50 protein-coding genes (1 of these 50 only partly in view) are annotated in these 57,671 nt (G+C 57.5%); 22 read left to right on the forward strand and 28 right to left on the reverse strand.

The features are described from left to right. Positions 1 to 40: 40 nt before the first annotated feature. Positions 41 to 397: a PilZ domain-containing protein gene (locus VFQ24_07490; GenBank protein ID HET9178185.1), complete on the reverse strand. Its 357-nt coding sequence runs from the start codon at positions 395 to 397 to the stop codon at positions 41 to 43. Between the two features lie 217 nt (positions 398 to 614). Here VFQ24_07490 and lpxD point away from each other — a divergent pair, with 217 nt between their 5' ends. Continuing rightward, complete coding sequence (gene lpxD / locus VFQ24_07495) at positions 615 to 1,637, forward strand: UDP-3-O-(3-hydroxymyristoyl)glucosamine N-acyltransferase (GenBank protein ID HET9178186.1); 1,023 nt, start codon at positions 615 to 617, stop codon at positions 1,635 to 1,637. Between the two features lie 57 nt (positions 1,638 to 1,694). On the opposite strand, the gene VFQ24_07500 is transcribed toward lpxD, so the two are convergent. The 11 genes from VFQ24_07500 to VFQ24_07550 all read right to left on the reverse strand — a co-directional run bounded on the left by VFQ24_07500 (position 1,695) and on the right by VFQ24_07550 (position 13,662). Beyond that, positions 1,695 to 2,423, reverse strand: a complete 729-nt coding sequence (locus tag VFQ24_07500) for a lysophospholipid acyltransferase family protein (protein HET9178187.1) — start codon at positions 2,421 to 2,423, stop codon at positions 1,695 to 1,697. Continuing rightward, complete coding sequence (locus VFQ24_07505; GenBank protein HET9178188.1) at positions 2,423 to 4,267, reverse strand: PDZ domain-containing protein; 1,845 nt, start codon at positions 4,265 to 4,267, stop codon at positions 2,423 to 2,425. The genes VFQ24_07500 and VFQ24_07505 overlap by 1 nt, the downstream gene beginning before the upstream one ends. A 45-nt stretch (positions 4,268 to 4,312) precedes the next feature. Next, positions 4,313 to 5,752 carry an amino acid permease gene (locus VFQ24_07510; protein HET9178189.1) on the reverse strand — a complete coding sequence of 480 codons (1,440 nt, stop codon included), beginning with the start codon at positions 5,750 to 5,752 and terminating at the stop codon, positions 4,313 to 4,315. 36 nt (positions 5,753 to 5,788) lie between these two features. Further along, positions 5,789 to 6,658 carry a diaminopimelate epimerase gene (gene dapF, locus VFQ24_07515; protein ID HET9178190.1) on the reverse strand — a complete coding sequence of 290 codons (870 nt, stop codon included), beginning with the start codon at positions 6,656 to 6,658 and terminating at the stop codon, positions 5,789 to 5,791. Between the two features lie 35 nt (positions 6,659 to 6,693). Further along, positions 6,694 to 8,313 carry a glycosyltransferase family 39 protein gene (locus VFQ24_07520; protein HET9178191.1) on the reverse strand — a complete coding sequence of 540 codons (1,620 nt, stop codon included), beginning with the start codon at positions 8,311 to 8,313 and terminating at the stop codon, positions 6,694 to 6,696. Next, entirely contained in the window at positions 8,306 to 9,211 is a 906-nt protein-coding gene (locus VFQ24_07525) for a PfkB family carbohydrate kinase (protein HET9178192.1), read from the reverse strand. The genes VFQ24_07520 and VFQ24_07525 overlap by 8 nt, the downstream gene beginning before the upstream one ends. A gap of 46 nt (positions 9,212 to 9,257) precedes the next feature. Further along, a complete protein-coding gene (gene mtnP, locus VFQ24_07530) occupies positions 9,258 to 10,121 on the reverse strand; it encodes an S-methyl-5'-thioadenosine phosphorylase (protein HET9178193.1) in 864 nt (287 codons plus the stop codon). A gap of 29 nt (positions 10,122 to 10,150) precedes the next feature. Next, the gene (locus VFQ24_07535; protein HET9178194.1) at positions 10,151 to 10,984 is read right to left on the reverse strand and encodes an MBL fold metallo-hydrolase; all 834 of its coding nucleotides are present in this window, start codon (positions 10,982 to 10,984) and stop codon (positions 10,151 to 10,153) included. Continuing rightward, positions 10,984 to 11,421 carry a methylmalonyl-CoA epimerase gene (mce, locus tag VFQ24_07540; GenBank protein ID HET9178195.1) on the reverse strand — a complete coding sequence of 146 codons (438 nt, stop codon included), beginning with the start codon at positions 11,419 to 11,421 and terminating at the stop codon, positions 10,984 to 10,986. The genes VFQ24_07535 and mce overlap by 1 nt, the downstream gene beginning before the upstream one ends. 89 nt (positions 11,422 to 11,510) lie before the next feature. Next, on the reverse strand, positions 11,511 to 12,479 hold the full coding sequence (gene meaB, locus VFQ24_07545; GenBank protein HET9178196.1) for a methylmalonyl Co-A mutase-associated GTPase MeaB: 969 nt from the start codon (positions 12,477 to 12,479) through the stop codon (positions 11,511 to 11,513). A 34-nt stretch (positions 12,480 to 12,513) separates the two neighbouring features. Continuing rightward, the gene (locus VFQ24_07550; protein ID HET9178197.1) at positions 12,514 to 13,662 is read right to left on the reverse strand and encodes an acyl-CoA dehydrogenase family protein; all 1,149 of its coding nucleotides are present in this window, start codon (positions 13,660 to 13,662) and stop codon (positions 12,514 to 12,516) included. 136 nt (positions 13,663 to 13,798) lie between these two features. On the opposite strand from VFQ24_07550, the gene VFQ24_07555 reads away from it, so the two are divergent. Further along, positions 13,799 to 14,572, forward strand: a complete 774-nt coding sequence (locus VFQ24_07555; GenBank protein HET9178198.1) for a tetratricopeptide repeat protein — start codon at positions 13,799 to 13,801, stop codon at positions 14,570 to 14,572. A gap of 69 nt (positions 14,573 to 14,641) precedes the next feature. Here the strand turns inward: VFQ24_07555 and VFQ24_07560 are convergent, their stop codons facing one another. The 10 genes from VFQ24_07560 to lepB all read right to left on the reverse strand — a co-directional run bounded on the left by VFQ24_07560 (position 14,642) and on the right by lepB (position 26,640). Continuing rightward, positions 14,642 to 15,703: a GntG family PLP-dependent aldolase gene (locus VFQ24_07560; protein ID HET9178199.1), complete on the reverse strand. Its 1,062-nt coding sequence runs from the start codon at positions 15,701 to 15,703 to the stop codon at positions 14,642 to 14,644. A 32-nt stretch (positions 15,704 to 15,735) separates the two neighbouring features. Next, the gene (hemW, locus tag VFQ24_07565; protein ID HET9178200.1) at positions 15,736 to 16,917 is read right to left on the reverse strand and encodes a radical SAM family heme chaperone HemW; all 1,182 of its coding nucleotides are present in this window, start codon (positions 16,915 to 16,917) and stop codon (positions 15,736 to 15,738) included. Between the two features lie 2 nt (positions 16,918 to 16,919). Beyond that, a complete protein-coding gene (locus VFQ24_07570) occupies positions 16,920 to 17,366 on the reverse strand; it encodes a secondary thiamine-phosphate synthase enzyme YjbQ (protein ID HET9178201.1) in 447 nt (148 codons plus the stop codon). A 127-nt stretch (positions 17,367 to 17,493) separates the two neighbouring features. After that, positions 17,494 to 19,128, reverse strand: a complete 1,635-nt coding sequence (gene bshC / locus VFQ24_07575; protein HET9178202.1) for a bacillithiol biosynthesis cysteine-adding enzyme BshC — start codon at positions 19,126 to 19,128, stop codon at positions 17,494 to 17,496. A gap of 118 nt (positions 19,129 to 19,246) precedes the next feature. Continuing rightward, entirely contained in the window at positions 19,247 to 20,173 is a 927-nt protein-coding gene (locus VFQ24_07580) for a dihydrodipicolinate synthase family protein (GenBank protein HET9178203.1), read from the reverse strand. A gap of 5 nt (positions 20,174 to 20,178) precedes the next feature. Then, positions 20,179 to 23,430 (reverse strand): carbamoyl-phosphate synthase large subunit, encoded by a 3,252-nt coding sequence (gene carB / locus VFQ24_07585; protein HET9178204.1) that lies wholly within the window; start codon positions 23,428 to 23,430, stop codon positions 20,179 to 20,181. Further along, a complete protein-coding gene (locus VFQ24_07590) occupies positions 23,423 to 24,106 on the reverse strand; it encodes a hypothetical protein (protein HET9178205.1) in 684 nt (227 codons plus the stop codon). The genes carB and VFQ24_07590 overlap by 8 nt, the downstream gene beginning before the upstream one ends. A 163-nt stretch (positions 24,107 to 24,269) precedes the next feature. After that, on the reverse strand, positions 24,270 to 24,677 hold the full coding sequence (locus VFQ24_07595) for a hypothetical protein (protein HET9178206.1): 408 nt from the start codon (positions 24,675 to 24,677) through the stop codon (positions 24,270 to 24,272). After that, the gene (carA, locus tag VFQ24_07600) at positions 24,674 to 25,810 is read right to left on the reverse strand and encodes a glutamine-hydrolyzing carbamoyl-phosphate synthase small subunit (protein HET9178207.1); all 1,137 of its coding nucleotides are present in this window, start codon (positions 25,808 to 25,810) and stop codon (positions 24,674 to 24,676) included. Before carA ends, VFQ24_07595 begins: the two co-directional genes overlap by 4 nt. A 287-nt stretch (positions 25,811 to 26,097) precedes the next feature. Next, complete coding sequence (gene lepB / locus VFQ24_07605) at positions 26,098 to 26,640, reverse strand: signal peptidase I (protein HET9178208.1); 543 nt, start codon at positions 26,638 to 26,640, stop codon at positions 26,098 to 26,100. Between the two features lie 124 nt (positions 26,641 to 26,764). Between lepB and VFQ24_07610 the strand changes: the two genes are divergently transcribed. Together VFQ24_07610 and VFQ24_07615 are read left to right on the forward strand one after the other, a co-directional pair. After that, complete coding sequence (locus tag VFQ24_07610) at positions 26,765 to 27,520, forward strand: glycosyltransferase family 2 protein (GenBank protein HET9178209.1); 756 nt, start codon at positions 26,765 to 26,767, stop codon at positions 27,518 to 27,520. A 146-nt stretch (positions 27,521 to 27,666) separates the two neighbouring features. Then, a complete protein-coding gene (locus VFQ24_07615) occupies positions 27,667 to 28,341 on the forward strand; it encodes an acyloxyacyl hydrolase (protein ID HET9178210.1) in 675 nt (224 codons plus the stop codon). Between the two features lie 178 nt (positions 28,342 to 28,519). Here the strand turns inward: VFQ24_07615 and dnaJ are convergent, their stop codons facing one another. The 6 genes from dnaJ to VFQ24_07645 form a co-directional block, all read right to left on the reverse strand. Continuing rightward, positions 28,520 to 29,647: a molecular chaperone DnaJ gene (gene dnaJ, locus VFQ24_07620; GenBank protein ID HET9178211.1), complete on the reverse strand. Its 1,128-nt coding sequence runs from the start codon at positions 29,645 to 29,647 to the stop codon at positions 28,520 to 28,522. 102 nt (positions 29,648 to 29,749) lie between these two features. Further along, positions 29,750 to 30,349 carry a nucleotide exchange factor GrpE gene (grpE, locus tag VFQ24_07625; protein ID HET9178212.1) on the reverse strand — a complete coding sequence of 200 codons (600 nt, stop codon included), beginning with the start codon at positions 30,347 to 30,349 and terminating at the stop codon, positions 29,750 to 29,752. Positions 30,350 to 30,442: 93 nt separating this feature from the next. Further along, on the reverse strand, positions 30,443 to 31,492 hold the full coding sequence (gene hrcA, locus VFQ24_07630) for a heat-inducible transcriptional repressor HrcA (protein HET9178213.1): 1,050 nt from the start codon (positions 31,490 to 31,492) through the stop codon (positions 30,443 to 30,445). Positions 31,493 to 31,832: 340 nt separating this feature from the next. Beyond that, complete coding sequence (locus VFQ24_07635; GenBank protein ID HET9178214.1) at positions 31,833 to 31,958, reverse strand: hypothetical protein; 126 nt, start codon at positions 31,956 to 31,958, stop codon at positions 31,833 to 31,835. A gap of 727 nt (positions 31,959 to 32,685) precedes the next feature. Next, the gene (locus VFQ24_07640; protein ID HET9178215.1) at positions 32,686 to 35,349 is read right to left on the reverse strand and encodes an ABC transporter permease; all 2,664 of its coding nucleotides are present in this window, start codon (positions 35,347 to 35,349) and stop codon (positions 32,686 to 32,688) included. Between the two features lie 35 nt (positions 35,350 to 35,384). After that, positions 35,385 to 35,717, reverse strand: coding sequence for a PadR family transcriptional regulator (locus VFQ24_07645; protein ID HET9178216.1), 333 nt, complete (start codon positions 35,715 to 35,717; stop codon positions 35,385 to 35,387). Positions 35,718 to 36,516: 799 nt separating this feature from the next. Between VFQ24_07645 and VFQ24_07650 the strand changes: the two genes are divergently transcribed. The 18 genes from VFQ24_07650 to VFQ24_07735 all read left to right on the forward strand — a co-directional run. Continuing rightward, entirely contained in the window at positions 36,517 to 37,956 is a 1,440-nt protein-coding gene (locus tag VFQ24_07650; GenBank protein HET9178217.1) for a sigma-54 dependent transcriptional regulator, read from the forward strand. A 42-nt stretch (positions 37,957 to 37,998) separates the two neighbouring features. Beyond that, positions 37,999 to 38,970 (forward strand): prenyltransferase/squalene oxidase repeat-containing protein, encoded by a 972-nt coding sequence (locus VFQ24_07655; GenBank protein HET9178218.1) that lies wholly within the window; start codon positions 37,999 to 38,001, stop codon positions 38,968 to 38,970. Next, positions 38,967 to 39,881: a DUF362 domain-containing protein gene (locus VFQ24_07660; GenBank protein ID HET9178219.1), complete on the forward strand. Its 915-nt coding sequence runs from the start codon at positions 38,967 to 38,969 to the stop codon at positions 39,879 to 39,881. The genes VFQ24_07655 and VFQ24_07660 overlap by 4 nt, the downstream gene beginning before the upstream one ends. Before the next feature lie 257 nt (positions 39,882 to 40,138). After that, positions 40,139 to 40,672 (forward strand): TadE/TadG family type IV pilus assembly protein, encoded by a 534-nt coding sequence (locus VFQ24_07665; GenBank protein ID HET9178220.1) that lies wholly within the window; start codon positions 40,139 to 40,141, stop codon positions 40,670 to 40,672. A gap of 39 nt (positions 40,673 to 40,711) precedes the next feature. Then, positions 40,712 to 41,335: a TadE family protein gene (locus VFQ24_07670; protein HET9178221.1), complete on the forward strand. Its 624-nt coding sequence runs from the start codon at positions 40,712 to 40,714 to the stop codon at positions 41,333 to 41,335. A gap of 17 nt (positions 41,336 to 41,352) precedes the next feature. Then, complete coding sequence (locus VFQ24_07675) at positions 41,353 to 42,705, forward strand: Tad domain-containing protein (GenBank protein ID HET9178222.1); 1,353 nt, start codon at positions 41,353 to 41,355, stop codon at positions 42,703 to 42,705. 537 nt (positions 42,706 to 43,242) lie between these two features. After that, positions 43,243 to 44,292 (forward strand): glycosyltransferase family 2 protein, encoded by a 1,050-nt coding sequence (locus tag VFQ24_07680; GenBank protein ID HET9178223.1) that lies wholly within the window; start codon positions 43,243 to 43,245, stop codon positions 44,290 to 44,292. A 135-nt stretch (positions 44,293 to 44,427) separates the two neighbouring features. Next, entirely contained in the window at positions 44,428 to 46,074 is a 1,647-nt protein-coding gene (locus VFQ24_07685) for a hypothetical protein (GenBank protein HET9178224.1), read from the forward strand. Positions 46,075 to 46,115: 41 nt separating this feature from the next. After that, a complete protein-coding gene (locus tag VFQ24_07690) occupies positions 46,116 to 47,828 on the forward strand; it encodes a hypothetical protein (protein HET9178225.1) in 1,713 nt (570 codons plus the stop codon). Next, positions 47,828 to 49,426: a hypothetical protein gene (locus VFQ24_07695; protein HET9178226.1), complete on the forward strand. Its 1,599-nt coding sequence runs from the start codon at positions 47,828 to 47,830 to the stop codon at positions 49,424 to 49,426. Before VFQ24_07690 ends, VFQ24_07695 begins: the two co-directional genes overlap by 1 nt. Further along, entirely contained in the window at positions 49,423 to 50,253 is an 831-nt protein-coding gene (locus VFQ24_07700) for a class I SAM-dependent methyltransferase (GenBank protein ID HET9178227.1), read from the forward strand. The genes VFQ24_07695 and VFQ24_07700 overlap by 4 nt, the downstream gene beginning before the upstream one ends. Before the next feature lie 27 nt (positions 50,254 to 50,280). Then, positions 50,281 to 51,849 (forward strand): hypothetical protein, encoded by a 1,569-nt coding sequence (locus tag VFQ24_07705; GenBank protein HET9178228.1) that lies wholly within the window; start codon positions 50,281 to 50,283, stop codon positions 51,847 to 51,849. Positions 51,850 to 52,225: 376 nt separating this feature from the next. Continuing rightward, positions 52,226 to 52,402 carry a Flp family type IVb pilin gene (locus tag VFQ24_07710; GenBank protein HET9178229.1) on the forward strand — a complete coding sequence of 59 codons (177 nt, stop codon included), beginning with the start codon at positions 52,226 to 52,228 and terminating at the stop codon, positions 52,400 to 52,402. A 283-nt stretch (positions 52,403 to 52,685) separates the two neighbouring features. After that, a complete protein-coding gene (locus tag VFQ24_07715; GenBank protein HET9178230.1) occupies positions 52,686 to 53,249 on the forward strand; it encodes an A24 family peptidase in 564 nt (187 codons plus the stop codon). An 18-nt stretch (positions 53,250 to 53,267) separates the two neighbouring features. After that, positions 53,268 to 54,122, forward strand: coding sequence for a Flp pilus assembly protein CpaB (gene cpaB, locus VFQ24_07720; protein ID HET9178231.1), 855 nt, complete (start codon positions 53,268 to 53,270; stop codon positions 54,120 to 54,122). 31 nt (positions 54,123 to 54,153) lie between these two features. Further along, positions 54,154 to 55,578: a type II and III secretion system protein family protein gene (locus VFQ24_07725; protein ID HET9178232.1), complete on the forward strand. Its 1,425-nt coding sequence runs from the start codon at positions 54,154 to 54,156 to the stop codon at positions 55,576 to 55,578. A 42-nt stretch (positions 55,579 to 55,620) separates the two neighbouring features. Further along, a complete protein-coding gene (locus VFQ24_07730; protein ID HET9178233.1) occupies positions 55,621 to 56,811 on the forward strand; it encodes a hypothetical protein in 1,191 nt (396 codons plus the stop codon). A 7-nt stretch (positions 56,812 to 56,818) separates the two neighbouring features. Continuing rightward, a protein-coding gene (locus VFQ24_07735) for a CpaF family protein (GenBank protein HET9178234.1) crosses the window boundary here: on the forward strand, positions 56,819 to 57,671 show its 5' portion. It continues 446 nt past the right edge of the window; only the first 853 of its 1,299 coding nucleotides appear in the window; its start codon is at positions 56,819 to 56,821; its stop codon lies beyond the right edge, outside the window.

Below are 57,671 nucleotides of genomic sequence, written 5' to 3' on the forward strand. Positions count from 1 at the left end.
GAAGCTGAATATTGTTCGAAAAATCCGTGCAGCCGGCTACCTATGCCGGTTGGTTACTGGATCGTTCGGTACGCTTGCCGGAGGCCAGACGATAGTCATCAATGACCACCCCGAGTCCCGCGCGGTCCCCTGTCTTTTTCTGCCGAACCACGCGTCCCATGCACTGCAACTGCATGGGCGTATTGGTAACCTCAGTTGGGAGGGAGACTGTAAACTGGATTGGAGTATCGTGGCGAAGCCGTACCGGAGCCAGAATAAAGAGGCCGTTACCGCTCATACTCTCTGTGGTGCCCTGAGCGGCACGCTCCCTCCCCGCCCTCGTCTTCCAACGAATCTGGACGGGAAGCTCCACTGGAATTCTCGTACCACCGCGAATGCCCTTACGCCGGAAGGCCATATTTCTCCTTTCCACTTCAGCTATCGGAATTCCCGTTGTGTATCTTTACGTTTTCGTACCAGGCCCGTGCGGTAATTCTGGCCAATACCGGCCGGGCTGGCTATTGCCACACCTCCCCGCCCTTGCTAACCTTTCACGTGAGGCATGCATTCCAGAGGAAAAGCAAGGATGGGGCGACAGCCTATGCAAGCCCTTCCTTTAAGAAGGAGCGTCAGCCATGAGGCTTGGTGAGATTGCAGAGAAGCTCGGCTGTAAACTGGAAGGACCCGCAGAACTTGAAATTACTGCGGTGGCCGGCTTGGAGGAGGCCGGTCCGTCAGAACTGACGTTCCTTTCAAATCCCAAATACAGGCGTACGCTCCGGGAGACTAGAGCGGGGGCCATCATTTTGTCGCCCGAGGAACCCGACCCCGGGCGTCCGACCCTGCGGTCCGCCAACCCTTATCTGGATTTTGCCCGGGCGCTGGAATTGTTTTATCCTCCTGTCCGAGTTGATCCCGGCATCCAACCGACCGCCATCATAGCGCCAGATGCTGAAATTGGCCGCAATCCGTCGATCGGCCCCTACGTGGTGATCGGATCGGGAGTCGAAATCGGCGATGACTGCGTGATCAAGGGCCACGTGGTGATCTATGACGGCGCCAGGATTGGCCACCGCTTTTTGGCCCACTCGCACGTGGTTGTCCGGGAAAACGTGCAGATCGGCAATGATGTTGTCCTGCAGAACGGAGCGATCATTGGGAGCGATGGATTCGGCTTTGCGCGCCAGGCCGACGGCTCCTATTACAAGATCGTGCAGGCCGGGCGCGTCGTCATCGAGGACGAAGTTGAGGTGCAGGCAAACGCCTGTATTGACCGCGCGACGGTGGGCGCCACTCGCCTCCGCCGAGGCTCAAAGATTGACAACCTCGTCCAGGTGGGTCATGCCTGCGACATTGGTGAGAATACTCTGCTCTGCGGGCAGTCGGGACTGGCGGGCAGTTGCAAGGTTGGAAAGAATGTAGTCCTTGCGGGCCAGGTTGGCGTGGCCGGCCACCTGACAATTGGCGACAACGTGATTGCCACTGCGCAGACCGGGATCCCTTCCGATGTCGAACCCAACAAGACCATTTCCGGATATCCGGCCATGGATAATTCGCGCTGGCTGAAGTGTTCGGCGGTTTTCGCCCGCCTTCCGGAGATCTATGCGACCCTGCGGGGGCTCATTAGACATCCAAGGCCATCGAACGAAAGCACGTAAGCAAGATCGTCCGACGAATATCATGGACCTACCGGAAACTCTACCTTGAAGCTGGATTCAATCACCGTCCGGCCCAAGCGGCCGCTCCTCAAGCAAGAGCCCTTCTATGATCGCCTGCCGGACCTGCTCGGCAACCATCGAGCGATCTGCAATGCTGCAACCCGCGGTGGGAATTAGATCGTGGATTGTAATTCGCAGCGGCCCAGGACCGATCCTGAAATCACCGCGGCGCATAATCTTGTTTGCTCCCGACACCGAAATTGGAACAATCGGCACGCCGGCCTTGATCGCCATCACAAAGACGCCCTTCTTAAAACGCTGCAGGCGTCCGGTGCTGCTCCGAGTTCCCTCCGGGAAGGCCAGGAACGAATGTCCGGCCTTCAAGGAAGCGACGGCCTGGTCCACGGCTTGAAAGGCCCGTTCTCGATGAGTTCGGTCCACAGCAATGAATCCCCGCATGCGCATGCCCATGCCTATGATTGGAACGCGGAAAAATTCCTGTTTCGCCATGATCAGAACGGGCGGAAGGACTGATGCCAGGGCGGGAGGATCACAATTGCTCTGATGGTTTGCCATAAAGACCACGGCCTTCCCCATAGGAATCTTTTCTTTGCCCGTGACGATCAGCCTGACTCCGGCCAGACGGAGAGCGATCCTGGCACTGAAGACTCCGACTGAATAGAGGGCGTCCGTGTTCCCCAGGAGCAAGCTCCATAGGGTTAGCGGAAGTCCAAGAATCAGCAGGAGGAGGAGCATGACCGCATAAACAAGCAGAGTTCTGGACATCAGTTTACGGCGGCTGCGCCCTTCCTCAATTCACCTTTCAACCAGCCTCGGCGTACGGCGAGTTGGGACTGGGTGGCATTGGGCATCTCTTCAATGTGATAAACCAGCGCATTCTTCGACCCCAGCACAAACGCGATGTCCAGAACTTTCGCCCCCCGTCGCACGGTGAATACGACGTTCTGGCCCGGCTTGAAATAAATCAGTTCGCGATCTGGTGTGACGGGCAGTTCAACGCCGTTCATCGTCAAGAGCACATCGCCAGCGCGAAGCCCCGCCTTCTCCGCACTGCTGTCCGGAACAACTGCCTCAACTTGAATAGGACCTTCAAAGGCCTGGAGTGAATCAAATCCGAGGTCAGGAACCTCCTGGGTTTCGATCTTGAGGGCCAGCCCGGCATAACCAAGATATTTTCCATAATCGAGGTCGCCGGTGCCGTTAATGTTCGTGCGGAAAAATTCCTGGACCGGGAAAGCAGGCGCAAGCTGAGCGATGATGTTCTCGAGATCGGCATCACTGAAGAAGCGGCCTCGCGCGGCAAAGTCGCGATTCAATTGTCTCATCACGTCATCCAGACTGAAACGGTTATCGCTCGCATGGCGAATGCCAAGGTCGAGCAGATAGCCCAGCAATTCGCCCTTGTTGTAATAAGAGATGCTTCTTTCCGGCCGTGAGTAGTCGGGATATTTCTCAAGCCAGGCTTCCCGCCCGGATTCTTCGGCACTCTGCAAATTCCTCGCCGGTCTCGACTTGAGTTGACGGACCCCCTCAGCCAGGTGGGCATAAAATTGTTTGCTATCGATCAAACCTGAACGAAGCAACACTAGCTGCGCGTAAGTGCTCGTGACTCCTTCAGAAAACCAGAGGTCGCTGGTGTCATTCCCGTGGATGTAGTCGATAGGTTCGAGCCCCTGTGGACGAATGCGCTTTACGTTCCAGAGGTGAAAAAACTCGTGTGCGGCAATAACTTCGAGCGTATCAAGGCCAGTACGCATCCGGTCGGCGGGAATACTGATGGCCGTGCCGTCGCAGTGTTCCATACCACCCTCACCCTTCTCCGGGAAGAAGAACATAAAGGTATAGCGCTTGAACGGGACATCCTGCATCAGGGCTGTTTCTTTGGAGGTGATTTTCTTGAGCACCTCCAGCAGGCGCTGAGGCGAATAGAGGTCCTGCTCGCCGTCAATGGTAATGCGATACTCCGCGCCCGCCTGGACATAGTCGTATTCCTGGAACTTCCCTGCCTCGGCCGGGCTATCCACCAGCCGGTCATAGTTGGGCGCCTGGTACTCGCCGGGTGACAGACCGTCATCCAGCATCGTGACCAACTTCCAGCCGTCCGGCAGCAGGAATTTAACCCGCACGGGACGCTGACGCTCATTCGGCAGATAAAAGAGCAGTAGAGCAAAGTTCAGAAAAGCGTGGCGGCTGTCGAGGATCGCGGAGAAAACGCCCTCCTGGTTGGCATAGACCTCGTAATGGATTTCCAAATCGGCGCATCCTCCGACGCTTGCCCACGTATTGATGTCCACGCGACGCAGTTGCGCCGGCCGCCCCTGGCACTGCGCTTCAACATTCTGCACGTCGCGAACGAAGTCACGAATCTGGTAAAGATTGTTCCAGGCGGGAACCTGGAATTCCGTTTCCGCGGCGGCGTCCGGCACATTCATGGTGACATCCACCAGATGCGAGGCCGGCTTTCGCAAGTCCAGCAGGTACCGGATGGAGGTATCCTGCGTCCGTGCAACCGCAGAGCCGGCAACGAGCAGGCACAGCACGGTGACAAGGCAAGGGACCGCTTGGGAGCATCGCAACAGCGCAATAACTGTATTGAACGGTTTTCTCATCCGCCCGATCTGGAGATGTTTGTACACACACTGCGCGTGCGAGCTTTATACTCTACGCCGATTCCGGTTTCCAAGGGAAGTCCACCAGTAGAGGCCGGCCCCGAAGCAAACGGTCAGCAACCCGAGGAATGATTCCGTGGGGCGAAGCCGGACAGTAGATATCAACATGCCGCAACTGGCCACCAGGAACACCACCGGCACGAGAGGAAAGAAACAGTCCACCGCAGGAAGTTTCCGCCAGTCCGCGCGCCTCCTCAATCGAAAGATTCCGGCCGTCGCCAGCGCCGACAAAAGAACCAGCATGAATCCGATGTAGTAAATCAGCGCCTCGAACGTCCCTGTAACGATCATGGCTACCGTTGCCAGCGCCTGGAATAACACTGCAACTACCGGCGCCTGGAATCGCGGGTGGACCCGCGCGGCCGAGCGAAAAAAACAGCCGTCCCTGGCCATCGCGTAGTAAACCCGCGGTCCCACAATCACCATGGCGCTGATGCATGAAAGCAGAGCCGCCGCCATCATGCCGCTGAATATCGCGCCGCCGCGTCCTGCAAAGAGCGCCTGCGCTGCCTCCGAACCGACCGGCAGAACGCCTTTCAGTCTTTTGAGCGGGAGCGCATAAATAAACGCTACGTTACACGCCAGATAGAACACGATCACCAGCAGCGTTCCCCCAACAAGGGCCATCGGCAGCGAACGCTCGGGGTCCCGAATTTCTTCTGCCACGTAAGTTGCGGCATTCCAGCCGCTATACGCGAACATCACGAAGGTGAGGGAAACGGCAAACTGCAGCGCAAGATCATGGGAAGAAGCCCTCACGGCTGGCAACTCAAAATGGCGCCAGTTGCCGTGGCCGATCATAAAAGCAAGGGCCAGGAAGGCGCTCAGCACTCCGATCTTCAGCAAGGTCAGCGTATTTTGCAGGCCGGCGGCCAGATGCAGCCCCAAAATGTTGACCAAGGCAAAAGCGGCGACGACGACGACCGCCAGGAGTTGGCCGTTGCCCAGATGAATCCATGCGACTCCCGAATGAAGGAATGAATCGGAAGAGGACGGGGACAGCGAAGGAAAGAAAAAGCTGAGGTATGCCGCAAAGGCCAGACCGCCTGCGGCAATGGGAGCCGAAAAGCCCGCGAAAAAGGAGACCCATCCGCTCACAAATCCCCACACCGGCCCCCAGGCTTCTCGCAGGTAGACGTATTCGCCGCCGGACCGCGGCAGGTTGACGCTCAATTCGCTGTAAACCAGACAACCCGCCACGGCCACAATGCCGCCCACAATCCATACGCCGAGCACCAGCGAACCGCGCCCGAGGTCCGCGGCAAGAAATCCCGTGGTAGTAAAAATGCCAGTGCCGATCATGTTCGCCACTACAAGAGCCATGGCACTGAACGTGGTCAACTCTCGTTTGAGCGAAGGCGGCATCAGAAAACCCGATTTCCAGTTCGATTCGTTCCGATGACGGACGAAGCGGAGAAAGAGCAATCGCTTTGCGGGGGAAGCCCCTCAGGGCTTCCCCATCTACCCTGCCGGATAATAGACTCCGTCGGCTATCAGTTCTGCGGGCCCGGAAAGGAGGACTTCCTTGTCCTCGGGCCATTCGACTTCCAGAGCGCCCGCCAGCGTACGGACCTTAACCGACCGCCGCGTGAAACCGTTCAAGATGCATGCCACTACGGCCCCGCAGGAACCGGTACCGGACGACATGGTTTTCCCCACCCCGCGCTCCCAGTAGCGGACTTCGATCTCCGTTTTTGATAGGACACGGATAAATTCCACATTGGTTCTGTTCGGGAACAACGCGCTTCGCTCAATTTCACGGCCGACATCCTCCCAGGGGACACTCGAAAAGTCCTCTACGAAAAGCGAGCAGTGCGGGTTCCCCATGGATGTAACGGTTGCCGCCAGAACTCCGTAAGTTACGCGGATCGGGTAACCGATCACTGGCGAGGGATGCTTTCCAGCAAGAAACGGAATTTTCTCCGCATCCAGGATGGGCCTGCCCATGTTGACGCGGAACCTCCACTTCCCCTGCTTCATCTGTGCAACGGTCGACAGGAGTTCCAGTGTCTTCACTCCGGACGCCGTTTCCACTCGAAGGGTGCGCAGCCTGCGGTTTTCACGGACCAGGAAAGCCCCGGCGCAGCGGATGCCGTTGCCCGACATCTCGGCCTCGCTGCCATCGGCATTAAAAAAGCGCACGCGAGCATGATTGCGTGCGCTCCGGGACTTCTGCAGCAGGAGAAGCCCGTCCGCACCGACTCCGGTATGCCTCTCACAGATGGCCAGGGCGAGCGTGGCTGGACCTCCGGCAACGTTGGAACTCTTCGTGACGATGAAGTCATTGCCGAGGCCATGGAATTTTGTGAAAGTGATTGATCTGTTGGACATGGTTGCCCTTGTGCCCGCTGGCTGCAATCCTGGCGTTAGGAACTATTACGTTCAGCGGTGAATGACCCGCTCTTGCGCCGGTAAATTGTGATGCTTTGCTGTTCCGGAAAATTTCTTCGATACACCGGAACGAAGTCCTTAAACGCTTCCGGATATGCGCGCATGAGGACGTCAACTGGGTCGTTTTCGCCGCTCACAATCCATTCCACAAATTTCCCCGCCCCGTCCGGGAGCTTCCGCCAATACCTGCGATTATTTCCGCTCAGGATGTTCCGATAGTGAATGTCCAGGGTGGGAGCTAAGCACGGCCATTCGCCGGATTGCATCAGGATTCTCTTGCCGTCGTAATGGCTCCTGAAGAATGCGATCAGGGTCTGGTCAGGTTCGGTTTTGCACGGCGAGTTGAGAATACCCTCTGTAACCATCGGCAGATTGCGCGCTCCCCCGGCCAGCATCCAGGCGCTCTGCGCGCCAAGTATGGCGAGGCATACGGCCAGAATACCCCTCCTAAGGCTCCGTGTCACAGTAGGCGAAATGACGAACGAAGCCAGGAGCGCAATTCCCGGGAGCATTTCAATTCCGTACCGGAGATTGTAATACGAATGGGGGAAATAAGCGGGGACGTACAGCGGTACGGCAGCGCCCGCCATCGCCTGAACATAAAAAGGCAGCAGCACGAGCAAGAGGAGACACGCCGCTCGCCGTTTGCGATACCGGCGCTCGAGCACCCACAGCATAAGGCCAAGCGCGGCGAGCACCAGCAGCCAGGGGCCCAGAATAAGCCTCAGATCTTCTACATAATAGCGGGCCGATATCAGCATGCTGCCGTCCGTGGGATAGCGAAATGCCGTGGTGGCAACCTGGTGGGCATAAATGGCCTGCGCAGAGTCCGGCCCGTTGTAAAATTCGATTGGATTGCCTGCCGTGACCGCGTCGTGGAGCATCCAAAGGGCCGGCCCGGCGCCCGCGATCACGGAAAACAACACGGCTCGACGCAAGCGGACCCTCCAAGCATCTTTTCTGACCAGCAGAACAAAGAGCGCCGCGAAAGGCAGGAGATACCACACTGAGTAGCGAGTCAACGTGCCAAAGAAGGCTGCAACCCCAGAGACTGCCAGCCAGCGTGCCAGTCCGCTCGTCTGGTAACGGAACAGAGCATAAACGGCAAGAACGACCCACAAGATGGAAAGAGGTTCCGTCATGGGAGTGCTTGCGAGGTAAAACATGCTGGGACAAAGCAGGAAAGCGCCCAGGGTGACAAGGCCCGCGGCAATGCTTCGGTTCATTTCCAGTGACAGCCGAAAAAGAAACCATGCGCTGATGGCAAAAGCCATCGTGGCAACCAGGCTGCCAGCCAAACCCGTCCGCCAAAGGTGGTCATTGATGGCCAGCGGCGCCGCCAAAAAATGGAACATGGGCAGCCAGACGTTCCCAATCTCCGCACGGCCAGGCGTCATCGAGTCAAAGAGGCGCCGGGCCCCAGCCATGTGCGCCAGGGTGTCACCGTAAAGCTGGGTCAGCCCGCGGGTATAAAAGAAATGCAGACTGCCGAAGGCCACCGTGAGAACCACTGCCCAGACGGAAATGGCCGCTCCGACAGGAAGGATTGGATTGGGCTGAAGCGGTGTGGAATCGGCGTCAGGCCGGTTAGACATCAAATCGGGTCAGTTGCGCAAATTCGCGCATGCGTCCTTCAATTTCCTGAGGTGTCAGCCCCAGGAGGCGTTTAAGGCCAAATTCTTCTACTGCAAAGCTTGCCATGACGGAACCATAGACGACCGCGCGACGCAGATTGCCTTCGGAGAGATCTCCGGTTCGAGCAAGGTGCCCCATAAATCCGCCGGCAAAGGTGTCCCCCGCGCCTGTGGGATCCTTGCACTCTTCTAACATAAATGCCGGCATCGAAAATATCGTCCCGTTGTTGAGGAGAGTAACACCGTGTTCGCCCCGCTTGATCACCAGGATTTTCGGGCCCATCTTCTGGATTTCCTTTGCGGCCTTCAGGAGGTTCTGACAGCCCGAAAGCATGCGGGCCTCACCTTCGTTTATCACCAGCGCATCCACCTCGCGCAGCGTTTCCTTCAGTTCGCCCGGCGTGCCTTCAATCCAATAATTCATGGAATCGAGTGCCACCAGTTGCGCCTTGGACAACTGCCGCCGAACGTGAAGTTGCAGCCTCGGATGGATGTTGCCAAGAAAGACAAATTCGGTTGAAGCATCGAGTTCGGGCACCTTCGGACTGAAATTCTGGAAGACGTTGAGCTGAATGTCGAGTGTCCTGGCATCGTTCATAGCGCCCACATATTCGCCTTTCCAGCGGAAGGTCTTGCCCGGCGCGCGTTCGATTCCGGTGGTCTCAATCGAGCGGAGACGGAAGACCTCAAGGTGTTCCTCACCGAAGTCGTCGCCGACCACGGCGACAATCTTGACTGGACCAAACCAGCTTGCGGCGACTGAGAAAAAGCTTGCAGACCCGCCCAGGATTCCTTCTACTTCCCCGTGCGGGGTCCGGATGGAATCAAACGCGACAGAACCAACGACCAAAAGCGACATAAAAGCTTGCCTTTTCCTCGTGAGTTAAAGACCCGTATCAACCAGTCTACTTGAGATATTTCCCGACGAGCAAGCCTAACCGTTTCTTAGCCTGGGCAGAAATCTTGCTGCGGTCCGTGAGAATCGCGTGTGCGAGAGCAGACCCGCATTTGCAACTCCGCTGGCCGGGCAGGCGACGGACGGCAGATCGCAGGATCTTTTGGGCATTCTTGACGTTGCGATTGAGATAGTCAATGATCTGGTCGACAGTGACCGCCGCGTGCTCAGGATGCCAGCAATCGTAATCCGTGACCATGGCCAGCGTTGCGTAACAGAGCTCTGCTTCGCGGGCAAGCTTGGCTTCCTGCAGGTTCGTCATGCCGATGACATCCATGCCCCAGCTACGGTAAGCGTTTGATTCCGCCTTGGTGGAAAACGCGGGACCCTCCATGCAGACGTACGTTCCGCCGCGATGCACTATGACTTTCGCGTCGGCGCAGGCGGCTTCCAGGGCATCCACGACCGTCGGACACATGGGGTCTGAAAAACCCACATGCGCCACAATCCCACCGCCGAAGAAAGTCGAGATGCGGCCGCGGGTCCGGTCGAAGAACTGGAGCGGGAGGGCCATGTCCATCGGGCGGTAATCTTCTCTTAAAGAACCCACTGCACTGACAGAAAGAATCCGCTCAACTCCCAGCTTCTTCATGGCATAGATGTTGGCCCGGTAGTTGATTTCCGAGGGCGTGATCACGTGCCCGCGTCCGTGGCGTGCCAGAAATGCAACCTGCCTGCCTTCAAGGACCCCGACGCGGAAAGCGTCCGAGGGTTTGCCAAACGGCGTCGCCAAACGAACCCACCTGGGCTGGCTAAGGCCTTCCATCTGATAGAGTCCGCTTCCACCAATAATCCCGATCGCTGCTTGGGCCACTTTGGAACCTCCACTCTTCCTTCTCTCCGTTATTTCACTGCTACCGGCTGGAACGTCAACTTTCCGTCCACTTCCGACAGCGTTCCCCATGGAACATCAGGATCATGCGGGAAAACCGTTAATACGCCCTCCTCCGCCAGGCACGGAAGCAGCCGCTTCTTTGAAGCCAGAGTTTCCATCGGATAGAGGTCGAAAGCCATAATCCATGGGTAGGGGATGTGAGCGCGTGTTGGAACGAGGTCAGAAACAAAGCACGCGCGCTGGCCTTCTGACTCAATCCATACGCACTGCAAGTCCTTGACGTGTCCGGGCGCAAGTTCAACCCGGACCCCAGGCACGATCTCATGGTCGCCATCAACCAACACCGTTTGCGGTTCCGCTGGGGCAAACCATTCTTCGAAATAGCTTGCCCGGTCTCGTTCGCTGGGGTGCAGGGCATGTTCCCACTCGGCCCTTTGCATGAAATAGCGCGCGTTTGGAAACGTCGGAACGATTTTCAATCCATCGCGCCGCGTATTCCAACCGCAATGGTCGAAGTGCAAATGAGTGTTGATGACAATATCGACATCACCAGGTCCAATCCCGTGACGTGAAAGCTCGTCGGGGAGGCGTGACGAATGATTGACGTCGTAAATATCGCCAAACTTCGCGTCAAATTTGCCGCCAATGCCTGTTTCGACGAGAACATTGTAGCGGCGTGTCTTGACGAGCAGGCAGGTGAGTCCAAGGCGCACGCGGTTGCGCTCATCTGCGGGCAGCTTCTTTTCCCACAGAACCTTCGGAACAACCCCAAACATTTGCCCGCCGTCAAGGCCGAATGTACCATCAGACAGCGCATGAATCTCAAAGGCGCCCAGCTTCATTACTTGCTTCCCTGCTCCGGATATGAGGTTTCCTGCCTCGATTCAGTCTCTTCAAGCAGCTCGATCAAAATATTTGCCGTACTTGAAGGGTGCAAGAAGGCAATCGACTCACCTCCTGCACCAACGCGCGGAGTGCGATCGACAAGTCGGATGCCATGCCGGTCGAGCTCGTTCAGCGTCGTCTGCAAATTGCCGACGGTCAAAGTCAAGTGATGGATTCCCGGCCCGCGCTTACCGATGAAGCGCGCAATCGGCGATTCAGGCGAACTGGCCTCCAGCAGTTCAAGACGGCTTTCTCCAACCTGGAAGCTCGCAACCCGCACTTGTTGATCTTCGACTTCTTCGCGAGAATCGGGCGGGCGTCCCAGTAAGAGTTCAAACACTGCCGCCGCTTTTTCAAGAGACTCCACAGCAATGCCCAGATGATGAATACGCATTCTTTCATCCCATAGCTGCAAGATTATGGTTTACTACGCCGGTATTTTCATCCTGTCCCGGGCCGTCGCATCTCCTTTGAGCGGGCCGATCAGCCGCGCCCGGAGCCGACGCCCGATTCCTGGAGCATTTCTTCCACGATGGAATGTGGATCGCGCCGGCGCGCCAGAATTGCCTCCACGTATTCGCTGATCTGTTTCTGGTCAATCCGCTCCTCAGCAACCCGTTCGAACAGGCGTTGACGTAACAATTCCAGGAGGTGCAGACGGGCGTTTTCGCGCCGTCGATTCAGCCCTGCGGAACTGCCTTCCGTCGCCGCCCGGAATTTCTCCAATTCTTCACACAGTTCGGATATTCCCTCACCCGTTGTCGCCGTCGTTTTAACAATGGGCGGGCGCCAGGCATCCAGCTTCGTCCCCACGGACAGCAGTGCGTCCAACTCGCGTTCCATGCGCTCGGCGCCCGGTTGATCGGATTTGTTAATCACGAAAAGGTCCGCAATCTCCATCACACCGGCCTTAAAAGTCTGAACACCATCACCCATGCCCGGAACCAGAACGACGACGGTGGCGTCGGCGAGGCGAGCCACGTCCACCTCGGCTTGTCCCGCCCCTACTGTTTCAATGAACACTACATCACAACCTGCGGCATCAAGGATGAGGGCTGCGTCGCGTGCAGCGGGTGCAAGCCCGCCCAGTTGTCCGCGGGTTGCCATGCTGCGAATATAGACGCCCTCATCGGTTGCAAGCGCCTGCATGCGAATGCGGTCGCCCAGAATAGCGCCGCCTGAAAACGGACTGGTGGGATCCACCGCAACGATGCCTACACGCTTGTCTGACCGCCGGAATTCCGTGGCCACCTTTCCGAGCAGAGTGCTCTTGCCCGCCCCTGGCGCTCCTGTAACACCGATCGTGTATGCCTGACCGGCCTTATGAAAGAGGGCGCGCAGCAACGCCGAGCTTGAGGGTCCTTTCGTCTCAACCGAGGAGATTGCCTGTGCAACCGCCCGCCGGTCCCCGGCGCATATCTTCTCAACCCACTGTTCAACAGAGATACCCATCAATTCATCACGCGCGCGATGCACAGCAGATGCGCTACGGCAATTTCCCCAGAGACTCACGGGCGATAATCAGCCGCTGAATTTCGCTGGTGCCCTCACCGATCGTACACAGCTTGACGTCCCGGTAAAACTTCTCGACGGGATACTCTTTGATAAAACCGTATCCACCGTGAATCTGCACTGCTTCGCCCGCAATCCTCACCGCGATTTCGCTGGCAAACAGCTTGGCGATGGAGCTTTCGCGCGTTACTCGTTCGCCCCGTGTCGCCAGAGCGGCCGCCCGCCACGTCAGCAGCCTTGCTGCGTCGATTTCGGTGGCCATGTCGGCCAGCTTGAAGCGAATGGCCTGAAAACTGGCGATGGGCCGTCCGAATTGCTCCCGTTCCCGGGAGTGCCTGAGCGACTCTTCGAATGCGCCCTGCGCTATCCCTACGGAGAGCGCCGCAATGGAGATGCGTCCTCCATCCAGGACCCGCAGGCTGTCAATAAATCCCTGCCCCTCTACACCCAGGCAGTTCTCCTCCGGAATTCGGCAATCCTCGAAGATGATCTCTCCTGTATTGCTGGCCCGCATGCCCAGCTTGTCTTCGGCCTTGCCGGGTCGGAAGCCGGGAGTTCCCTTTTCGATGATAAACGCGGAAATTCCATGCTTACCCTTGGCCTTGTCAGTAACGGCCATGGCCACACAGGTGTCTGCGTAATGGCTGTTCGTAGTAAATGTTTTCGAACCGTTAAGTATCCAGGTATTACCTTCGCGCCGCGCGGTGGTGCGCGTACCACCCGCGTCCGACCCCGCGCCGGGCTCAGTCAGACTCCAGCAGCCCAGTTTGTCACCCTGCGCAAGTGGGACAAGGTACTTCCTTTTCTGCTCCTCGGTGCCAGCGAGCAGGATGTGATTGGCGCAAAGGGAATTGTGCGCTGCCACAACCAGCGCGATAGAGCCGTCAACTCTTGCCAACTCCTCAATTGCTATGACATAGGGAATGTACCCAAAACCGGCGCCTCCGTATTTAGCAGGCACGGTTACGCCCATCAGCCCCAGCCTGGCAAGCGCAGGCAAAAGTTCGATCGGAAAATGTTCGGCCGCATCCCATTCGCGAACGTGAGGGCGTATCTCCTGCTCCGCGAAGGCCCGCACCGAATCCCGAATCCCACGTTCCTCGTCCGTCAATTCGAAATCCAGCCTGCACCTCCGCCCACGCCGCACTGACCGCTCGATTCAGGGTTATTCTAACATGCTTAAGCCTGATGCCTTTTGCTGCCACACATCTCTTGCGTAGGTTATTGCTGCTTTCGGCGGCATCTTCCGTGATACTATTGTGTCCAAGAATATGAACACCCGTCCTCACATCCTTCTCCTTTCCGCTCTTATGCTCATGGGCAACACCTGCGGCTCGGCCAAATGGTTGCTCGGAAAGAAACACGCGAACGCGGCGCCATCGGCCACAGTTTTGGCCGTATCGGGGAAGGACGGTTGTAAGGTGGATGTCGATGGCGAGGATGCCGGGACCACCGGGAGCGACGGTGTCCTGGTGATTAAGGGCGTAGACTCAGGTAACCATTACATCCATGTGCAGTGTCCGAACCAGCGCGAAACTTCCTATTTTATTTCTGCTATCGCAGGACAGCGGATGGAACTCGATGCCCGGTCGGCTGATAGCAGCTCCGGAGTGGCGGAATCCGTCTCCCTGAATCCTGCCGCGTCCGAGATGCAGTTGCGCAATATGGTTTCAGAGGCGGATCAACTGCGGTCGAGCGGCCAATTCAAAGAGTCTGTCGATCTCCTGCGGAGAGCAACGCTGCTTGACCCGAGAAACGGAGATCTGCACCGGGAACTCGGGATTACCTTCCTCATGTTCCATGACTGGGAGAGCGCCAAAGTAGAAATGCTGGAAGCTGTCCGCCGCGATCCTCAAAGCGTTGATGCGCACAGCGGACTGGCATATGCGCTCGAAAAGCTGGGCGACCTGGACGGAGCGCTCAAGGAATACCGCACTTGCACTCAGATGGATCCGCACGACACCGAATACCGCGACCATTACGTCGAAGTCCTTGGTATGTTGTACAGCGAGAAAGCGGATAAGAAACACTGAGCGCACCTCACCTACTCTTCCTTTCAGCCGGCGGGTTAACCCGCTATTTGCCAAGGTGTGGAAGGAGGCTCACGCTCCTACGGAATTTTGCGCGACCGCGAGAACCGCCCGCAGCACGCTGAGCGCCCGCTCGCAACCTGCGTGGTCAACGTCAAAGTGCGTCACCATGCGCAGGATTGAGGCGCCCGTAGGGTTCGCCAGCACACCCTGCGCGGCCAGACGCTTTGAGACTTCCCTGGCGGTGAGTCCGCTGGCCGACACATCGAAAAAGAGGATGTTTGTTACGACCTTGGCCGGATCGATTTCCACGCCGGGGATTTCCGCCAGTCCTTCTGCCAGGAACTTCGCATTTTCATGATCAATATGGAGGCGCGTCGGGCTTTCTTCAAGCGCCACCAGTCCGGCTGCGGCCAGAATTCCCGCCTGCCTCATTCCACCACCCAGCATCTTGCGGACAAGCCGCGCCTCTTCGATGAAGTCCTTGCACCCCAGCACCATTGACCCCACCGGCGCGCCCAGCCCCTTGGACAGACAAAACATGATGGAGTCAAATTTTCGCGTCAGTTCCACTACAGAGCGTCCGAGCGCTACGCTGGCGTTAAAGATCCGGGCGCCGTCCAGGTGGACCGGCAGGCCCCGCTGATGCGCACGGTCACATATTTCATCGGAGATTGCAAGCGGATAAACGGACCCGCCTGCAAGATTTGACGTGTTCTCCAATTCAACCAAACCCGTACTGGCGTGATGATCACTGCGGCGGCGGATGAGGGGTTCGACCTGCTCCCATCGCATGATCCCGTCCTCGGCTACAATCGTCCTTGGCACGACACCCGAAAAAGCTCCCATCATACCCATTTCGTGATTGTAAATGTGTGCGCGCGCCTCGCAAATCACCTCCCGGCCAGGCCGCGTGTGGACCTTGAGCGCCGTCTGATTCCCCATGGTGCCTGAAGGAACCAGGAGTGCGGCTTCACGGTTGAAAATTTCGGCAGCGCGCTCCTGGAGACGATTGACCGTTGGGTCTTCGCGGTACACGTCATCGCCCACTTCCGCCTCTGCCATTGCACGTCGCATTGCCGGCGTCGGACGAGTCACCGTGTCACTGCGCAGATCAACCCTTGATTGACCCATGTTAATCTCTCCAGTCTCGAACATCAAGTGCGTTAGACGCCGACGAATTCCTGGAAGATCTCGTTTGAAACCAGGAGCGCTTTTTCCGCCAGGCGCACCCGGCCGTTGTGCAGCTCAAGCCAACCGTCACTTTCAAGCGACCGGATCTTCTGAGTCCACCGGTCAAGGAGTCCGCTGCCCCAGCGGCGACGGGCCTCGATCAGATTAATCCCATCCAACTGGCGAAGTCCGAGAAAAAAGAACTCCTCCAATTGCGCTTCGGAGTTCACCCGCCGCTGCTCGCAGATTGGCGACTCTCCCTGTGCCAGGCGCCTTTCGTATTCTTCCACCGCCGTGGCGTTTTCCCAACGGAATTGCCCGTCGGAAGAGTGTGCGCCTGCGCCCAGGCCCAGGTACGGTTCCAACTGCCAATATTTCCGGTTATGGATCGATTCGCGGCCCGAAACCGCGAAATTTGAAATCTCATAGTGACGGTAGCCCGCCTGGCGCAATCGCTCGCGCCCCAGTTCGTATGCATCAACCATGAAATCATCATCCGGGATTTCCCCAGCGTGATAGCGTATGCCGTGGCGCAGTACTTCACCGCCCAGGCGGCTCTTCTCGTCAATTTCGAAAAGATAGAGGGAGAGGTGCTCTGGCGTCTGCGCGATCGCAGAATCTAATGAAGAGTTCCAGGAGCCTGGCGTCTGGTGCGGCAGCCCGGCAATCAAATCCAGGCTGACGTTATCAAAGCCCTCATCACGCGCGGTTCGAATCAATGCTCGGGTGTCATCAGCAGAGTGTAGCCGTCCGACAGAGCACAGCTCGCCATCATCAAAGGACTGTGCACCGATACTGAGGCGGTTAATGCCGAGAGTCCGGACATGTTTTAGAAAATCCTTGTCCGCCGATCCCGGCGTGACTTCCAAAGTGAATTCCACGTTGGGACTAAACCGGAACAGCCGGTGAAGTCCAGCGACCATCTGATTGAGGCGATCGGCTCCAAGGAGTGAGGGCGTTCCTCCCCCTATGTAAACCGAGTCCACGGATTTCTGGAATATAGTCGGCGCTATTCCAGCCCTCCCATAAATTTCCGGTAGGCTGTCGATTTCCCGGACCACGGCCTGGCAGTAGGCGTCATAGACGTCCGCGCGAGCTACTCGCGAACTGAAATTGCAGAAACTGCACTTTGAGGCACAGAAAGGGACCTGGATGTAAAGGCCGAGCATTTCCATGGCTAATCCGAGACAAGCTTGACGTAGAGGTCTCGCCGGCGAGGTCCGTCAAATTCACAAAAGTATACGCCTTGCCAGCGGCCGAGCAGCAGGCGATGGTCCTCAATCAGAAGTGTTCTGGTGGCGCCGAGGAGGGTTGCCTTGAGGTGAGAGTCGCAGTTGCCGTCGTTGTGGCGATAACCAGCGGCGGTAGGCGCAAGCCGCTTGAGGAAGTCCGCAATGTCCTCGCGGAGACCTGGGTCGTAGTTTTCGTTGATCAGGACCGCCGCGCTGGTATGCGGAACGAACACGTGGCACTGGCCGCTCTCGATTTCCGATTTCTCGACCAACTGCTCGATCTGGCTGGTAACATCTCTAAACTCCACGCGGGAGTTGGTCTCAATATGAAGAGTGTGGCGCTGATTTTTCGGTTTTTCCGCGCTTGGGGCCCGTGCTTGCTGCTCAGACATTCTTCTCTCCTCTGTTCAGGCGTCGATATTCAGGAGAAAAACTTCATTCAGTATATCAAGAGCAAGCGAGGGATTCTCAGCCTAACGTGGCCACGAATCCTGTCTTAAACGAATGCCCGAATGAAACTCAAAAACTCATGATGTAGTGCCCCGAAGAATCGGCAGGAATTTGATCGAGCAAGCGGTCAAGCAACCCGTACCCCGCCCGGCCCAGGAAGTACACCCCGCTGACAAGCCGCTCCTGCAATTCCTTTTCAGGCATGATGGCACGAAGAAGGGCCTGTTCGTGGCGCGCCAGGACATCCGAACGGCTGAGTACCGAACGCGTCAATTTGGCTTTGAGCTTTTCGACCTGATATTGGATCTTTTCTTCCGCGTGGTTCAGCGTATCCAGCAATGTGGGGTCGAGGACCTCGATATCCTTTCGCAACCGTGACAGCAGTTCTGCCAATTCCTTCTCCGTCTGGTCAAAACGTTCGGACCAGCCTTCCGAAAGTGCCGTGGCAGCAATGCGCTGACTAAGATGGTCCTGGCCAAGCCAGACGTCTTCGGCGGTAACCTGATATTTCTCCATCCAGCGCTCGACGCGGCGGTCAAGCAGAGTGAAGCCGCAGCGGGGAAAGACTGCGGGCATCGGCCGATTAAGGGCTGAATAGAGCACCTGCGACTGGCCGAGATACGCCAACTCAGAGGGTCCTGCAACGTAAGCAATGGTTGGCAGCAGCGAGTCCTGCACAACCGGCCGCAGCAGGACGTTGGCAGAGAAATTAAGCGGCCGATCTTTGATCTCGTTCTCCAGCTCGCTGAAAGAAGCCGTTTGGCGGTCGCCGATCGAAAACTCTTTCCCGCCGGCGGCAGGGCCGTGCACCGGCAGGCGGTTCCCTTCCCGATCAGCAAAGAGCAGGGTCGAATCTTCAGCAATGTGGACCTGGGCGTGGTAGCCCGCTTTGACGAGTTCAATTGAACGCGCCTGAAGCAACGAACGAAACTCGACAGCCTGGCGCAATGCCTTCCAGTAAATCGGAGCAGCTAACGCGTGGATCGCCGCGTCCATAGGGTCAAGAAGAATCACACCCCAACGGTCGAACAGGCGGGTAAGAAACTGCGCAAATGCGTGTGACCACGTGTTTCCGGGCCGATACGCGATACGCAGGTCGTCAAGCAATTGAGCGCCATTGCCGGAAGTTTGGAGGAGAGATTTCAGCCGGTCGAGCACTCCGGAAATGCTCTCCGTCAGTTTTACCCGGCCAACGGCTGATTGGGGTGCGGGCCGGTCTCCAGGGTCGTGCAAATGAACGGCCTCATATTCGTCGTTCAAAGCGTAGGTTTGGGCTACCTCCTCCAGGTCGTGGTCTTCGGAGGCCAGCCAGAATACCGTTACGGTTGTCATCCCTCGTTCGTTGAGCGACTGCGACAACCGCACCGCCGTTAAAGCCTTATAAAGGGTGAAGGCCGGACCCGATAAGAGCCCAACCTGCTGCCCGGTTACAACCGCCAGAGTCTCCGGACGGCTGAGTCGCTGAATGTTCTGCAAGGTATCCTGGCCGGCTCCGAAAGCCTTGTTTTGTTTCAGCAGAACACCGACAAGTGTCTCTCGATCAATTTGAACGTCTTGAAGCTTCTCTCTGAGATTGTCATAAGTTTCGGCAGAAAAGGGAGAGCCGTTGTAATATCGGGCAACCTTGCCGTGCCGCTCCACGTAGTCCACCAGGAGCTTGCTCGATTTCGGGACTTGAGAAAGCGGCAGCGATACGGTATCCATATTCTTCACATGCTACACTACGCGGCGGCTAGAATTGCAACAACACCCCGGCAATACCTCCCGCAACTCTACAATGATGTTGCAATGGCGACTTACGATTCAAAATAGGGTTGAAAAATCAGGCCGCCTGGAACTTCTTCGGGTGGATGCCGACCTCCCTCAGGGCAGCAGCCACCTTCCGTCCTTCGACGCGGCTTAAGGGCAGCAGAGGGCTTCGGGGTTTTCCGCCGCGGTAACCGCACAAATCGAGTGCGTATTTGATCCCAGGTATCCCGGCGCGAACGTTTACTTCCTGGACGAGGGACAGGATGCTCTGCTGAACTTGCCTGGCGCCGGCAAAATCGCCCTGGAGGTATCGATTGTAGATTCCAAGGCACAGGTCCGGTATGTAGTTTGCGGGGCCCAGAACAGCGCCCGCTGCTCCTGCCTGGAAAGCGTCCAGCATGATCAATGCCGAGCCTGCCAGGACGCGAAATCCTGCCTTGGATTTCGTCAAAACATCGCGCAGGAACTCCAGGTTACCGGAACTCTCTTTGAGGCCAACAATGTTGCCGTGGCGCGAGAGGCGCGCAATCGTCTCCGGGTCAATATTGATGCCGGTAAACTGCGGAATTGAATAGATCAACACGGGCCGCTGCACGGCGTCGGCCACGGCCGAAAAGTGCGCGGTGAGCGCGGCTGAATCCATGCGGTTCTTGAAGTAACCTGGCGTCAGCACCAGCAAAGCATCGGCCCCTCGTTTCAGGGCCTCCTTGCTCAAATGGATTGTCTGGCGTGTTGCTTCAACGCCAGTACCGACCAGCAGGATTTCTGGGGCGGGAACCAATGGCCGGGCCAGTTCCACCAGGCGCATCCGTTCGCGCTCGGTCAGGTACGGACCCTCGCCGGTTGACCCTGCGATGAGAATGCCATTAAATCCCTGCCCTACATACCGCCGCACGTTGGAACGGAACCCCGCCTCGTCAAGATCGCCGCGCGTATTGAAGGGTGTCACTACGGGAACAAAGACCCCTTTAATCCGATCGAGAATTTCTTTCCTTGTCATGAGTGTCAGCCACCCGTGTTGAGCGTTTTACTGGCGCCAGACCTCTGGGCCATCACCTTGTGCTCCAGATGAAGCTCCTGAAGACAGGCGACCGCAATGCCGCGGTCGCGTTGGGCGCGGATACCGTTAACAGCGGCCGTCGCGGCCGAAAGTGTCGTAATGCAGGTCACTCCGTGCTGGATGGCCGCGCGGCGGATGGATTTCTCATCGTAGCGCGAGCCGCGGCCAAGAGGCGTATTGATGATCAGGTCAATGGAGGAATTCTTGATGTGGTCAACCACATTCGGCCGGCCCTCTTCCACTTTATAGACTTTTTCCACCTTGATTTTCGCCGCGCGAATGGCCGCGGCGGTCCCCCTTGTGGCGATCAGCCGGAAGCCCAGCCCGGCAAGGTCGCGCGCCAGGCTGACGGCGTGGGGCTTGTCGTGGTCGTTGACGGAAATAAAGACGGTGCCCTTCAGCGGTATCTTCTGGCCGGCGGCAAGCTGGGCTTTGGCGAAGGCAAGCCCGAAGTCGTCGGCGCAGCCCATCACTTCGCCGGTGGATTTCATTTCCGGCCCCAGCACCGAATCAGCACCCGGAAATTTCTGGAACGGAAAGACTGGGGACTTGACATAAAAATAACCGACTGGGAGTTCAGGTTCGAGCTTGAAGGAACTCAGTTTCTCGCCCACCATCAATCGAGCCGCAATCTTGGCCAGGGGCACGCCGGTCGCCTTGCTCACGTAGGGTACTGTCCGCGACGCCCGGGGATTGACCTCCAGCACGTAAACTTTTCCGTTCTGGATGGCGTACTGAGTATTCATCAATCCCACCACCTTCAGTTCACGAGCCAGCCTGGTGGTGTAGTCGATCAGGCTGCGGCGGGTTTCCTCGGGAATATTCACTGAGGGCAGGACGCAGGAACTATCACCCGAATGGATGCCGGCCTCCTCGATGTGTTCCATGATGCCCCCGATCACAACGTCTGTTCCATCAGAAAGCGCGTCCACGTCTACTTCGGTAGCGTTCTCCAGGAAGCGGTCGATCAGGATGGGGAATGCGCCTTCCAGTTCCTCGATTCGGCGCACGTAGTTCGCCAGCATCTTCTGGTCATACGCAATTACCATGGCGCGCCCGCCCAGGACGTATGACGGCCGGACGAGCACTGGATAGCCAATCCGTTTGGCGACCTCGAGGGCCTCTTTCACGCTCATGGCTGTCCCGTTCTCGGGCTGGGGGACCTCCATGTCTCTGAGCAGTTTTCCGAAATACTTGCGATCTTCGGCCAGATTGATGGATTCCGGCGATGTGCCAATGATCGGGACGCCTGCCGCCTTGAGCTGTCGGGCAAGATTCAGGGGCGTCTGGCCGCCAAACTGGACAATGACGCCGGCCGGGCGCTCTTCTTCCACAATCGACATGACGTCTTCAAAGGTCAACGGTTCGAAGTAGAGGCGGTCTGAGGTGTCATAATCGGTCGAGACGGTTTCGGGATTACAGTTCACCATGATCGTCTCGTATCCCTGTTCCTTCAGCGCGTACGACGCATGGACGCAGCAGTAATCGAACTCGATTCCCTGCCCGATGCGGTTGGGGCCGCTGCCAAGAATCATGATCTTCTTGCGGTCGGTCGGTTCCGCTTCATTCTCGTCTTCGTAGGTGGAATAGAAATAAGGTGTGAAGGATTCGAATTCCGCCGAGCAGGTGTCTACTCGCTTAAAGACCGGCCGAACATTGTGTTCCAGCCGCTTTTGACGAACCTCGGGCCCGCTGACTCCCCACAACTCACCCAGGTGCAGGTCTGAGAAGCCCAGCCTCTTGGCCTCGCGCAGAACACTGACCGGCACGCCCGCCATGTCAAAACGCTTAAGCTCGTTCTGCATCACCACCATCTGGCGGACCTGGTCAAGGAACCAGGGGTCGATCTGGGTAATTTCGGCCAGCGTCTCCACGCTCTCGCCTGCGTTAAAGGCGTAAAGCAGGTCCCAGAGTCGTTCGGGATTGGGTGTGGAAACGCGGCGCAGAATCTCTTCACGGTCGGCGGGGGGCTTGGGAGGCTTGCGGCCCGTCTCGAGCGACCGAATGCCCTTCATAAAGGCTTCTTTAAAGGTCCGCCCGATCGCCATGACTTCCCCGACGGACTTCATTTGCGTGCCCAGCGTGGAGTCGGATTCGGGAAACTTTTCCTGGGCCCATTTGGGGATTTTCACCACCACGTAATCGAGTGTGGGCTCAAAACACGACGGAGTTTTCTTGGTGATGTCGTTGGGAATTTCGTCCAGCCGATAGCCCATGGCCAGCCGCGCCGCAATCTTGGCGATGGGAAAGCCTGTGGCCTTGGACGCCAGGGCCGAGCTGCGGGAAACGCGCGGGTTCATTTCAATCACCACCATGCGTCCCGTTCCCGACTCGACCGCAAATTGAATGTTGGAGCCTCCGGTCTCGACCCCTACCGTGCGGATCACCTTGAAGGCGGCGTCGCGCATCACCTGATATTCCTTATCGGTGAGCGTCTGCGCAGGAGCCACGGTGATGGAATCGCCGGTGTGGACTCCCATGGGGTCAAAATTCTCAATGCTACAGATCACCACGGCGTTGTCCGCGTGGTCGCGCATCACTTCCAGCTCGAACTCTTTCCAGCCCAGCACGGACTCTTCCACCAGCACTTCGTGGACAGGGCTCAGATCGATTCCAAAGCGGATTTTCTCGGCAAGCTCTTCGCGGTTATAGGCGATGCCGGACCCCGTCCCGCCCAGGGTAAACGAGGGCCGCAGGATCAACGGAAAGCCGATCTGATCAGAAACCTTCAGCGCCCCTTCCACCGTGTTGACCAGCACGCTGCGCGGCACCTCAAGGCCGATCTTCTTCATGGCATCCTTGAACCAGAGCCGGTCTTCAGCAATCTTGATGGCCGTGGGCGAGGCGCCCATCAGTTTCACGTCGTAGCGGTCAAGAATTCCCTTCTCGGCTAATTCGATGGCAAGGTTCAACGCGGTCTGCCCGCCCACAGTGGGCAGCACGGCATCAGGACGCTCGCGGGCAATGATGGCTTCCAGGTACTCCACAGTGAGGGGTTCGACGTAGGTGCGGTCAGCAAATTCGGGATCGGTCATGATGGTGGCCGGATTGGAGTTGACCAGCACCACCTCATAGCCGTCGGCCTTGAGAGCTTTGCACGCTTGCGTCCCGGAATAGTCGAATTCGCACGCCTGGCCGATTACAATCGGCCCGGAACCAATAATGAGAACTTTGTGGATGTCAGTACGTTTAGGCATCTTCCGCGCTCTTCTGGATTGCCTCTGCCAGTTCAGGTTGTGTCTTTGCAAGTTTCTCCAGCAGGTCGCACTCAGAGGCAACCGGGACATCGCGAGAACAAAACGGCACTCCTGCAAAACTGCAAAGCGACCAGGAAGCCAAATAAAGCGACAATCGTAGCTCCTCAAATTTGCATTTAAGACCCGCAAGCAGGCGCCTGGAGATTATATCTTGCTCGAAAATGTCATCACCCTTATGAACCCTTTCGGCGCTTGCCTCGTAGTCCCGGATGCACGCCAGGAAGTTCGCGCCTGCGGAGTAGCATGCGACCACGGCGGAGACCACGTGTGCGTCAAGGTCGCCCAGCATAGAGGAGATTGCTGAAAACACCATGGACCATTCGCTTGGGATCGCCTTAAAGAGAGGCAGGGGCCTCACGCAGTCCGGATCCGTGGAACGCAAACTATCCAAGCTTCTCAACGTAAAGTAGACGGCGGTCAAATCTACAAGCATCACGCGTGCCATTCCAACTTTTCGCCGTCTCAACTCTTCATTGCGTGCTTCCCTCTCGGTGTCAAGCTGCTTCTGAAGGTTTGAGGTGGAAGAGCGGACCTGCCACCAAACGGCGCAGAATGCGATGATGCCAGCCACCAGTGTCGCGAGTCCATCGCCCGTTATTGTCCAGTTGACACGCATTCGCAGCCCTACCGCTCCCCTCTAGACCAAACCTCTGCGGCTAAAGCCAGACCGGTTTTCACCCTTCCCGTCAGCACGCCTAAAGGCGTGCCCTGACGCGGCTCTTGACGTTTATTGCCATGCCTTCGTCAGGGCAGGGATTTGGCTCAGTGCCTTCCGCTCATCACCGCCCCTCACGGCGCAACAAGGCCTCCACAAGACGATCCAGTTTTTGATTCGTGGAGCCAGAAACATCGGCCAGCTTGTCAATCTTGTCTCCCAACTTATCAAGTCTTTGCTCCGTCCGCACCGAAAGATCAGCAAGCCGGTCGATTTTTTGTTCAGTTCGAACCGAGAGGTCAGCCAGACGGTCCAGTTTTTGGTTTGTCGATGCAGAGACATCGGCCAGCTTGTAAATCTTATCGCCAAGCCCGTCGAGCTTTTGTTCGGTTTGAGACGAAAGGTCAGCAAGTCGGTCGAGCTTTTGGCCCAGCACAAGATTAAGATCCGCAACCTGATTAAGCTTGGAACTGGTATTGACCATCATGTCGGTCATCTGGGTCATCCAATGGTCGATTTCTTCAAGTTTCATGCACCGCCTCCAGACTTGAACTCCTCCATCAATCTCACAAACTGGTCGAACAGGTACGCCGAATCATGCGGCCCAGGCGAGGCTTCCGGATGATACTGCACGGTGAAAAGCGGCAACGAGCGGTGGCGCAGTCCTTCGAGGGTATTGTCATTCAAATTCCGGTGCGTCAGCGTTACTTCACTGTCCTTCAACGAGTCGGGGTCAACAGCAAAACCGTGGTTGTGCGCCGTAATCTCCACCTTGTTGGTCTCAAGATTGATCACCGGATGGTTGCCGCCATGGTGCCCGAATTTCAGCTTATAGGTCTTTCCGCCAAGCGCCAGTCCCACCAGTTGATGGCCCAGACAGATTCCGAAGATGGGCACTCGCCCTGTAAGGTCGCGGATGTTTCGCACCGCATAATCGACGGGCTCAGGGTCGCCCGGCCCGTTGGAAAGGAATACTCCGTCCGGTTTCAGGGCCAATACATCCGCGGCCGAGGTGCTTGCCGGAACCACTGTTACCCTGGACCCGGTATCCACCAGCCGCCGCAGGATGTTGTGCTTGATGCCGAAATCGTAAGCCACGACATGGCGCGGCACTTTGCCTTCCGCCGCTGCCTGGTCCTGATAAATATCGGTCGAGGGCTCGCTCCAGTCGTAGCGCGCTGAAGTCGTCACGCGGCTGGCGAGGTCCAGCCCGACCATATCCGGCGAGGCCTTCACCTTTCGCAGAAGGCTCTGCTCATCAAAATCTACCGTAGACAACACGGCCCGCATGCTGCCGTGGGTCCGGAGGTGGCGCACCAGCGCGCGCGTGTCGATGTCGGATATCACCGGCACTCCAAAATCCGCCAGAAACGCTGAAGCTGATTCCACCGACCGCCAATTGCTGGCGAGTTCGGCCAGTTCGCGGACCACCAGCCCTTCGGCGTAGGGAGAAGATGATTCTGAATCCAGCGGGTTGGTGCCGTAGTTGCCGATGTGCGGATACGTAAGGCACACAATCTGGCCGGCGTAGGAAGGATCTGTGAGGATTTCCTGGTAACCGGAAAGCGAAGTGTTGAAAACCGCTTCGCCAAAACGTTCGCCGGCAGCGCCGTATCCCCGCCCGCGAAAAATCCTTCCATCCTCTAAAGCAAGAACCGCCTGCATTCGTTCTCCGTGCGGAGCGTTTCAGGTCCGGGTTGGGTGCTTCTGCACAGCCGGCCTCCTGTGCCCCGATGATACGTTTCAGCCGTCGCCAAAAAATTCCGGGTGATGAACTTACAAAAGGTTGCATAATCTAGTGACACGTTGTTTTTGTAGCGCCGCCGTCTCGGCGACATTTATCGAGGCCGGTCCCGCTTGGCGGGACCGGCGCTACGCGAAAACGTCACTATATTTTACAATCCTCAATAAGGCCATGAGGCCGTTTTCAATCTGCCCGCACCGGCTGCGGCCTAGCGCAGCAAGCCCGCATCACCGGGAGGCCAATAGGCAAACGCCGCCTTCCCGTAGATATATTTTCGCGCAACCTGTCCCCACTCGCGGCTGTCGTTTGAAAAATCCCGATGGTCGCCCAAAACGTAATAATGGTTCGGGGCCACATGGACGGGCGCATAGGTCGCACTGTCCGCATAAGCCGGCCGGAGATAAGGTTCATGCAGCCGCCTGCCGTTCACGAAGACCTGCCCATCTCGAATGCTCACCCAGTCCCCGGGCAGCCCGACAACCCGCTTGATAAACGATTCTGAAGGATCCAGCGGATAGTAGAACACAATGATGTCGCCACGTTGGATGGATTCAACATGATACGCAAACCTGTTGACCACAATGCGCTCGTGGTTCTTCAGAACCGGCAGCATGCTGGTGCCTTCAACCTGTACCGGCTGGTAAAGAAACAGGAAGACCGTGAAGGCCAGCAACAGCGCGAGAACGATATCCCGCAGCCAATACCGGCCTTCAAATAATGCCCATCGCCGCTTCGAGTAGACCGTGGGCACACGGGGAAAGCAACTATCTGGAATATGGGTTTCCTGCATCGCGTAGTAAACTAAATTTTATACCACAAAATTCGAAGCAGATTCCATTCGCTGCCGAACAACGGACCTGCCGCATGGGCCAGCAATGGTAAAATACCGCCTTCAGGCATCCTATCGGGTTCGCATGCGCCACACCTATGCCCTTATTATTCCCGCCCTGAATGAGGCCGAGTCCATTGGCCGCGTTCTAGGCCGCGTCCCCTGGGGACTGTTTTACCAGGTCATCGTGGCAGATAACGGAAGCCTGGATCAGACGGCCGAAGTGGCCGCCGCTACTGGGGCCGAAGTCGTGCGTGAGCCAAGGCGCGGATACGGCCAGGCTTGCCTGGGCGGCCTACGCCAGGTCCAGCCTTGCGTAACAGCCATTGCCTTTATGGACGCGGACCTTTCGGACCATCCCGAAGACCTCGAGTCGATGGTCCGCTGCTTTGATGAGGACACGTGGGACCTGGTACTGGGTTCGCGCACCCTTGGCAATCCGGAACCGGGATCGCTTACGGCGCTCCAGCGTTTTGGAAACTGGTTTTCGACACGGCTGATCTCCATCATGTGGCACGTTCGTTTCACCGACCTCGGCCCCATGCGCATCATTCGCCGCCATTCCCTGGCGCAACTCGACTTGCGAGACCGGACGTACGGTTGGACTGTGGAGATGCAGGCACGGGCTGCCAAGCTGGGCCTTAGAGTATGCGAGCTCCCCGTCCGCTATAGCCGGCGTTTGCACGGCCAGTCAAAAGTTTCCGGCACCATTTCTGGCAGTGTTCGCGCCGGCATGAAAATCCTTTGGACAATTCTGCGTTGCTCTCTCTTGCCGTTACAGGCCTCGTCGCCCGAAAGGTAAGAGGAGCGGAATTCCCGGAACAGGGCGTGGATGAAAAAATAATCAGCCGTCGCCCGCGCGTTTTTGGATTAATTTTCTGGCTCCATTGGGATAGCAGTTCCCACTGCGTCTTTACACCCGGAATGGAATGCGGAGAACCCATTCGTATGCAAAAACTGTCCATTTTGCAAGGCCTTGCCCTGGCGGGATTAGTCTGGGCGAGTGCGCCTTTCGTGGCTTTCAGCCAGGGCGCCTCCACGAGCGATCTCTCAACCCCAACCCAGGCTGCTCAGCCTTCCCAGCCTGAAGCGGAACCCTACTGGACCAGCCACGGAAGGCTCACATTGGGCCTCCAGTTGGGGTTTGGAGTTGAGAACGATATCCCGCACAACGTTTCGCACATCAACTTCATTTTCGCAGCGCCCGAGATCGGGTTCATCGCCTGGGATTCTCCGCACTCCCGGCTTCCGCTGAAACGCTTTGAGCTGATCAGCCAGCAGATGCTTGGCGGTTCCGCGCATCCCGGCGGAAGCCTGATCGGAACGTCGCTGGTGATGCGCTTCGGATTCAAACCCGTGGGCAGGGTGGCGCCATACTTCGATGCCGGGTCGGGACCCGTGCACACCACCATCAACGAGAATGCGTCTGAAATCACAGGGCACACGCAGTTTCTTTCGCAAGGCGGGGTGGGACTTCAGTACTTTGTAGGCGCGCAACGGGCCGTGGTGTTTGAATATCATTATTTCCACATGTCGAATGCCGGGCTCGAGCAACCGAACCATGGATTCAATGGCAGCATGTTCACCGTCGGCTTTCGTTGGCTCCGCTGGCCACACCTCTGAGGCATCGGAATTCTGCACAGCAAGCGATTCGCTGTGCAGCGAATTTGGCAGGGTTTACGATCTAAACGGAACGAATAAGCGAAGGCACGCAAAGTCCACTATGGCGCAGACCGCGAAAAGGCACGACCGCTCCCGCCGGCCGTCACTCTGGCCAGATTTTCACCCGAACACCAGTGGATTATCCGAACACGTCTTTGACTTTTTCGGAGGATGCACGTTCCACAGGTTTGTTCTCCACTTCCACCGATGGCGCCAGTGATTCCAGCGTCCGGCGCTGCTCGCGGGACAGCCTGTGAGGGATGATCACGTCAACCAGAACGTAAAGGTTGCCGTGGCCGCGCCCGTTCAAGACCGGCATGCCGTGGCCGCGCAGTCGAAACACTGCTCCCGGCTGTGTTCCTTCAGGGACCTTCAACTTCTCCTGTCCACGTAGCGTCGGCACCTTGATGTCTGTTCCCAGGGCAGCCTGGGTGATGGACAGCGGAATCCTGACGTAAAGGTCTTCGCCTCGGCGCTCAAAATAAGGATGGGGACGCACCTTCAAGGCCACATAGAGATCTCCCGGCGGGCCCCCGTGGCGCCCCGCCTCCCCCTCGCCCGAAATTCGTAGCCGGGTGCCGTCATCCACGCCAGCCGGAACCTTGATCCCCAGAACTTTCTCGCGCCTCACGCGCCCTTCGCCGTGGCAGTCGGGGCAGGGATCACGATTCACCTGGCCGGTACCACGGCACTGCGGGCAAGTCCTCGAAACGGTGAAAAAGCCCTGCGAATAACGGACCTGGCCCCGCCCTCCGCACGCAGCGCAGGCAGCCATCTGCGAGCCATTTCTTGAACCGGAGCCATGGCAGCTTGGGCAGCTCTCGCTGCGAGGAATTTTGATCTTGGTGTCGAGTCCGGAGGCTGCCTCCTCGAAAGAAATCTCCATTTCGTAGCGGAGATCAGCGCCCCGCTCGGCGCGGACACGCCGCCCTCTGCCCTGGCCAAAAAGCTCTTCCAGATCGAAGAAAGACCCGAACAAATCCTCGAGTCCGGAAAAGATCGTCGAGGAGAAATCGGGCGCTCCTCCTCCGGCGCCGCCCACGCCCGCAAAACCGAAACGGTCATACGCCGCGCGCTTGTCAGAGTCCGCAAGCACGCTGTAGGCTTCCGTAATCTCTTTGAAGCGCTCTTCGGCTTCTTCTTTGTTGCCGGGATTGCGGTCGGGGTGGTGCTGAAGCGCGAGGCGACGGTAGGCGCTCTTGATTTCCTGGTCCGTTACCCCACGGCCAACGCCCAGGACTTCGTAGTAATCCCGCTTCTGATTCACGCAGCCTTCCTCATCAGGTTTTGCTCCATGCTTTGCCAGGACCTTTGCGCGAGCTCCCGGCCGGGCCTTCCGCCCGGCGCAGCGTCATCTGCTGGCTTGGTACTATCGCTCATCCCCTTTAGGAGACGCTCTTTTTCCCGCTGGCGCAACCGCAACCTTCACAATGGCAGGCCGCAGCAGCCGCTGCTTCAATTTGTACCCGCGCTGGAGTTCCTCGACCACCGCCTGGTCACCGAACTTGTCCGTCTCTACCGTTTCGACCGCCTGATGGACATGCGGATCGAAGGTCGCCCCTTCGCTCTCAACCGGCGTAAGCCCCGCCCTTTTCAGCACCTCGAGCAGTTCGCGATGGATCAATTCCATCCCTGAGTAAAACTTATCCGGAACATCCTCCTCGCGGTGCTTCAGGCCTCGTTCAAGAGCGTCAAGCGTGGGAAGCAACGCGCGAATGATTCCCATCGTTGCATGCTGAAGAAAATCCTCCTTCTCGCGCTCGACCCGCTTGCGCACGTTTTCAAGCTCGGCCTGCTTCCGGACCAGGCGATCAAACAGCTCCTTTTTGTCTTCCAGCACCTGGCGGTAGGCGGCGGCCAGATCGGCTGGAAGGCCTGGCACATTTTCGGCGCCGGGCTGCGCAGGGTGATTCCTGTGCATATCCGCGCGCGATTCGGGTTCTTCGGTAAGGTCCTTCTCGTCTGTCATAACTTCGTTATTCTATCCTGTCTTAAACTGTAAAACAGTTGGCCCGGAAAAAATTCGCTGCCGGCTTGTTTTGGGCGACGTAACGGGCGGTTTTCAATTGACACTCAACAGCCGGCTACAAAGGTGGGCGACGTACTCGACGGTTGTCACCGCCCGGTCGTATTCCATCCGCGTAGGACCAACCACTCCCAGAGCACCTACAATCCTTGACCCATACCTCAACGGCGCCATCACCAGGGCGCAATGCCGCATCTCATCGGCGGGGTTTTCTTTCCCAATCACAACCTGCACACCCAGGCTCGCAGAATGCAGGAACGACCCCAGAATCTCGATCAACCGGGCTTTCTCCTCGAAGGCCAGCAGCAGTTGCCGGATTTTGCGCGCGTCCTCAAACTCAGGCTGCTCGAGGATTCGCGCCGTGCCTTCAACAAACAGAGGCGCGAGTTCGTCGTGCCCGAGCGCGCCTTCCATCAGCAGGCGGGCCACGCTGCGCAAAAGGTGATCAAAGAGTTCACGGGCTTCCTCGATTTTCTTAAAGATCTCCAGCCGGATGGTCCTCAGTGACCATCCCCGAAACTCGGCATTCAGATAGGCCGCGCTGCGATCCAATTCTTCCTGGCTGATGTCTTCGTCCAGCCGCAGCACCTTGTTTTCAATCAAATTCGGCTTCGAAACGATCACCACCAATACCCGGCAATCGGGGAGCCTGATGAATTTGACGTGCTCCAGCAGCTTCTCTTCGAGGGCCGGCCCCAGCACCAGCCCCACATGGCTCGAAACCTCTGAAAGCACGTGTGAGGCCCTGGCCATCAATTGATCGTTTGGCACCTCATCGCCGCTGAGACTCTCTTCAATGAACTTTGCCAGCGCAGGAGTCAACTGCGCTATCCGCATCAGGCGATCTACGTAGTACCGGTAGGCCTTGTCCGTGGGGACCCGGCCCGCGGAGGTGTGCGGCTGCTCCAGAAATCCCTCGCTTTCGAGTTGCGCCATCACGCTGCGGACCGTGGCAGGGCTCAGAGATTCCCCGGTTTCACGTGCCACCGTTTTTGACCCCACAGGCAGTCCCCTGGCGATGTAGTTTTGCACGATCGCCGACAAAACTTCACGGCGCCTTTGTTCGAAGTTTGGTTCTGATCGCATGGCCTGGTTGCAGGAGCGCAAACGCGCCCAAATCTCTGTTTATTCTAACGTTTTTATACTAGACGGCAGCCTTTCTTGTGTCAACGATTGCATCTCAACGCGCCACGGCTGTTTTACTTACAAGGAGCCCATGGCGTGCTCCAGGCGGAAACTGTTACGCAATATACCCGGCCAGCAGGTCTCCGCTTAACGTGCTTCCCGCACGTTCTTCACCTCCCTACTCTTTTAGTAGCTGGGCCCGCTGTGTTATGTTTTCGCTTCGTTTTTTCGGCCCCCCTAGTGTTTTCAACAAGATCGGTAGCTTTGTTTTTAGGTTCGTTCCGGTTTGTTTTTTCCACAGCTACGTGTTTTCAACAACTTCTCCGCTTTGTTTTAGGTTCGTTTCCGGTTCGTTTTTTGGCAATTTTCCTTTGTTTTCAACAACCTCTCCGGTTCGTTTTTCAAAAAACGTGTTTTTTTGTCCCATTTGCCTCAAAACCAGCGCGAAAAGTGCCTTTTGGGGGACTGCAAAAATTCGCTCGTTGCCGGCACGTATTTGTCACCTGCCACTGCGAAAACCGCTGGGCCAACCATGGGCCGCGCGCTACAGACACCCCGCTTCATTCCCTGATCCTGCACCGCCAATTTCGATGTTTAACCTGGCAGGTTTTGCCTGCCTCTCTGCAAGACTTGTGCCCGGCCCCGCGCCTTACCGGGAACCACTCTGTAAAGACTACCATAGCTAGCCTACTAAGTCAAGCAAAATCGGCGGGAGAGGCTGGAAGGCAGGAGTCAGGGGCCAGAAGTCAGGAGTCAGAAGTCAGGAGCAGCGGGTCAGTGCTTCAGAATTGCCCGATGATCGCTTCAGGGGCTGAAGCCCGTTGGATCGAGGAGTCTGACAAGTGTCGGAACTGAAGCTCCGACCTCCTGAGGAGCCTTACCAGCAGATTCCTCTCCCGCTTTGCGGGATCGGAATGACGGCGGCGGGTCGCATACATCGCAAAAGGAGCGACATTTACGCAACCCGCTGTTCAATGTGCGCGCGCAGTTCCTTGCTCAACTCCGCTTCCATGGAATCGCGCCGCAATGGAGTCCGCAAACGGTAAAACAGATCGCCGAGCACGATTCACCTCGATCCGGAAAATGCCAGTCCCGCAGGGCGGGACCGGCGTTACAACTTCCGTTCAATCACCAAATCACGCAATCACAATTCATCATTCGTGTCGCAGGGCCGTCATGGGATCGACGTTGGCCGCACGGCGGGCGGGAATATAGCAGGCCGCGAGCGCGACGGCGATGAGGATGAGCGAGACGGCGATGAACGTGACCGGGTCGGTAGGCGTGACGCCATAGAGTAAGCTCGCGAGGAATCTTGTAAGCGCCAGCGCTCCGGCAACGCCGAAGGCCACGCCGATCAACGCCAGCCTGAGCCCCTGCCCGATCACCATCCTGAGAACGTCCCGCCTTTCCGCGCCCAATGCCATGCGGATGCCGATTTCATGCGTCCTCTGCGCGACCGAATAAGAGATCACGCCGGAAATCCCGACTGCGGAAAGAAGCAAGGCCAGACCCGCGAATATGCTGACCGCGGTCATGGGCAGCCATACGTGTTCCCATGAAGCGACATCATGTCTCATCCGGTCGAAACCGAGGAGCGCCACTTCGCTGTCTACGGATCGCACCGCCGCTCGCACGGTCGGAACCAAGCTCATCGGCTGGACGGCAGTCCGAAGGACAAAGATCATTCCGTGCTGGGCAGGATATTGGGAATACGGAAGGTAAATTCGCGGGCCTTTGCTGAGCACTGGACCACGCAAGAAGATGTCTTTGATAACGCCGACAATCAGGATAGGCTGGGGCGGCGCATTGGGGTTTTCGTATCCGTAGATTTGCGAAAGAGGTACAATCTGCCGCCTCACGGGATTGACGTTTGGGAAATACACTCGCGCAAAACTCTCATTGACGATGGCAACGGGAGGCGCGCTGGCCGTGTCCGCTTGCGTCAACTCCCGCCCTGCGATCAAAGTTGCCCTTAGCGTGTGCATGAAGCCAGGCAGAACAGCCTCCGCGTCAGCGCTTGGCTCTTGGCCGGGAGCAGGGGGCGGCTGCCCTTCCTGTCTGAAGACCAGCCTCCCGCCTGGGATGAAACCAGCCGCATCCGTAACGCCTGGCAGTGCGCGGAGTCGAGCAAGGATTTCCTCGACATGTTCAGACTCTTGAATGCCAGTCTTGTATTTGTATGGCGGGAAGGCGGTATCGAACGTCAGCACATGGTCGGGGTCGAAGCCGAGATCTGCGTTCAAGAGATTGGTGGACGTGCGTATCAGGAGGCCAGCAGCCGTCACCAGCGCCACCGCGAGCGCAATCTCAGCGACGATGAACCGGCCGCCCACCTTGCTTCGTCCCGCTGTCGTTGTGACCGCGGCGGCAGCTTCCTTCAGTGATCCGTTCAAGTCTACCTTTGTTGCGCGGAGCGACGGTACAAGCCCGAAAATCACAGCCGTGATCACTGAAAGGCTCAAGCAGAAGATAAACGCCGAATCGTTCAACGCAATGCCTTGTCGGCCAGGAACCGGGTAGTGGTTTGCGGCGAGCGCGAGTAAATCGACTCCGATCCACCCGACAAAAATTCCAGCCAGACCCCCAGCGAGGGCCAGCAGAAGGCTCTCCATCAGCAGTTGGCGGACGATTCGCTTCCGTCCGGCACCTAACGCCGCTCGAACGGCGATTTCCTTCTGGCGGACGGAGGAGCGGGCCAGCAGCAGATTTGCCACATTGACGCAGCCGATCAGAAGCACAAGGAGCGTAGCGGCCGCAATGGCTAGCAGCGACTCTGGGACTGACTGGCGGTAATAAGTGGAGAGCAGCGACCTGACCTTCAATCCCCATCCTTGGTTTGCACTTGGATACTGTTTCGCTAGGCGAACTGCGGCGGAGTCCATTTCCGCCTGCGCGCTCGCCAGCGTCACACCAGGACTTAGACGTCCCACAACGCTCAACGTGTGACTCGATCGCTCGCGCTCGGACAAATCTTCCGAGCTCAGCGCGAGCGGGGTCAATACATTGGTGTCCACGTCCATTACGAAGTAAAATCCCTTGGGCATAACACCCAGAACTGTATAGGGCTTGCCGTCCATTTGGATCGTCTGGCCGATGATGTCGCGTCGACCCCCAAATTGCCGCTGCCAGAAATCATATCCGAGCAAGGCCACACGGTCATTGCCGGGTTCGAACTCACTCGGTGCAAAAGCACGGCCCAAGATCGGGTCGACGCCGAGAAGCTTGAGAAACTCTGGTGAGATCGCGGCGCCGACCAGATACTCCGCCGACTTGGGAGTGCCCAGAAAAGGACGCTCCCAATGGTAGTAGCTGATCTCTTGAAACCCTTGGCTATCCTTTTGTAAGTCAACGACGTTCAACGCAGACAACGGGACCTGGGTGGATTCCGTTCCCCCGCCACGACGCTGTTGATAAATGGCAACCAGCTCGCCGGGCTGTGGGTAGGGGAGCACCCGCATCACCACAGCGTCAAGGAAGCTGAACATCGCGGTATTCGCCCCAATTCCAAGGGCCAGGGTCAATACCGCCACCGTCGTGAATCCGGGGTTGCGGCGAAGCTGGCGCGCGCCGTAGCGAAGGTCTTGTGCGAGTTCACTGACGATGCGCACGCCCCAACTTTCACGGCAATCTTCTTTGACCTGCTCGATGCCGCCGAATTCGAGCCGTGCTCGCCGTGCCGCCTCCTCCGGAGACATCCCTGCCTGGACATACTTCTCCGCCTGCTGTTCGACGTGCGCGCGCAGTTCCTTGTCCAACTCCGCTTCCATGGAATCGCGCCGCAAGAGAGCCCGCAACCGGTAAATTAGATCGTGGAGCACGAATCAACTCGATCCGGCAGGCGCCGGACGCGCCGCTACGCTGTTTCCAACACTCGGCCGACCGCAGCCGCGAGTTTGCGCCAGGCGCTTTCCTCGGCCTCAAGCTGTTTTCTTCCGGCTTCCGTTAACTCGTAATATTTCGCATGCCGGCTGTTTTTCGTCATGGACCATTGGGCCTTGATCCATCCGCGCCGCTCGAGGCGATGCAGCGCCGGGTAAAGAGAACCCTGCTTGATGGTCACCACGTCCATTGAAATCTGCTGAATGCGCTCAGAAATCGCCCAGCCGTGCTGCGGTTCAAGAGCCAGCGTCTTGAGGATTAACAGGTCGAGCGTCCCCTGCGGCAGATCGATTCGGCTGTCTGTCATAAGCTACCCTTTCGCTTCTACTTCCACGAATTTGCGCCGCCATAGAGCCCGCAAAGGGTAAAACAGATCGCCGAGCACGATTCACCCCGATCCGGCAAATGCCGGGCTGAAGCCCGGCGCTACAACGTCCTGGCGATCTCCCAATCGCAAATCATCGAGTACCCTCTCACTTCTACAGCAAGCATCTTATTTCCGCCGGTGTCGAAGCGCAAGGGTAAAATAAGACTCAGTTGTTGCCTTAATGATGAGCCGGTGCCGGTCCGGTGAGCTTGTGCTGGTGAAGGAAGCTTGGAGAACCAATTATAAATTATGAATTCTGAAGGCCGAAGCCGACACTCCCTCGGCGGTCTGTATCTCACTGAAAATGACCAAAACAGATCCTTCGCGGAGTTCACCCTGAGCCCCTTCACTCCGTTCAGGGCCGTTCGCAAGCGGAGGGCGAACGGGCTCAGGATGACGTGGTACAGAGGGTTTTTCATCAACCTGCCAGAAGAAGCGCAAGTTCCGGGGCTGGTGTGAAGGACTATTTTGGACTGGACCGGGCGGCAGGCAGCAACGGCCAATGTTCTCCTTCAGATGACGAAAGGCCTTACCCGGATGAGAGGTTAAGTTCTTTTTTATTAGATTTTTCACATCATACTTTAGTACCATTGCATGCACGCCGCACATGCTGTAAAAATTTTGCGAAGGGGGAGGGAGATCACTTCGGAATCTCAACATTGGGTCACTGTGCGTTTGCCTAGACGGGACGTACGGGCGGCAGATCGTTTGTAGCTGCCAAGAGAGCGGGGTATAGCTGATGTGTGAACAAGCTATCCGGGTTTTGTTTTTCAGTTCAGACGGTCCCTTCGCAGAAGTGGTAACAAGAGCCCTCGGGCCCGGCTACGAAGTTCGAACCAGCGAATATGATGACTTTGAAGTAAATCCTGCATGGCGCGAGTGGTGCGATGTCGTCTTGCTCGACTTACACGACAGCGGAGAGGATGAGGACGCTGAAGAGACTCTCCGGCTGATGGATGAAATCAAAAAGCTCAATTCATCCACCCCCATGATTGCAATCGTCGACGACGCCGACGACAGCCTCGCCCGGACCGTCCTTGAAAATGGCGCCTACGACACCCTCTCAAGTCCTCCCAACATGCCGGACCTCCGGCTGCTTCTCCGCCGCGCCTGCCGTTTCCAGAGAATAACCAGAGAGCTGGCCGACCTCCGTTCGCGCGACCTCTCCGGTGGACGCTTTGGCGACATGCTCGGAACGTCCGAGTCCATGCACCAGGTGTTTGAGACATCGCGCAAAGTGGCGCCCTGCGATGTCAGCGTGTTGATCGCCGGTGAAACCGGCACAGGCAAAGAACTTCTGGCCCGCGCCATTCACCGCCTGAGCCCGCGGGCGGCGGGCCCGCTGGTGGCGTTTTCCTGCGCCAACCTTCCGGAAACTCTGGTGGAAGACGAGCTGTTCGGCCACGAAAAGGGCGCATTTACGGGAGCAATTGCAACGCGCCGCGGAAGATTTGAAGCGGCCCACGGCGGAACGCTGCTCCTGGACGAGATTGGCGATTTACCGCTGGGGCTGCAATCCAAGATGCTGAGGGTCCTCCAGGAACGGTCGTTCGAACGGCTGGGCAGCAATACGCCTATCGAGTGCAACGTGCGCGTCCTGTGCGCCTCTCACCGGGACCTGGCAGCCATGGTTGAGCAAGGGCAATTCAGGAAAGACCTCTTTTACAGGCTCAACGTGGTGCAAATCGAGATCCCGGCGCTGCGCGACCGCCGTGATGAGATTCCTATCCTCGCCCAGCATTTCCTGCAACGGTTTGCCCAGCAATTCGGAAAGAACGTCACGCGGTTCTCGCCGCTGGCCATTCACGCTCTGGAAGAATACCAATGGCCCGGTAACGTGCGCGAACTCGAGAACGCCGTTCAGCATGCCGTGGTCATGGCAGAAGGGCCGACGGTTGAAACCTGGCACCTGCCCAACAGCCTTCGCGGTGACTTCGAGCAGACGGTTGCAGGACGGTCTTACGAGGATGAGGTCCGCGAATTTAAGCGGCGGCTGATTATGAGGACCCTCCGAGAGTGTGGAGGCCGCAAGGTGGACGCCGCCCGCGCACTGGGCGTGGCGCGCGGATACCTTCACCGCCTCATCAACCAGTTGCAGATTCAGGTTGATGACGAGGACGTGGGAATTGCTGAGGTTGAAGAGGCAGAAGAGCCGGCCTCGCAGGAACACATTATGTAGTCCGGCCGACCCCGGGTATCAGGAATGTCCGCAGGCACTGAATTGGCCAGAATACCGCCGCAGGAGCGAGACATTCATACCCCGCAAAGCAGTTTTTTCCCCGATCTTTTACGCCGCGCTCAGAACCCGGATGGCGGGTGGGGCTATCGGCAAGGACTTCAAAGCACTACTGAGCCGACAGCGTGGTCCATTCTTGCCCTGCTGGCGCATGAAGGTCCACCCGACAAGGTGATCTCCTCTGCCTGCGACTGGCTGCGTCGCACGCAGACCGACGAGGGGGCCTGGCCTACGAGTTCCGGAAAGGATCCCGGATGCTGGGTAACCGCGTTGGCATGCCTGGCGATGGCAATTGCGGCAGAAGGTCCGGAGGGCGCCGTCTCCCGTGGAACAAAATGGCTGTGCAGCACCTGGCCCGCAGAGGGCAACCTTTTGTGGCGCCTGCGCCAGCTCCGGCAGGAGAAGTCTGAAATATTCGTCCACCAGGACCATTCACTTCGAGGGTGGGGCTGGACCCCGAATACAGCAAGCTGGGTGGAGCCCACAGCCTACGTGATGATCATGCTCCAGAATCTCCCTCCGCAACTTCGCCCGCCAGAAGCATCCCGGCGCCTGCAACTGGCTGAGCGGATGCTCTATGACCGCGCCTGCCGCGGCGGCGGATGGAACGCGGGCAATCCACTCGTTTACGGTGTTCCCGGAGTTCCGCGAATCGGGCCAACAGCCTGGGCGCTGCTGGCATTGCGGCAGCATCCGGAGCATTCTGCCGTGCTCGAGGGACTCGGCTGGCTGGAAGAGCACTACCAAAATCCGCGAAGCCCGGCCTCGCTTGCCCTGACTCAATTGTGCCTGAAGGTATTCAGCCGCCCGACCAGGCCGATCGAGGACGCTCTTTGTGACTTCTACGGTGGCAGCGAGTTCCTGCGGAGCACCCCGGTGGTTGCCTGGGCATCGCTGGCCCTGGGCGAGCTTCCCCGCTGGCTTGGACCTTCATCCCCGGAAAAAGGCGTGATATGAGCTATTCCAACACGCGCCTGGTCCCGCCCTTCCACCGCTCGCCTTCCTCCGTTGCGATCAGGGCCGTTGCAAGCTATGAGGCTGGCGTGGAGGCGGTGCTGTGGGAAACTCTTCAGGAGCTCGGCCCTCCGGTGCGAGACAAGTCCGTCCTGCTCAAGCCGAACTTCGTCGAACCCGACGTTGAAGGCACCATCAACACACATCCCGTGGTGATCAGGGCCGCACGGGAAGCGTTTCTGCGGCTGGGTGCCAAGACTGTCATTGTTGCTGAGGGGCCTGGGCACGAACGCGATACAGAAGCAATCCTGGAAGTGCTGCGCTTAAGCGATTACGTGGGACCATTGGACCGGTCTTTCGTTGACTTGAACACCGACGAAGTCTCGCAAGTGTCGCCGCGGACCCATGCATCGAAACTGAAATCCCTTTGCCTGCCAAAGACAGTCCTGGCGGCGGACTTTGTGGTTTCGATGCCCAAGATGAAGACACATCACTGGGTCGGGGTTACTCTCGCGCTTAAGAACATGTTCGGAATCATTCCGGGAAATTGTTACGGTTGGCCAAAGAATGTACTTCACTGGGCGGGCCTCAGCCAGTCAATCCTGGACATTAACAGCACCATTCGGCCGGACTTTGCCATAGTTGACGGCATCGTTGGGATGGAGGGAAACGGCCCGATCCAGGGAGCGCCCAAGGCATGCGGGGTCCTGGTTGCCGGTAGCGACCCGGTATCCGTGGACGCTACCTGCGCCAGAATCATGGGCCTTCGACCGGAGCGGATTGACTACCTCAGGCGCGCTTCGCTGCTGCTGGGGAATATCGAGGAAGCAAGAATCGAGCAATTGGGTGAAACGATTGGCGCCACCTGCAAGCCCTTTGAGATGGTGCCCGCTTTCCAGGAGCTTCGGGCGTGAGCGGGGCCATCGGCCGGGTTGTTTGTTGATCAGGTAATACCAAAGAAATACATTTGGGCGTTTACCCTATTGACAACAGGTAAATTTAAGGATACTGATAGAAAAGGTAGTTAGATAATTGGGCTATATCTCATGCCCACGGAAAGCAGATTTTGGTAAGAGATTTGCCTCTCTTTCAGGTGGCGTAGGCAACAATCAGTTGTAATTAAAAGGGATGGTGTTGAATGGTCTACGCTGGAAGGGTAAAAGGCGGACGCATGTGTCATCGGCCGAGCACGCGCATTGAGCGGTTTTGTGTCCGAGTGGTCACAAAAGCGAAGGAAGATTCCGGCGCCGAGCTGTTTGAGGCCGCGCTTGTCCTCCCCATCCTTCTGACGCTGTTGCTGGGAATCGTCACCTTCGGCCGGGCATGGAATACGTACCAGACCATTACCCGGGCCGCCCGTGAGGGCGCGAAGGCGGCCGTGCTGACCCCCTGCGCCGACTCGACGTATTGCTCCGGAGCCAAGAATTATACTGCAAGCGACATTTGGACCAACTTTGTGAATCCGGCCCTCCAATCGGACAATCTGCCTACGAGCAAAGTGACAAGCAAGTCGATTACGTACGTCCAATTGGATCCCAATGGCTCGCCAGCCCACGTCTGTGGATTGCAGCTCCAGTTTAGTTATCCCTATACTTTCTCGCTTCCCTTCACCAGCCTTAATCTGTCAACCATCACCCTCAAGACAAAGGTCCGGATGCGGCTGGAGAACCAGCCGACCACATGCCCGGTAGGAACCAGCTACTGAATGGGGAGCAAGAAGCCTGTGCAAAAAATGAATAGTGGTATGAAAGCCCATAATGGTTCCGGACGTTCCAGCAACGTAAAGGCCCTGTCGGCCCGATTCCGCAACCCTATCTCCGCAGTAGCAACTGCGATCTGCGCCTCCTTCAGAGACAGCAGCGGCGCAGAGCTGCTTGAGTTCGCACTGGCTCTGCCGTTGATTCTGGTGATGGCAGCGGGCTTGCTCGATTTTGCGCACGCTTACAACATCAAGCAAAAGCTTGCCAACGCGGTGCGCGAGGGCGCGAGGTACCAGGCTGTTGAATCCAAGGACGCCGACAATCCGAGCCCCATTTCGGTGCCAACCCTGAGGGATGACGTGGTGACTTACCTTACGAACGCCAGCGTCAACACGTCATTCATTGCCACATCCTTAACCTACAATGGGCCAACTTGCACGGGTACGTGGTACACGACAAAAAACGGGGTCAGCTACGGACTGAAAGTCGAACGATGTGTGTCGATTTTGGACAGTTCCAGCACCTCGATTCCGTCAACCCGCGTAACCCTGTATTATCCCTACGACTGGACTTTTGGCTTTAACCACATCATCAAGCTGTTGCTTCCGTCGTCGACCTTTTCAAACCCCATCAAAATCCAGGCAGATGCCACCATGTCGAACTTCTAACTAAGGAGCAGGCGGGTATGAGAGCACGGGAACTCACGCATGAGCAACGTCCTAGTGAACGCGGTGTCAGTATTGTATTGATTGCAGTCGGAATGGTCTTTGTGCTGGGAATGGCTGGCTTGGGCGTAGACCTGGCTTCACTCTACGTCGGGCGGAGCCAGGCGCAGCGCGCGGCCGACGCCGGCGCGTTGGCAGGCGCCCAGGAGCTGGTGAGTGCGGGCTGCACATCCGCTGGCGGTTCGGATATTTCGGCAACTTGCCAGGGCCTGGCGAAAGACAGGGCCGTAGCTGTTGCCAATGCGAACCTGATTGCCGGCGTCAGCCCCGCCATCACCAACGCCGACGTCACTTTTCCCTCAACAAGCATCAACGACCCCCAGATAAAAGTCGTGGCTGGGAGAGATACGAGTCACTCGAACGCAATGCCCACGTTCTTCGTCAAGATATTCGGCATCAATTCCGCAAACGTCTCGGCATCAGCCAAAGCGGAAGCGTATAATCCTTCATCAAATGGGCCCCTGGTTGGGGCAACCTGCCTCAAGCCCTGGCTCCTGCCCAATTGCGATCCGAGTGTCAACCACGAGACGACATCGGCCCTCGGCAATCCAAGTTGTTATGACGCGGTGACAGGAAAATACTCCGCCTATTTCATTGACCCTTCCCCTCCCCACGCCATCAGGAATCCCGGCCCAGTCAGTTCCGGCGGAGTGCAGGGCGAGCAAATAACAATTAAGCCGGGAGACCCTAACGGCGGCGCGACTGCCGCGCCTGGGAAATTCTGGCCGGTGTTTCTTCCCGCGGGATCGGTTGCGAGCGAGTGTCCCGCTTGCGCCAGCGGGGGTGCCGGAACGGGCCCCGGAGCCGGATCTCTTTATCGCCAGAACATTGAGTGCTGCAACCAGAACCAGATTGTCTGTGGAATCCAAACAATTCAGCCCATTACCGGCAACATGGTGGGACCAACCGAGCAGGGAGTCGATTGCCTGATTCATCAGGGCGGCAACAAGAACAGTCCGAGCGGGATGGACACGATGGATCCTACGACCCTGCAGATTTCAGCAGGATCGGGAAATCCCTACGGATTGACAGGTGCCATCAGTACTTCAGACTCGCTTGTCACGATACCGATCTATGACGGAACCGTGCTGTGCCCCGGAAATTCGTGCCCCTCCACAATCACGGTCGATGTCATCGGGTTTATCCAGTTATTTCTTATAAACGAAGATGGCTCCAATCAGGGTAACGTCAGTGCCTATGTGGTGAACGTCATAGGTGGTGCCTGTGCCGGCGGTGGGGGAGGAGGCGGTAGCGGCGGCAGCACCACCATTGCCAGCGGGGGTTCAGCCATTCCCGTGCGTTTGATCCAGTAAAGCTGCTTTCAGCCAGTGTTAGGTTCAATGAGGGCCGGAGGCGAGCGACACTCGCACTCCGGCGCCGACACAAAGGCTGGAGGCTCGGATTACACCTCCTTGGCAGCTCTCCACGGCATCCACCGGACCAAACGTGCGGTGGCCAGCCCTCGATGCCGGGCCGTCACCGTCCAGCCACCCGCCATGGCTCCTGTCCACATCTGGTGACATTTGAGCAGGTTGCCCGTCTCCGGCCGTTATCATTAGCCATTGAAGAATAAGCAGTTAGCTCGGCCTGACAGGCATAAAGCAGTTGTAGCGGCGCGATCACTCGCCAATAATCAACCAGATAATCCCGCAATTTCACAATCCGTCCCAAACCTTTGCTGATTGGCCCGCGACGTGCTAAATAGCATTGTTTGTTGCCGGCTTCCGCAGCCAACCGGCCGCAACGGGCGAAAGAGCCGTCATTATGAAGGGTCCCAATTGAGCCAATCTTTCTTCCAACCGGGACGATCGCACGGACCACTTGAACCAGGGAGGGTCGAAGGCCGAGCGATCTTGCTTTCCGTTGTGGTCCCTTGCAAGAACGAAGAAGAGGGGCTTCAGGAAACCCATCGGAGGCTGGTTGCCGCTTTGGAGTTGATTGGCGCACACCCTTCCTCTCCACCAGATTCCGTGCCCCAGACGTTCGGAGAACCGATAAGCGCCGGGCGAGCCGGGGCCGTCCGTTTTGAAGTCATTTACGTTGACGACGGCAGCACGGACGGGACCGCATCCATCCTGCGCCAACTCCAGGCGCGAGACCGTTGCGTTCGAGTCGTGCGCCTGTCCCGAAACTTCGGCCACCAGGTGGCCATCACGGCGGGCTTGGAGCACGCCTCGGGCGACGCCGTGGTGATTATCGACGCCGACCTGCAGGACCCGCCGGAAGTTATCGGTGACTTCCTGGCCCGCTGGCGCGAAGGGTATGACGTTGTGTATGGAGTGCGCACCGACCGCCCGGGAGAAACGGCGTTCAAGCTCTGGACGGCGAAGGCGTTCTATCGCTTCATCAATCGTCTGTCAGAAACCCGCATCCCGCTGGACACCGGCGACTACAGGCTGATGGACCGGGCGGCCGTCGATGCCCTGCTCTCCATGCCGGAACGCGACCGATTTGTGCGAGGCATGGTGAGCTGGCTGGGATTTTCACAGGTTGCCGTTACCTATGTTCGCGCCGCGCGCTACGCGGGGTCCACGAAATATCCCCTTTTCAAGATGTTGCGGTTTGCCACGGACGGCATCTTATCATTTTCCATAACTCCTTTGCGGCTTGCCACCTGGGTGGGTTTTGCGGCATCCGCGCTGGCCATCCTGGGCATCATCTACGCCTTATACGCGCGCTTTTTCGCCGTACATCTGGTCAGAGGCTGGACTTCGTCCCTCATCGCCGTGCTGTTTATCGGCGGCGTTCAACTGATCTGCCTGGGGATCATCGGCGAGTACGTGGGGCGAATCTACGGGGAATCCAAGCGGCGACCGCTCTATTTTGTGCGCGAGCGGCTGGGGTTCAGCGCGCAGGACCGGCCGGCCGTCATCGATGTGGCGGAAAAAATTGCGAAATGATCCTTGATTTTGGGCCTGCCCAGCAAGGGCAATCTCGAGCGCGCTTCTCAACATGGACTTTTATCATTCGATGGAAATCCGTCATGCCTGCCAGCCCAGCCGATGTCAACGGGCTTTCCCGGAAATTAGCCACAAATGATGAACGACGCACCAAACTTGGCTCATGCGGACACGGCGACCGAAGTCCTGGCCGAATGCGACCGTCACGTCCTGAACCATGATTTGGCGGCGCCCGCCGGTCGCCAACCCTCATCCATCGTTCGGCTCAAGCGATTTTTTTCGTTTCCCGTGTTTCTTGGCGCCATTCTGGTTGTGGCTAATTTCGCCATCGAGCGCGGGCTGCGCATGGATCCGGACACCTGGTGGCATCTGAAGTACGGCGATACGATCCTTCAGACAGGTTACTGGCCGACAGTTGATACCTGGTCTTTCACTGTCCACGGCATGCCGCGAGTTGCTTATGAATGGGGCGGCGAAGTCTTAACCGCGCTTGCCTACCGGCTTGGCGGCCTGCGCGGAATGGACGTCCTGCTCATCGCGTTGACCAGCGCAATCGTTCTTCTGATGTACTACTTTGCCTGGCTGCGCTGCCGGAACTGTTACGCCGCCTTCTTCGCGACTTTTATCCTGCTCCCTGTGGCGGTCCTTTGCTTTACTCTGCGGCCGCAGTTGCTCGGATATATTTTTTTGCTCGTAACACTGATCGCACTGGAGCGGTTCCGCCTGGGAGAACAGAAACACTTGTGGGCCTTGCCCCTCGTTTTCCTACTCTGGGTGAACACTCACGGGTCGTTCACTCTGGGTTTTATGATACTCGGACTCTATTGGCTTAGCGGCCTTACGGAATTTTCTTCGGGCGGGCTTTACGCGGTCCGATGGCAGCCGGAACAGCGTCTCCACCTGGAATTGGTCGGCTTGCTAAGCGTCGCCGTTCTTCCTCTGACGCCCTATGGCACCCGATTGGCTGCTGTTCCGTTTGATGTTGCAACTTCCCTGCCTCTCAATTTCACCCATATCATTGAATGGCAGCCCATTAATACGGAGCTCTGGCAGGCCAAGCTGCTGCTGGTTCTCGTGTTTGGCTTCTTCGTGGCCCAGGTGGCGTTCCGGTTGCGCTATCGGCTCGATGAGATCTCCCTTTTCCTTATTGTTCTGTATGCCACCTTCGTCCACTTTCGCTTCGCGATCTTATTTGCAATTGTATTTGCACCGCTGGCGGCTTCTATTTTTGTAGCCAAGGCGCCCACTTATGATCCCAGCAACGACAAATACGCCCTGAATGCTGCCCTTACTTTCCTCGCAATTGCGGCCATTGTATGGTTGCTTCCCTCCCAAACCGCATTGCGGAAAAACGTTTCCAGGGATTATCCCGTTCAGGCTGTCCGATACATTCAGGAACATCCCGTACCCGGCCGGATGTTCAACAGTTATGACTTTGGGGGCTATCTGGTCTGGGCATTGGCGCCTGAACACAAGGCTTTTATCGATGGCCGGGGTGATGTCTACGAGTACGCTGGTGTCTTTTCGGATTACGCCACGGTCGTACAACTGAAGCCGCAAGCCCTGGCGGTGCTTCAAAGCTACCAAATTGACTCCTGCCTGATTCAACCGGACGGGTCTCTTGCGACGCTGCTGGCATCGAGTCCCGACTGGAAGGAAGTCTACAAAGACGGCATCAGCAGCATCTTTGTTCATCGAACAGCAAAATCATTCCCCTCAAACGGCGTGGCCGCCGCAGGGCCGCGGCACAGTCCATGGCATTCGGCCACACAGGCTTTGTGAGGGAGTAGACGGCAAGGCGAATGTCGCCTTGCACAATGAGCATGGTTAATCGAGACGATACGCTTGATCAATTAAATTCGACCGTCGGTCACAATGCCGCGGCGGCAGGCGGCGTGGGGACCGATCGCTCAGCCCGGTGGAATTCCACAGCCGGCTACGTGCTCAGAAGGGTCTTCTCCTTTCACGCCTTCCTGGCGGCATTATTGCTTGCCGGGGCCTATGTCGGGACGTTCACCAACGTCCACCAGGCAGTATCTTCTGCATCCCAGCCTCTGCGCTGGGTCGAGAGCGATACACTTTGGCACATAACAGTGGGCAACCTGATCCTGAAAACGCACACATGGCCCACCCACGACATCTATTCATTTACCGCGCACGGAAGTCCCTGGATTGCTTATGAGTGGCTGGGAGAGGTCATTATGTCTCTCTCCTGGCGGGCCGGCAACCTGCACGGGCTGGCCGTGCTGGTGATGGCGCTCATCAGCGCGATTATCCTGGGCCTCTTCTATCTGGCATACCTCGGCAGCCGAAACACTAAATCCGCGTTTGCAGCCTGTGCCGTGCTGCTGCCACTCTCGGCTATCTCATGGACCTTGCGGCCGCAACTGCTGGGATACTTGTTCCTCATCATTACACTGATTGTCCTGAAGCGTTTTCGCCAGGGATATGCGAAGAGCATCTGGATCCTGCCCTTCATTTTTCTGCTCTGGACCAACACCCATGGGACGTTTGTGCTGGGATTTGGCGTCCTGGGCATCTACTGGCTGAGCGGCCTGAAAGAAATACACGTCGGCGATCTTTACAGCCAGCGATGGACGCCACGCGAACGGCGGCAGGTTGAACTCATCGCTCTCCTCAGCCTGGTCGCCTCCATCATCACGCCCTATGGGACCCGGTTGGCCGCCTACCCGCTGGAAATGGCCGGATCACAGCCGATGATCATTCAGATTGTCCAGGAATGGCAGCCCCTGGCCTTGTCGGAATCCTACGGGAAACTGTTTCTTGTGCTGGTGCTGGCATTTTGGATTCTGGTTATTGTTCGGCGATTTCGCATCCGCCTGGAAGACATGGCGCTGCTGCTGATTGCCACGGCAGAGACCGTCATGCACGCGCGTTTCATGGTCCTTTTCGTACCTGTTTTTGCGCCGCTGCTTGCTGAGTTGATCACGCCGTGGTTTCCGCCTTATGCAGAAGCAAAAGATCACCCTGTTTTGAATTTCGCCCTGGTCGGGATCATCATCGCCGGAATTGCGGTTTTCTTCCCTTCGAATAACAGGCTGAAGCAGGAACTTGCCATCGAGATGCCAGCAGGCGCGGTCCAGTACCTTGCTGCCCACCCCGAGCTGGGGCCGACGTTCAATTACTTCTTCTGGGGCGGATACCTGATTCAGAACCACAAGGCCGATGGCAGAGTCTTTATTGACGGACGGCTGGACATCTATGAGTATTCCGGCGTGCTTGCCGACTATATGTCCATCATGTCGCTTAAGCCCGATGTGGAACCGCTGCTGAGCAAATATCACGTAAGGTCCTGTCTGGTTCCTCCGGAAAACCCGCTCGCACTTCTTCTGACTTCGAGTTCGGGCTGGAAACAGGTCTACCGGGATGGAATCAGCACGATTTTTGTACGGGACAGCGCGGAAGCCAATTCCGCAAATGCCACTGGTACGGCCACGGCGAACGGCAAGGTTGCTGTGCGCAAAGTGCTGAGTTCGGCGCCTGAAGCCTTCAACGCTTCGGCTGGAGCTTTCTGATGGCAACTGAGACCATGATTCCGATTAGCGAACAGGTGGTGAAGAGACCGGCGGTCCAGCGAGCCCTGCGCAGATGCTTTTCGTTCCCCGTGCTGCTGGGAGCCCTGCTGGTTGCTCTCAACGCGGTCATCATGTTTCCAACGTTCCGGCTGGAACCGGACACGTGGTGGCACTTAAAACTGGGCCAGCAAATCCTGCTGACAGGCCATTGGCTCAAGGCAGACATCTACTCGTTTACGGCCTACGGAAATCCTCCGCTAGCTTTTGAGTGGCTGGGCGAGATTGTGCTGGCTTTCGCATACAAAATCGGCGTGCTCAGAGGCTTACATATCCTGCTTTTTGCGCTGACCAGCGCCATCCTGGTCCTTACTTACTATTTCGCCACCCTGCGAAGCCGCAATTCCAAGGCGGCCGTTGCCGCCACGGCCATTCTGATCCCCTTGGCCGGAATGTGCTTTACGCTTCGCCCCCAATTGCTGGGATACATCTTTCTGCTCATCACGCTGATCTGCCTGGAACGCTACAAGCAGGGCTTGCAGAAGTCACTTTGGATATTGCCTCCGCTTTTCCTTGTCTGGGTTAACACCCATGGCTCGTTCATTCTCGGCTTCTGCGTTGTTGGACTCTACTGGATCTGCGGACTGGTTCCCTTCCAGGCTGGCGGCCTCACGATGGAGCCCTGGAAGCCGCGGCAGCGAATTCATCTGGAGATCGTGATGCTGCTGGGTTGTGTCACACTTCCCTTCACTCCATTTGGAGGACAGGCATTCATTTTTCCCATCGACAAGGCACTGTTCTTTCCTCAGCAGTCGGCGCACATTCAGGAGTGGCTGCCGCTGAATTTCAGCCAGTGGGAGCCGAAAGTAATGCTGGTGCTCCTGCTGGCCTTTCTGCTGGCCCAGGTTGCGTACCGGCCCACATACCGCGTTGAAGAATTCTTCCTCGTCCTGTTCACGGCTTATATGACCTGTGTTCACACGCGCTTTGTGATTTTGTTCGCGCTCGTTTTCGCGCCCCTGGCGGCCTCACTGCTGGCGCGCTGGGCGCCCACCTATGAGGCGGAAAATGACAAGCCCGTAGTCAATGCGGTGCTCATCGTTTTAATCATTCTGGCCATTGGTCGCGGACTCCCGACCAGAAAAGAATTGGCCAAACGGGCCGCCAGCAACTTCCCCGTTGCGGCAGTCGATTACCTGCGGAAGAATTCTGTGCCGGGTCCCATGTACAACGACTATGGATTTGGGGGTTATCTGCTCTGGGCTTTGGGACCGCAGCACAAGGTCTTCATCGATGGCCGCGGCGATTTTTACGAGCAGGCAGGCGTGTTTTCCGATTACATCAGCGTCCAGGACATCCACCCTGACGCCCTTGCCATCCTGCGTAGCTACCGTGTCAACTCGTGTATCATTCAGCGTGAAAGCGCGCTGGCCACGCTGCTGCGCGCCCGGTCTGACTGGAAAGAAATCTACAAAGATCCACTCAGCTCGATTTTCGTCAGGGACCGTTTGCTCCCGTCGGAAGGCACAAAAGACCCGTCAGAAATCGGGCCTGGAACGAACAGTAGCGCCGCCAGCGCAAAGGCCGGAGCGCGCTCATGACGCCTGACATGGTGACGCACGAACGCGAAGCCGCCTTTCATGACGCCTGGGCAGGTATCACCCGGCCTGACAGTGTCCTGGTGCGCGAGTCCTTCGAAGGGCCAACCGCAGTCGAAAACCAATTCATCCTGGAGTTGATGGGGCCGCTGGCCGGCAAGCAGTTACTCGACATCGGTTCAGGCCTGGGCGAATCGTCTGTGTATTTCGCACTGCAGGGCGCTGACGTTACTGCACTCGACCTTTCACCAGGAATGATCGAGACAACTCTCAACCTGGGCAAGCGGTTCGGTGTGGGGGTGAAGGGCGTTGTCGCTGTGGCTGAAGAACTGAACGTTCCCAGCCAGAGCTACGATATTGTTTACATCGCAAACGCCATTCACCACGTGCAGGACCGGACCAGAATGTACGAAGAAATCCGCCGCGTTCTCAAGCCTGGAGGGCGCTTCTTCTCCTACGACCCGCTCGCCTACAATCCGGCAATCAACATTTATCGCAAGATGGCGACGGAAGTACGCACGCCAGACGAACGGCCCCTGACCCGCGCCGACGTAAAGCTCGCGAGTAAATACTTTTCCAATTTCGGCCATCGCGAGTTCTGGATTGCATCGCTGGCATTATTTGCAAAGTACTACCTGAAGGACCACGTACACCCAAACCGGGACCGCTACTGGAAGCGCATCAACCACGAAACAGAAAACAACCTCCGGTGGTGGTTGCCGCTCCGCACCGCAGATGCTGTGCTCACGCGAATTCCAGGCGTCCGCTGGCTGGCGTGGAACGTGGTGATGTGGGGTGAAAAGAAGACTGATTCCCCGCCCCGGACGTAAGGACCGCTTCACCATCTGGTGTTTTCTATGGCAACCACCGAACTGGCGACCCGGCTGGCCGTGAAGAAATCATCCTATGCAGCGATTGCCTGCGTTCTTACGGCCTTTCTCCTGACCGGCTTTTTTGCTGTTCGAAATCTCACATCCTGGCACACCCGGATCACTTACCCTGGCGAGGAGAGCTATGAAGGCTGCGCCCTTGCTGAAATGGCCAGGCTCGGACAGGGAGTCCCCATCTACGCCCCGCCAACGGACCAGGGGTTCGCAGGCGCTACTTACGGGCCCTTATATTACCTCGTTGGCTCTCGCCTGATCGATCCGGCAAACCCATCGTATACCCCTCTCCGACTCCTATCTTTAATTGCAATTCTCGGTTGCGCGGCAGGGTGCGGCCTCCTGGCATTCTGGGTTACTCGAAATCGGCTGGCTGCTCTCCTGAGCCCCTTGGTTTTCCTTTCTTATGGGGTTGTAACTTTTCATGGGGTTTCGGCGTTGTCTGACAGCGTTGCTCTGCTCCTCTTTTTTTCGGGATTCCTGGTTGCATACAGGTTCCGGAACAGCACCGCCCTGATTCTGGCAGCGCCTCTGATGTGCCTGGGGTTTTACTACAAGCCGCAGTACATTGCCGGACCGTTAGCCGTAATGGTCTTTCTCGTCATCGAGAAGCGGTATGTCCGGCTGGCGCAATTCTTCGGCGCCCTGGCGCTGTTTGGTTTCGGCCTGCTTGGGATCTTCCAATGGGTGGCTTTCCCCGGGCAGCAGTTCTGGCGGCATTTCTTCCTTTACCAGGCGACGCTTTTTTCCTGGTACCAGTTCAAGATAGGTCTCTTGGTTTTTGTGCTGATGTTTGGGGTGGCGGTGTTGCTTGCCTTTGAGTTCCTTCGCAGGTATCCGGACAGAATGCTCCTGTGTTACTTCGGCTGCGCTGTGATACTCGGGATTGTGACAATCGGTAAAGCAACAGCTTTTATCCAGTACTTTTTCGAATCCATCCTGATGATCAGCGTGCTGGTTCCCGCGCTTGTTTTGAAGCGGGCTGAAAAAGGCGGATACCCGGTGGACATCATGTTTCTTCTGGCAATTGCCCTCTTCGCCGGTCAGTGGTATACGCCACCGGCTCCGGCGCCGGGGGCGGTTGGTCAGTTCGAGGCTGTGCAAGCGTACTTCCGACGGAATTTTCCAGCCCACGCGCGCGCCATCGGCCTTCGGGGAGGCGACTTGGTACAGGCGGGATTCGACACTCCATTCTCCGATCTCCTGCAAACCGAGCTTCTGGCCCGGAGGAGAGTCGTGCCCGATGAGCATCTCCTGAAGCAAATCCGAGCTGGCTGGTTTTCACTCATCGTGCTTGATTTCGACCTTCAAAAGGAAACCGACCCCGTTTGGCTGAATTACTATCTCACACAAGACGCGCGCGACGCGATTGCCGGTGAATACCGGGTGATCGATACCCTACAAGTGCCCCAGCCGACGAAGCTGTTTCCGCAGGATCGGCTTTACATCTATGTCCCTAAATCCAATAAGATGACCGAAAACCACGCCAGTGGATATTCTGCACAAATACTTGTTCACCAAACGTCCCCCACGGTAAAGTAGACGGGCAATCTGACCGATGACACTTTCGTGGGCAGTCCCCGGCCTTTGCCGGCCCGATTTGGCTGCGGCAAACTGGGGCTGCGGCACCCCGTCCGAACCCAGCAGAGTCTACAGGCCGTGGCTGAAAGCGTCACCAGAAGTCAAACCGCGTAGGTATCTAGCGTCAACAAATGGTAACGCCTCGTAACCGCACCAGAGGGCCGCATCAGGATGTTTACCGGTTTACTGCTGCAGCTCATTGATTTTGCTGAACTTAAATTTTGTTAATAACTCTTGTTCGGGCGCCACGGTTTGGTACGCGGAGTGCTCTAAAGCAGGACAGGGTGCGATAAATAAGGTGTCCCACCTAAACTTCAACTCACGGGAGGATTTACTGATGACGGAGCTACTCAAGAGGCTTTGGCAGGAAGAAGAAGGCCAGGACCTCACGGAATACGCGTTGCTTCTGGTCCTGATTGCCCTGGCTGCTATCACTGTCATGGGAACACTCGGCAGTGCTATCAACAATGTGTTCTCAACAGCCGCCAGCAACCTTGCTGCTGCAAGCAGCTAGTCGTAAGGAAGACAGTCACCAGCTGAGGAGCGCGGATAGCTTCCTCGGCTGGTGAGTGCTCCTTGGATGCGCAACGGCAACCGCTTGGAAGTTCAACTTATCCGGAGTGTCCCAGGGAGGAAGCAATTCCCAGGAACGACCCCGGAGGGGGGCGGCTCAAGATCAGCTTCTGGGCTTCGAAGGTGCCCTGGGCAGTGCTTTTAGTGTGCCCGGCTTGTTCACTAAGTCCTCAATATCTGGTCAACTATTTCCCCTCTCCTCGAAATTGCACAGGGTTTAGAGAATGCCAGCCACGCACAGCTTAGTATGGAGCCATGTTGTCATTTGGGCCGTAGCATTGCTTGTGGCCCTGTGGGCGGGATGGCTGGACTTGCGTTTTCGTCGCATTCCCAATTGGCTCACAGTTTCGGGGTTTGTAATCGGCCTGGCGACCAATGGAGTTCTCCTGGGCTGGATCGGAATCAAGGCTGGGCTGGAAGGCGCGGGCATCGCCGCAGCCGTCCTGATCGTTCCGGTGGCCCTTCGGGGGATTGGGGCTGGAGATCTGAAATTGATGATCGCGCTGGGAGCGTGCCTTGGACCGTGGAAATTCCTGAACGTGCTGCTGGCGAGCATTTTTATCGCCGGCTTTATGGCAGTGGTGGAAATTGTGCGGAAACGTCGGGTCAAACAAACACTTGGCAACCTGGTAGTTCTGATTCAGGCGTTCGCGACGTTCGGCCTGGGTGCGCGGGAATCGATCGTAACTCTGGATGATCCCGGTACGCTGCGCCTGCCGTTCGGCGTGGCAATAGCTTTAGCAATGGTTCTTGTTGTCTTTACAAACTCGAGTTTGGTGACCTTTTGAAGTACCGAGGAAGGAAACATGAATAGGAATCGAGCTTTAATCGCTTTGGTCGTGGCGATCGCGATTGCTGTGATCGCAAGCCGTTTTGTTTACCGGCAAATCCAGCAGGCGTCTGCGGTCAAGCCGTTGCCGGTGTCCCACATCGTGGTGGCATCACGCCCACTGGCCCTGGGCACCCCATTGACAGCGCAGGACGTGGAATCGATCGCCTGGCCGGAAAGCACTCCGCTGCAGGGGTCCTTTGTGCGGGTCCAGGACTGTATTGGCCGGTCACTGATTACTCCAATTTCGAAGAATGAACCAATCCTGGAGTCCAAGCTCGCTCCTAAAGAAGCCGGGGTCGGACTGCCAGCCGCCATTCCCATTGGAATGAGAGCTGTTTCGGTAAGAGTGGACGACGTGGTGGGAGTTTCCGGATTTGCCATGCCAGGGACGATGGTTGATGTTCTGGCAACAGGCACGCCCCAGGGCGGAGATGACAGCCTGACGCGTACCATCATCCAGGACGTGCGTGTACTGGCTGCCGGACAGACCGTGGAGCAGGACACACAGGGGAAACCCCACACCGTAGGCGTGGTTACTTTGCTCCTCACGCCGAAGCAGGCCGACCAGCTCACCATGGCGAGCACCGACAACAGAATCCACCTCGCCTTGCGCAACACGATCGACACGAAGATCGACGAAAAATCTGAACCTGTTTTCAAGTCGGCGCTCCTGCTGGGCGGCGCGGAACCACGCCACGTGGGCGGCGGCGGCGGCAAGCCGCGTCCGCGGCGCGAGGCAGCGCCTTCGAAGCCAGCCGCCCCCGCTCCTTATGTCGTTGAAGTTATCAGAGGCAACAAGAAGACAGACCAAGCGTTTTCGGGTCAATAAAGGTAATCCAAGCTAAATTCAGGCGGAATCGATGACAAGAAAAAATAGCAGAAACGAACGACGTTCCCTTCCCGCATTTGCGACCCTGATCGTTCTAACGGCGGTGCTCGCAGCGCCAGGTTTCAGTTCTCCATGGGCAGGGGCATCCCGGATTGATACGCGCACCAGCGTCCAGCAGGCCGAGGGCGAAGGTGCGCCATCGGGAGGCCCGGAAGCGCTCCATTTAATCGTGGACCGCTCGCTGGTGGTCACTTCCCCGTCCCCGATTACGCGGGTTTCCCTTGCCAATCCGGACATCTGCGACGCCGTTGTCGTCAGCCCTACCGAGATACTCCTGAATGGCAAGCGAGCGGGTGCAACCTCGCTGGTCATCTGGGGCCGGTCCGGCCAGATGCAGACATTTGACGTTTATGTTGACCTCGACGTGCTTGACCTGACAGGCGACATCCGCAACACCTTCCCGAATGAGCCGGTGAAGGTCACCGTCAGCAAGGACATCGTGACCCTTTCAGGCCATGTTTCGTCTGCCGATGTGGCCGACAAAATCCTGGAACTGGCACAGTCAATGGTGCCAAGGAAGCAGAACGTGGTCAGCCTGCTGGAAGTGCCGGCGCCTCCCACCGGAGAGGTCCTCCTGAAGGTCCGATTTGCGGAAGTGGACCGGTCAGCCCTCAGGCAACTGGGTGTGAACATCATGAGCCTTCCAGGAGCAAAAAACATCGGAACCATCACCACCGGCCAGTATTCGCCTCCCGGACTGTCGCAGTTGAGTCCGGCGGCGGGAGGCTTTACCCTGGGCAGCCTCTTGAACGTCTTCATCTTCCGCCCGGACATCAACCTGGCGACCACGATCCAGGCGCTCCAGACAAAGAACCTCCTGCAGATCCTGGCCGAACCCAATGTGCTGACCGAGTCCGGCAAAGAGGCTACCTTTCTCTCTGGCGGCGAGTTTCCGTTCCCGGTGGTTCAGTCAACCGGAGCTGGCGGCGGAGTTCCTGCCATCACCATCCAGTTCCGGCAGTTTGGCATCAGACTTGACTTTACTCCTACGATACTTCCGGACGACGCGATCCATCTGAAAGTCGAACCGGAAGTCAGTTCTCTCGATTTTTCAAATGCCCTGACAATTACGGGCTTTACTGTTCCCGCTCTTGCGGTTCGTCGGGTACAATCTGAGATGGAACTGCGGGATGGACAGAGCTTTGTAATCGCTGGATTGATGGACAATCGGGTCACCAGGACACTCCAGAAGATTCCGGGTTTGGGCGACATTCCCCTGCTGGGGAAGATATTCCAGAGTGAGAGCCTGAACAAGAATAAGACGGAATTGCTGGTGCTGGTAACGCCCCAGATCGTTCATCCGCTGCCTCCCGGCCAGGTCCCCGGCGGGCCGCAGTTCCCGATGCAGTTCCTGCCGCCGGCGACCAGCGGACAGGGTCAGAGCTCTGGCCAGTAGGATTGCTGCAAATTTGTGTGAGTCTGGAAAGAGGACGAATTAATGTTGACCGCGGCTGTTGTCGCTACAGACGCTAAAAGCACTTCTTACCTGCGTGCCTGCATCGAGCAGACGGGTCTCGCCGAGTCGGTGGTGGAATGGGCTCCGTCCGCCGAGCAGCATCCCGGGCCTGGGGAAAGCATTCCGGACGTTGTGTTGCTGGATCTTGGTGGAGGGACGGAAGTCTCTCTTGAATTTGGCGCGCATATCCGGCGGCTCAAACCGTCGGTTGTCGTCATCGCCTGCTCTCCCCTGAAGCAGCCTGACCCCGAGCTCTTAATGCAGGCTATGCGAAGTGGCGTGCGCGAGTTTCTGCCCCAGCCCGTTGACACCATCTCTCTGGAATCCGCCCTGAAGCGCATCCGCGAGGACCAGGCCCCGGGTGAAAAGTCTCTTGAAAGAAAGCTCATCATCGTCATGGGCGCAAAGGGAGGGGTGGGTTCCACCACGGTGGCAGTCAATCTCGGTGCGCAACTCGCCCGGGTCTCCCGCAAACGCGTTATCCTGATGGATCTCGCCCGCCCCATGGGACACGTATCGCTCCTTCTCGATCTTCGGTCGCGATTTTCTGTTCGGGATGCGACCCAGAACCTTGACCGGCTGGACAGCCATTTCTTCAACGCTCTGCTGACGGTCCACGAAAAGAGCGGCCTGGAGGTCCTGGCCGGCGCATCAGACCCGGACGAGTGGGAAGAGATCCAGACCTCGGCCCTGCTGCGGGTCGTTAACGTCGCTCAAAGCTGCTGCAGCCACCTGGTCATGGACATGGGTTCCAATTACTCCATGCACTCCCGGTCGCTGGTCCGCATGGCGCGCATGGTCATGCTGGTGGCTGAGGCTGACGTGCCGGCCCTTTGGACGCTGGAGAAACATCTGGCGAAATTATCCTCATGGGGGATTGACCCCGACCAGTGCCGGGTGATTATCAACCGCTACCATCGCTCCGACGAGGACGCCATCAAAGCCTTTGAAAAGCGGACCAAGCTGCCCGTTTTCGCCCGATTGCCAAACGACTTCAGGCAAGTCAGCGAATCCATCAACCTGGGCACTCCGCTTTCCCGAAATCACAATAATCCGCTGGTATCCAACTTTCAGCAGCTTGCCACGCGTTTGGCCGGCACTATTGCCGCTTCGGAACCGCCCAAGAAGCCAGCAGCGATTTTTGGTCTGTTTTCCAACACTCAAAAGAGGTAACTGAATCATGCCCACACCGAACCCAATGCGGAACGACCTGAGCAGCATCAAGGTGGCAATCCACCACAAGCTGATTCAGCGGCTGGACCTTGAGCGTATTAACCAGCTTGACCGGAGCACGGTCAAGGCTGAGGTTGCGGAGATGGTGGAAACCCTTGCGGCCGAAGAAAACGCCCCCATGACGTTGACCGAGAGAGAACGGCTCTCTCAGGAAGTGCTCGACGAAGTCTTCGGTCTGGGACCGCTCGAACCTCTCATGAAGGACCACACGATTTCCGACATCCTGGTGAATACTTTTAAGAACGTCTACATAGAACGGAACGGCCTGCTAGAACGCACGGCGGCCAGTTTTCGAAATGACGCCCACCTGATGTCGATCATCGACCGGATCGTTTCCGCAGTGGGCCGCAGAATCGATGAGTCGTCGCCCATGGTGGACGCCAGACTGGCCGACGGCTCCCGTGTAAACGCTATCATTCCGCCTCTGTCCATCGACGGCCCCTGCCTCTCGATTCGCCGTTTTGGACGCGATCCTCTGACGGCAACCGAACTGGTGGAAAACGACTCACTAACGGCCAAGATGGTTGAGTTGCTTCGAGGTTGCGTCTACTCGCGACTGAACTGCCTGGTCTCCGGCGGTACAGGCGCCGGTAAGACGACCCTGCTCAATGTGCTGTCATCCTTCATTTCCAACCGTGAGCGGATTGTCACCGTCGAAGACGCCGCGGAATTACAACTCCACCAGGACCACGTGGTACGGCTGGAAACGCGACCGCCCAACGTGGAAGGCCGGGGAGCTGTGCGCCAACGAGAGTTGGTGATCAACTGTCTCCGTATGCGCCCGGACCGCATTATCGTGG

The sequence above is a fragment of the Terriglobia bacterium genome, from assembly GCA_035712365.1.
Classification (GTDB): domain Bacteria; phylum Acidobacteriota; class Terriglobia; order UBA7540; family UBA7540; genus SCRD01.

What these genes read in the sequence shown, in the direction of transcription:
- grpE (HET9178212.1), bottom strand. Translation starts at nt 30,349, where the DNA reads ATGACAGACGAGAAGGACCTTACCGAAGAACCCGAATCGCGCGCGGAT.
- carA (HET9178207.1), bottom strand. Translation starts at nt 25,810, where the DNA reads ATGCAGGCGGTTCTTGCTTTAGAGGATGGAAGGATTTTTCGCGGGCGG.
- VFQ24_07570 (HET9178201.1), bottom strand. Translation starts at nt 17,366, where the DNA reads ATGTCTGAGCAGCAAGCACGGGCCCCAAGCGCGGAAAAACCGAAAAAT.
- VFQ24_07700 (HET9178227.1), top strand. Translation starts at nt 49,423, where the DNA reads ATGACGCCTGACATGGTGACGCACGAACGCGAAGCCGCCTTTCATGAC.
- VFQ24_07610 (HET9178209.1), top strand. Translation starts at nt 26,765, where the DNA reads ATGGTAAAATACCGCCTTCAGGCATCCTATCGGGTTCGCATGCGCCAC.
- VFQ24_07690 (HET9178225.1), top strand. Translation starts at nt 46,116, where the DNA reads ATGGTTAATCGAGACGATACGCTTGATCAATTAAATTCGACCGTCGGT.
- carB (HET9178204.1), bottom strand. Translation starts at nt 23,430, where the DNA reads ATGCCTAAACGTACTGACATCCACAAAGTTCTCATTATTGGTTCCGGG.
- VFQ24_07490 (HET9178185.1), bottom strand. Translation starts at nt 397, where the DNA reads ATGGCCTTCCGGCGTAAGGGCATTCGCGGTGGTACGAGAATTCCAGTG.
- VFQ24_07725 (HET9178232.1), top strand. Translation starts at nt 54,154, where the DNA reads ATGACAAGAAAAAATAGCAGAAACGAACGACGTTCCCTTCCCGCATTT.
- VFQ24_07520 (HET9178191.1), bottom strand. Translation starts at nt 8,313, where the DNA reads ATGTCTAACCGGCCTGACGCCGATTCCACACCGCTTCAGCCCAATCCA.
- VFQ24_07710 (HET9178229.1), top strand. Translation starts at nt 52,226, where the DNA reads ATGACGGAGCTACTCAAGAGGCTTTGGCAGGAAGAAGAAGGCCAGGAC.
- VFQ24_07675 (HET9178222.1), top strand. Translation starts at nt 41,353, where the DNA reads ATGAGAGCACGGGAACTCACGCATGAGCAACGTCCTAGTGAACGCGGT.
- VFQ24_07715 (HET9178230.1), top strand. Translation starts at nt 52,686, where the DNA reads ATGCCAGCCACGCACAGCTTAGTATGGAGCCATGTTGTCATTTGGGCC.
- lpxD (HET9178186.1), top strand. Translation starts at nt 615, where the DNA reads ATGAGGCTTGGTGAGATTGCAGAGAAGCTCGGCTGTAAACTGGAAGGA.
- VFQ24_07560 (HET9178199.1), bottom strand. Translation starts at nt 15,703, where the DNA reads ATGGGTCAATCAAGGGTTGATCTGCGCAGTGACACGGTGACTCGTCCG.
- VFQ24_07525 (HET9178192.1), bottom strand. Translation starts at nt 9,211, where the DNA reads ATGTCGCTTTTGGTCGTTGGTTCTGTCGCGTTTGATTCCATCCGGACC.
- VFQ24_07660 (HET9178219.1), top strand. Translation starts at nt 38,967, where the DNA reads ATGAGCTATTCCAACACGCGCCTGGTCCCGCCCTTCCACCGCTCGCCT.
- meaB (HET9178196.1), bottom strand. Translation starts at nt 12,479, where the DNA reads ATGGGTATCTCTGTTGAACAGTGGGTTGAGAAGATATGCGCCGGGGAC.
- VFQ24_07590 (HET9178205.1), bottom strand. Translation starts at nt 24,106, where the DNA reads ATGCGTGTCAACTGGACAATAACGGGCGATGGACTCGCGACACTGGTG.
- VFQ24_07685 (HET9178224.1), top strand. Translation starts at nt 44,428, where the DNA reads ATGATGAACGACGCACCAAACTTGGCTCATGCGGACACGGCGACCGAA.
- VFQ24_07500 (HET9178187.1), bottom strand. Translation starts at nt 2,423, where the DNA reads ATGTCCAGAACTCTGCTTGTTTATGCGGTCATGCTCCTCCTCCTGCTG.
- VFQ24_07695 (HET9178226.1), top strand. Translation starts at nt 47,828, where the DNA reads ATGGCAACTGAGACCATGATTCCGATTAGCGAACAGGTGGTGAAGAGA.
- VFQ24_07505 (HET9178188.1), bottom strand. Translation starts at nt 4,267, where the DNA reads ATGAGAAAACCGTTCAATACAGTTATTGCGCTGTTGCGATGCTCCCAA.
- VFQ24_07595 (HET9178206.1), bottom strand. Translation starts at nt 24,677, where the DNA reads ATGAAACTTGAAGAAATCGACCATTGGATGACCCAGATGACCGACATG.
- VFQ24_07730 (HET9178233.1), top strand. Translation starts at nt 55,621, where the DNA reads ATGTTGACCGCGGCTGTTGTCGCTACAGACGCTAAAAGCACTTCTTAC.
- VFQ24_07650 (HET9178217.1), top strand. Translation starts at nt 36,517, where the DNA reads ATGTGTGAACAAGCTATCCGGGTTTTGTTTTTCAGTTCAGACGGTCCC.
- dapF (HET9178190.1), bottom strand. Translation starts at nt 6,658, where the DNA reads ATGTCCAACAGATCAATCACTTTCACAAAATTCCATGGCCTCGGCAAT.
- hrcA (HET9178213.1), bottom strand. Translation starts at nt 31,492, where the DNA reads ATGCGATCAGAACCAAACTTCGAACAAAGGCGCCGTGAAGTTTTGTCG.
- VFQ24_07665 (HET9178220.1), top strand. Translation starts at nt 40,139, where the DNA reads ATGTGTCATCGGCCGAGCACGCGCATTGAGCGGTTTTGTGTCCGAGTG.
- VFQ24_07615 (HET9178210.1), top strand. Translation starts at nt 27,667, where the DNA reads ATGCAAAAACTGTCCATTTTGCAAGGCCTTGCCCTGGCGGGATTAGTC.
- hemW (HET9178200.1), bottom strand. Translation starts at nt 16,917, where the DNA reads ATGGAAATGCTCGGCCTTTACATCCAGGTCCCTTTCTGTGCCTCAAAG.
- VFQ24_07535 (HET9178194.1), bottom strand. Translation starts at nt 10,984, where the DNA reads ATGAAGCTGGGCGCCTTTGAGATTCATGCGCTGTCTGATGGTACATTC.
- VFQ24_07580 (HET9178203.1), bottom strand. Translation starts at nt 20,173, where the DNA reads ATGACAAGGAAAGAAATTCTCGATCGGATTAAAGGGGTCTTTGTTCCC.
- VFQ24_07645 (HET9178216.1), bottom strand. Translation starts at nt 35,717, where the DNA reads ATGACAGACAGCCGAATCGATCTGCCGCAGGGGACGCTCGACCTGTTA.
- mce (HET9178195.1), bottom strand. Translation starts at nt 11,421, where the DNA reads ATGCGTATTCATCATCTGGGCATTGCTGTGGAGTCTCTTGAAAAAGCG.
- bshC (HET9178202.1), bottom strand. Translation starts at nt 19,128, where the DNA reads ATGGATACCGTATCGCTGCCGCTTTCTCAAGTCCCGAAATCGAGCAAG.
- VFQ24_07705 (HET9178228.1), top strand. Translation starts at nt 50,281, where the DNA reads ATGGCAACCACCGAACTGGCGACCCGGCTGGCCGTGAAGAAATCATCC.
- cpaB (HET9178231.1), top strand. Translation starts at nt 53,268, where the DNA reads ATGAATAGGAATCGAGCTTTAATCGCTTTGGTCGTGGCGATCGCGATT.
- VFQ24_07670 (HET9178221.1), top strand. Translation starts at nt 40,712, where the DNA reads ATGAAAGCCCATAATGGTTCCGGACGTTCCAGCAACGTAAAGGCCCTG.
- VFQ24_07635 (HET9178214.1), bottom strand. Translation starts at nt 31,958, where the DNA reads ATGGGACAAAAAAACACGTTTTTTGAAAAACGAACCGGAGAGGTTGTT.